The sequence below is a fragment of the Moraxella sp. CTOTU47618 genome, assembly GCF_032017425.1.
Classification (GTDB): domain Bacteria; phylum Pseudomonadota; class Gammaproteobacteria; order Pseudomonadales; family Moraxellaceae; genus Faucicola; species Faucicola tetraodonis.
In genome coordinates, this window is record NZ_DALZPW010000004.1 from 115,344 (window position 1) to 163,262 (window position 47,919).

General features: G+C 45.3%; 41 protein-coding genes and 1 other RNA gene (1 of these 42 cut by a window edge). 22 read left to right on the plus strand and 20 right to left on the minus strand.

Features of this window, described 5'->3' with window-relative positions:
- From dnaE to cysE, 5 genes are all read left to right on the plus strand, one after another.
- A protein-coding gene (dnaE, locus tag RTS09_RS05105; protein WP_312534932.1) for a DNA polymerase III subunit alpha crosses the window boundary here: on the plus strand, positions 1-997 show its 3' portion. 2,564 nt of this gene lie to the left of the window's left edge; only the last 997 of its 3,561 coding nucleotides appear in the window; its start codon lies beyond the left edge, outside the window; its stop codon occupies positions 995-997.
- 172 nt (positions 998-1,169) lie between these two features.
- Positions 1,170-1,514, plus strand: coding sequence for an Hpt domain-containing protein (locus tag RTS09_RS05110; RefSeq protein ID WP_312523423.1), 345 nt, complete (start codon positions 1,170-1,172; stop codon positions 1,512-1,514).
- Positions 1,515-1,538: 24 nt separating this feature from the next.
- Positions 1,539-2,375, plus strand: coding sequence for an RNA methyltransferase (locus RTS09_RS05115; protein ID WP_312534934.1), 837 nt, complete (start codon positions 1,539-1,541; stop codon positions 2,373-2,375).
- 29 nt (positions 2,376-2,404) lie between these two features.
- Positions 2,405-3,538 (plus strand): acyltransferase family protein, encoded by a 1,134-nt coding sequence (locus RTS09_RS05120; RefSeq protein ID WP_096489055.1) that lies wholly within the window; start codon positions 2,405-2,407, stop codon positions 3,536-3,538.
- Between the two features lie 157 nt (positions 3,539-3,695).
- Positions 3,696-4,622 (plus strand): serine O-acetyltransferase, encoded by a 927-nt coding sequence (cysE, locus tag RTS09_RS05125; RefSeq protein WP_409418374.1) that lies wholly within the window; start codon positions 3,696-3,698, stop codon positions 4,620-4,622.
- A gap of 72 nt (positions 4,623-4,694) precedes the next feature.
- Here cysE and RTS09_RS05130 read toward each other — a convergent pair whose 3' ends face one another.
- Together RTS09_RS05130 and gpmI are read right to left on the minus strand one after the other, a co-directional pair.
- Positions 4,695-6,194 (minus strand): S41 family peptidase, encoded by a 1,500-nt coding sequence (locus RTS09_RS05130; protein WP_312534939.1) that lies wholly within the window; start codon positions 6,192-6,194, stop codon positions 4,695-4,697.
- A gap of 23 nt (positions 6,195-6,217) precedes the next feature.
- Entirely contained in the window at positions 6,218-7,840 is a 1,623-nt protein-coding gene (gene gpmI, locus RTS09_RS05135; protein WP_312534941.1) for a 2,3-bisphosphoglycerate-independent phosphoglycerate mutase, read from the minus strand.
- A gap of 303 nt (positions 7,841-8,143) precedes the next feature.
- Between gpmI and ssrS the strand changes: the two genes are divergently transcribed.
- Positions 8,144-8,342, plus strand: a non-coding RNA gene (gene ssrS, locus RTS09_RS05140) — 6S RNA.
- Positions 8,343-8,402: 60 nt separating this feature from the next.
- Here ssrS and RTS09_RS05145 read toward each other — a convergent pair.
- From RTS09_RS05145 to hemW, 8 genes are all read right to left on the minus strand, one after another.
- Complete coding sequence (locus RTS09_RS05145) at positions 8,403-9,701, minus strand: NCS2 family permease (RefSeq protein WP_050325550.1); 1,299 nt, start codon at positions 9,699-9,701, stop codon at positions 8,403-8,405.
- Between the two features lie 229 nt (positions 9,702-9,930).
- On the minus strand, positions 9,931-11,181 hold the full coding sequence (gene gspK, locus RTS09_RS05150; RefSeq protein ID WP_312534945.1) for a type II secretion system minor pseudopilin GspK: 1,251 nt from the start codon (positions 11,179-11,181) through the stop codon (positions 9,931-9,933).
- Positions 11,181-11,993: a prepilin-type N-terminal cleavage/methylation domain-containing protein gene (locus tag RTS09_RS05155; protein ID WP_282841217.1), complete on the minus strand. Its 813-nt coding sequence runs from the start codon at positions 11,991-11,993 to the stop codon at positions 11,181-11,183. The genes gspK and RTS09_RS05155 overlap by 1 nt, the downstream gene beginning before the upstream one ends.
- Positions 11,990-12,430 (minus strand): type II secretion system minor pseudopilin GspI, encoded by a 441-nt coding sequence (gene gspI, locus RTS09_RS05160; RefSeq protein ID WP_060995439.1) that lies wholly within the window; start codon positions 12,428-12,430, stop codon positions 11,990-11,992. The genes RTS09_RS05155 and gspI overlap by 4 nt, the downstream gene beginning before the upstream one ends.
- Entirely contained in the window at positions 12,427-13,089 is a 663-nt protein-coding gene (locus tag RTS09_RS05165; protein ID WP_312534953.1) for a type II secretion system protein, read from the minus strand. Before RTS09_RS05165 ends, gspI begins: the two co-directional genes overlap by 4 nt.
- Before the next feature lie 83 nt (positions 13,090-13,172).
- Entirely contained in the window at positions 13,173-13,874 is a 702-nt protein-coding gene (locus RTS09_RS05170) for a TetR/AcrR family transcriptional regulator (RefSeq protein WP_312534955.1), read from the minus strand.
- A 246-nt stretch (positions 13,875-14,120) separates the two neighbouring features.
- On the minus strand, positions 14,121-14,906 hold the full coding sequence (locus RTS09_RS05175) for a TatD family hydrolase (RefSeq protein ID WP_312534957.1): 786 nt from the start codon (positions 14,904-14,906) through the stop codon (positions 14,121-14,123).
- A gap of 78 nt (positions 14,907-14,984) precedes the next feature.
- Positions 14,985-16,133, minus strand: a complete 1,149-nt coding sequence (gene hemW, locus RTS09_RS05180; protein ID WP_312534959.1) for a radical SAM family heme chaperone HemW — start codon at positions 16,131-16,133, stop codon at positions 14,985-14,987.
- A 198-nt stretch (positions 16,134-16,331) separates the two neighbouring features.
- Here hemW and RTS09_RS05185 point away from each other — a divergent pair, with 198 nt between their 5' ends.
- Together RTS09_RS05185 and RTS09_RS05190 are read left to right on the plus strand one after the other, a co-directional pair.
- Positions 16,332-17,402 (plus strand): hypothetical protein, encoded by a 1,071-nt coding sequence (locus RTS09_RS05185; RefSeq protein ID WP_312534961.1) that lies wholly within the window; start codon positions 16,332-16,334, stop codon positions 17,400-17,402.
- 209 nt (positions 17,403-17,611) lie between these two features.
- Positions 17,612-18,982 (plus strand): MATE family efflux transporter, encoded by a 1,371-nt coding sequence (locus tag RTS09_RS05190; protein ID WP_312534964.1) that lies wholly within the window; start codon positions 17,612-17,614, stop codon positions 18,980-18,982.
- Positions 18,983-19,192: 210 nt separating this feature from the next.
- Here the strand turns inward: RTS09_RS05190 and cysK are convergent, their stop codons facing one another.
- Positions 19,193-20,209, minus strand: coding sequence for a cysteine synthase A (gene cysK / locus RTS09_RS05195; RefSeq protein ID WP_282849702.1), 1,017 nt, complete (start codon positions 20,207-20,209; stop codon positions 19,193-19,195).
- A gap of 199 nt (positions 20,210-20,408) precedes the next feature.
- Positions 20,409-21,308 (minus strand): LysR family transcriptional regulator, encoded by a 900-nt coding sequence (locus RTS09_RS05200; protein ID WP_312534968.1) that lies wholly within the window; start codon positions 21,306-21,308, stop codon positions 20,409-20,411.
- A gap of 184 nt (positions 21,309-21,492) precedes the next feature.
- Here RTS09_RS05200 and RTS09_RS05205 point away from each other — a divergent pair, with 184 nt between their 5' ends.
- The 7 genes from RTS09_RS05205 to purB all read left to right on the plus strand — a co-directional run bounded on the left by RTS09_RS05205 (position 21,493) and on the right by purB (position 27,556).
- Positions 21,493-21,984 carry a CidA/LrgA family protein gene (locus RTS09_RS05205; protein ID WP_312534970.1) on the plus strand — a complete coding sequence of 164 codons (492 nt, stop codon included), beginning with the start codon at positions 21,493-21,495 and terminating at the stop codon, positions 21,982-21,984.
- A 37-nt stretch (positions 21,985-22,021) separates the two neighbouring features.
- On the plus strand, positions 22,022-22,711 hold the full coding sequence (locus RTS09_RS05210; RefSeq protein WP_312534972.1) for an LrgB family protein: 690 nt from the start codon (positions 22,022-22,024) through the stop codon (positions 22,709-22,711).
- A 170-nt stretch (positions 22,712-22,881) separates the two neighbouring features.
- Positions 22,882-23,703 carry a 2,3,4,5-tetrahydropyridine-2,6-dicarboxylate N-succinyltransferase gene (gene dapD, locus RTS09_RS05215; protein ID WP_312534975.1) on the plus strand — a complete coding sequence of 274 codons (822 nt, stop codon included), beginning with the start codon at positions 22,882-22,884 and terminating at the stop codon, positions 23,701-23,703.
- A gap of 73 nt (positions 23,704-23,776) precedes the next feature.
- Positions 23,777-24,181, plus strand: coding sequence for a carboxymuconolactone decarboxylase family protein (locus RTS09_RS05220; RefSeq protein WP_312534978.1), 405 nt, complete (start codon positions 23,777-23,779; stop codon positions 24,179-24,181).
- 72 nt (positions 24,182-24,253) lie between these two features.
- Positions 24,254-24,976 (plus strand): 7-carboxy-7-deazaguanine synthase QueE, encoded by a 723-nt coding sequence (gene queE, locus RTS09_RS05225; protein ID WP_312534980.1) that lies wholly within the window; start codon positions 24,254-24,256, stop codon positions 24,974-24,976.
- Between the two features lie 73 nt (positions 24,977-25,049).
- Positions 25,050-26,093 (plus strand): multidrug resistance efflux transporter family protein, encoded by a 1,044-nt coding sequence (locus RTS09_RS05230; RefSeq protein ID WP_312534983.1) that lies wholly within the window; start codon positions 25,050-25,052, stop codon positions 26,091-26,093.
- A gap of 80 nt (positions 26,094-26,173) precedes the next feature.
- Complete coding sequence (purB, locus tag RTS09_RS05235) at positions 26,174-27,556, plus strand: adenylosuccinate lyase (RefSeq protein WP_312534985.1); 1,383 nt, start codon at positions 26,174-26,176, stop codon at positions 27,554-27,556.
- A gap of 112 nt (positions 27,557-27,668) precedes the next feature.
- On the opposite strand, the gene nfsA is transcribed toward purB, so the two are convergent.
- The 6 genes from nfsA to pepN all read right to left on the minus strand — a co-directional run bounded on the left by nfsA (position 27,669) and on the right by pepN (position 35,632).
- Entirely contained in the window at positions 27,669-28,445 is a 777-nt protein-coding gene (gene nfsA / locus RTS09_RS05240; protein ID WP_312534987.1) for an oxygen-insensitive NADPH nitroreductase, read from the minus strand.
- A gap of 70 nt (positions 28,446-28,515) precedes the next feature.
- The gene (locus tag RTS09_RS05245; RefSeq protein ID WP_312534989.1) at positions 28,516-29,379 is read right to left on the minus strand and encodes an HpcH/HpaI aldolase/citrate lyase family protein; all 864 of its coding nucleotides are present in this window, start codon (positions 29,377-29,379) and stop codon (positions 28,516-28,518) included.
- A gap of 147 nt (positions 29,380-29,526) precedes the next feature.
- A complete protein-coding gene (locus RTS09_RS05250) occupies positions 29,527-30,882 on the minus strand; it encodes a solute carrier family 23 protein (RefSeq protein WP_312534991.1) in 1,356 nt (451 codons plus the stop codon).
- A gap of 39 nt (positions 30,883-30,921) precedes the next feature.
- Positions 30,922-31,677: a nitroreductase family protein gene (locus RTS09_RS05255; RefSeq protein ID WP_312534993.1), complete on the minus strand. Its 756-nt coding sequence runs from the start codon at positions 31,675-31,677 to the stop codon at positions 30,922-30,924.
- Positions 31,678-31,698: 21 nt separating this feature from the next.
- Positions 31,699-32,961 (minus strand): YbfB/YjiJ family MFS transporter, encoded by a 1,263-nt coding sequence (locus RTS09_RS05260; RefSeq protein WP_312534996.1) that lies wholly within the window; start codon positions 32,959-32,961, stop codon positions 31,699-31,701.
- 55 nt (positions 32,962-33,016) lie between these two features.
- Positions 33,017-35,632 (minus strand): aminopeptidase N, encoded by a 2,616-nt coding sequence (gene pepN / locus RTS09_RS05265; RefSeq protein ID WP_312535020.1) that lies wholly within the window; start codon positions 35,630-35,632, stop codon positions 33,017-33,019.
- Between the two features lie 297 nt (positions 35,633-35,929).
- Between pepN and RTS09_RS05270 the strand changes: the two genes are divergently transcribed.
- Positions 35,930-36,340 (plus strand): MgtC/SapB family protein, encoded by a 411-nt coding sequence (locus RTS09_RS05270; RefSeq protein ID WP_312534999.1) that lies wholly within the window; start codon positions 35,930-35,932, stop codon positions 36,338-36,340.
- 93 nt (positions 36,341-36,433) lie between these two features.
- Here the strand turns inward: RTS09_RS05270 and uvrB are convergent, their stop codons facing one another.
- Positions 36,434-38,551: an excinuclease ABC subunit UvrB gene (gene uvrB / locus RTS09_RS05275; protein WP_312535002.1), complete on the minus strand. Its 2,118-nt coding sequence runs from the start codon at positions 38,549-38,551 to the stop codon at positions 36,434-36,436.
- 440 nt (positions 38,552-38,991) lie between these two features.
- Between uvrB and metK the strand changes: the two genes are divergently transcribed.
- Together metK and RTS09_RS05285 are read left to right on the plus strand one after the other, a co-directional pair.
- Positions 38,992-40,158 (plus strand): methionine adenosyltransferase, encoded by a 1,167-nt coding sequence (gene metK / locus RTS09_RS05280; RefSeq protein WP_312535004.1) that lies wholly within the window; start codon positions 38,992-38,994, stop codon positions 40,156-40,158.
- 87 nt (positions 40,159-40,245) lie between these two features.
- On the plus strand, positions 40,246-40,557 hold the full coding sequence (locus RTS09_RS05285) for a DUF3144 domain-containing protein (protein ID WP_312535007.1): 312 nt from the start codon (positions 40,246-40,248) through the stop codon (positions 40,555-40,557).
- A gap of 108 nt (positions 40,558-40,665) precedes the next feature.
- Here RTS09_RS05285 and RTS09_RS05290 read toward each other — a convergent pair whose 3' ends face one another.
- Positions 40,666-41,025: a hypothetical protein gene (locus RTS09_RS05290; RefSeq protein WP_159676441.1), complete on the minus strand. Its 360-nt coding sequence runs from the start codon at positions 41,023-41,025 to the stop codon at positions 40,666-40,668.
- A gap of 373 nt (positions 41,026-41,398) precedes the next feature.
- On the opposite strand from RTS09_RS05290, the gene prpB reads away from it, so the two are divergent.
- The 4 genes from prpB to RTS09_RS05310 all read left to right on the plus strand — a co-directional run bounded on the left by prpB (position 41,399) and on the right by RTS09_RS05310 (position 47,868).
- Positions 41,399-42,292: a methylisocitrate lyase gene (prpB, locus tag RTS09_RS05295; protein ID WP_312535009.1), complete on the plus strand. Its 894-nt coding sequence runs from the start codon at positions 41,399-41,401 to the stop codon at positions 42,290-42,292.
- Positions 42,293-42,368: 76 nt separating this feature from the next.
- The gene (gene prpC / locus RTS09_RS05300; RefSeq protein ID WP_312535011.1) at positions 42,369-43,541 is read left to right on the plus strand and encodes a bifunctional 2-methylcitrate synthase/citrate synthase; all 1,173 of its coding nucleotides are present in this window, start codon (positions 42,369-42,371) and stop codon (positions 43,539-43,541) included.
- Positions 43,542-43,639: 98 nt separating this feature from the next.
- Entirely contained in the window at positions 43,640-46,246 is a 2,607-nt protein-coding gene (gene acnD, locus RTS09_RS05305; RefSeq protein WP_312535013.1) for a Fe/S-dependent 2-methylisocitrate dehydratase AcnD, read from the plus strand.
- A 116-nt stretch (positions 46,247-46,362) separates the two neighbouring features.
- Positions 46,363-47,868: an AAA family ATPase gene (locus RTS09_RS05310; RefSeq protein WP_312535016.1), complete on the plus strand. Its 1,506-nt coding sequence runs from the start codon at positions 46,363-46,365 to the stop codon at positions 47,866-47,868.
- Positions 47,869-47,919 lie beyond the last annotated feature (51 nt).

Here is a 47,919-nt window from a genome sequence, read left to right on the forward strand (position 1 = left end):
CGATTTGTATGATTTTTGCCGCCGTGTTGACACACGAAAAGTCAATAAGCGCACCCTTGAAGCATTGGTTAAAGCAGGCTGTTTTGATAGTTTTGCGCCAAAATTACGACCTGATTTGCCTGCGGATGAAGCTTATCACATCCGTGGCGCGTTACTTGCCGAATTGCCAAAAGCGGTACAGGCAGCCGAGCAACAGCGCAGCAATGATAGCCTAGGGATGATTGATTTATTTAGCGATATACAAGAGGTCACTGCGCCGCCCCCATTGCCCTGTGAGCCTGTTTGGACAGATGCTGAACGCTTAAAAGGTGAAAAAGACACGCTAGGACTTTATCTGACCGGTCATCCCATTGATAGTTATCGCGATGAGTTAAAACGCTATACGCCAAAGACATTGGGTGATTTGAGCGAAACCAGCTATGGCGAAACCGTATTTTTTGCAGGCTTGATACTTGATGTCGCAAACTTTGGTAATCGCTCAGTGATTACCTTAGATGACGGTACAGGTCGTATCGAAGTGAGTTGTTATGCCGAGCGCTTTGCACGCGTGAAAGATAAGCTTAAAGTGGAAACCGTGGTAATTATCGACGGCTCTATTCGTGAACGCGATGGCACGTTTTATGCCAGCCTACAAGAGGTAATGACCTTAACCGATGCGCGCAAACGCTGGCTCAAAAAAATCAGCATCAAAATTGCAGGTCATGATATGGCGTTGTTTGAACAGATACAGCAATTGTTAGCGACCGCCAATCACTCAACAATTCACTATTTATCGCATCAGTTTAATCACCCAGCCGACAATGCCCAATTTGCGGACAGTCAGCCCGCCAATGCATCGGGTCAATTAGGGGTACCGATTAACCTATGTGTGTATAACGACTATGCGATCGCCCATCTTAATATGCCAACGCATTGGCAAATTGTGCCGACAGAAGAGAATTTTGGCAAACTCAAAAGCTTGGTCAATGAAGAAGATTTGCATTTACATTTTAGTTAGCGTCTGATTTTGGTGAATTTAGCCGATAAACCCATCATGCGATAAACGTTTGTATCCCTTAAACTGACTTTCATCAAAGTTTTGATAAAATTCAATGAGATATGGGCTAAAATAAGCCAATCAAATTTAATCAATGATGTTTTATTCAATGCCCCATCAACAGGAAACTCTCATGACTCAGCCCTCCCATATCAACTTGCCCCAGTTTGAAGAATTAAGAGCGTTACTTGACGAAGATTTTGTCGATTTGATGCATACTTATATGCAAGATAGCTTACAACGTTTATCGGAAATGGAGACAGCTTATGCCACCTTAGACAACCGTTTGGGGTATAATGCAGCGCACGGCTTAAAAGGCGCTAGCTCTAACCTTGGCGCTACCGAGCTGACCGAACTTTGTTATAAACTGCAAGAAATCTGCCGCACGGGTCATATCCACCAACATGAACAATTGATTGAAGAAATCAAAGCGGAATGCCATGCAGTGAATGACCAAATACAATCGCTTATTGCGTAACGACTGACTAAAATTTGACAACCCATGGTAACGACTGACACTAACGCTTCTCCGCAACCCTTCTCAACCCTTGCGGCATTTTTAGCCGGTATTCGCATTGTGATGGTGAATACCACCTTGCCTGCCAATATTGGCTCTGCCGCCCGTGCCATGCACACCATGGGACTAACGCAGCTCACGGTAGTGGCGCCCAAACTACCGATTGACGAAGATGCCTATGCCCATGCCGCAGGTGCCAAAGCAATTTTAGACGCTGTGACCATTTGTGACACCCTTGAGCAAGCCCTGCAAGATTGCCACTGGGTAATTGCTACCAGTAGTCGCCAACGCCATATTCCAAGACCCGTGTTATCGCCCCGACAAGCGGCTGAATTGATGGTCACTAATTTTCAAAACCTTGACGATTTAATGACAGACTCTCCGCATCGCAATTGGCAACTTGCCATTGTGTTTGGCCGTGAAGATCGGGGTTTAACAAATGAAGAGCTGCAACTGGCCGACTACCATATTCAAATTCCTGCCAATGCTGAGTATGGGGTGTTAAATGTGGCGGCTGCGGTTCAAGTGATTGCCAGCGTTTTTTACGAAACTGCAGAGTTAGCATTGACGGCAAAAACAGCGGCTGAAAAATCCATTGATTTGACTTTTCGCCAACAATGGGATGAGCCGCCTATCTCAAATGAGCAGCGTTTACAGCTAGAAAATAGGCTGTTGGCATTGTTGGAGAATTTAGATATCTACAATCCCGCCCAATCTAAAGTGATGCCTCAGCGTATTAATCGACTTCTTAGTAGGATACAGCTTGATATCAAAGAATATCAGTTACTCCAAGCCGCCATCGCAAAATTACTCAAACGATAAATTATTAACCCGTTAAGCGCTCAAAGTTTATGTCTGCCACTGTTTTGCTTGCTGTTGTGTTTGTGCTGAGCTTAACGCTTGTCACTTGGCTACTCAATCAACTCCCCCAACGGATGATTGTCGGGTTTGATGCTACCCATCGCCATTCCCCATTAGATGGTATCCGTGGCATTTTAGCGCTATCAGTGTTTACTCATCACTTTTTTAAACATTATTTCTTTCAAACGACGGGGCGCTGGCAGTCACCCAATATTGATTTTTTTACCAACTTGGGTAGTGTGCCGGTATCGCTGTTTTTTTTAATCACCGGCTATTTATTTTTTGGTAAGCTCAGACAGCCGCGGATGGATTGGCAATATCTTTATCGCTCTCGGCTGCAGCGCATTGTTCCACTGTATTTGTTTTTGGGCATTTGTATCGTCGCTATCTATTTCACCCAGCAACACCCGCCGTTACCCCTGTCTGAATGGCAGCAATGGACGCTGCGCTGGTTAAGCTTTAACAATCAATCGCTTAAAGATTTTTACGCTTGGCCGCTGGTCGCAGGCGCGGCTTGGACGCTGCTTTATGAGTGGGGTTTTTATTTTAGCTTACCGTTACTGTTTGTGTTGGTGCATCCCAAACAAGTATGCCAGTGGCAAAATATCGCGATGCTGATGATAAGTTTGCCTGTGTTGTATTACGTTCTCACGCATACTATTATCAAGCTGTATTGGTTATTTTTGTTGGCTTTTTTTGCAGTTTGGCTGGAAGATTTTTTTAAAAATTTATTGGCAAAATTTCCTGTGGTTTTTGCAATCGCTTTATGCCTACTAACCCTGTTTATTTTATTTGAAACTTCGGCGTATTCTTATTGGCAAATGCTACTTTGTGGCTTACTGTTTTGTTTTATTGCCAACGGTTTTACGTATTTTGGCGTGTTATACCAACAAGGTCTAAAGGTCTTGGGTGAATTAAGTTATAGCTTATATCTGACCCATGGTTTGGTCATGTATATATGGTTTAACTTATTACACTTGCATGACTTTAGCCAATCGATGACAGCCTATGTGTGGACGTACCCGCTGGTGTTGGTATTCGTTGTTATGTTTGCTGTTATAGGCTACAACTATATTGAAAAACCTTTGATGCATCGACCTAACTCTCGCGTTCTATCGCCGTGATGCGACAACAGTATTGCAATCATAGCCAATCATAGCCAATCATAGCCAATCATAGCGTAGCTTAATGAGTTCGTGATATCATAATCACTTAAAATTTTTAAAATCGGTAGTCAGTATGTTGTCCGTCATCCAAAATTTATCCAAAAAAACCCAGACCATCAAAGCAGAATTACAAGAGGACATCCAAGCGGTGTTTGACCGTGACCCTGCGGCACGTAACACCCTTGAAGTGCTGTTGACTTATCCTGGCGTCCATGCGCTATTGATTCACCGCGTCGCTCACAGTATGTGGCAACACAATAACAAAGGCTTGGCACGGTTTGTATCCTTTGGCAATCGATTTTTGACCGGGATTGAGATTCATCCTGCAGCAAAAATTGGGCGTCGATTCTTTATTGACCATGGCATGGGCGTGGTCATTGGTGAAACCGCTGAAATCGGTGATGACGTTACCTTGTATCATGGCGTCACGCTTGGCGGGGTATCATTAAATGAAGGCAAACGCCATCCCACACTGGAAGATGGCGTGGTTGTCGGTGCAGGTGCCAAAGTATTAGGCGGATTTACCGTGGGTAAATATGCCAAAATCGGCTCCAATGCTGTCGTTGTCAAAGAAGTGCCTGCCGGTGCGACCATGGTAGGCAGTGCCGCGCGTTTGATTCATGATAAAGCCAAAGCAGAGCAAATGGGGCTTGATAGCTTGGCAAATAATGGGGTAACCCCAGCTGACGACTATATCGAAAAAACCGTCGTCGAAAAAACAACCGATGCTGAGCAGGTGAAAGCGGTTGAACAAACCTCTATCAATACCTCTGCTACCAATGAGGAAGATTGCAATAAAATTAAGCTAGAGCAAGCGGGTGTTTTTCATCAATATGGGATTGACCCAAACACCCCAGACCCCGTGGCAATGACTTTTATCAAAATGCTCGAGCACATTCGCCAGTCTGAAGCGCGCCTTGATGAATTGCAAAGTGCGATGTGCAAATTGGATCCAACTTTCTGCAAAAAACACTATACCAAACTTGATGTGCGTGATTTGGATGCCGTCGATCCGCAATTTTTTATGGAAGATGAACTATAAAATAAATTCCACCCGATGATAAATATGAGAGGTTATTGGGTGACTGCTTAGGTGATTAGTTAGGTGATTAGCTTAAAAAGACTGGGGCGTTGGTGTAGGTTTAAGTAAAAATTGGTTGCTTCGTTTGGTGGTTTGCAAATCCGCTAATACCTGATCTTGCCAACTCGTTTCTGCACCCGTCAAAGTCACATCGGGTTTGACGCCTACGCCATCAATTTTCTCACCTTTACTTGAGTAATAATGAGCGACCGTTAGCTTTACTGCTTCGTTATCATTGATGGGTACAATGCTTTGGATAGAGCCTTTACCATAGCTGGTTTCGCCATACACCTTGGCACGTTGGTTGTTTTGTAGCGCACTGGCTAATACTTCAGCCGCCGAAGCAGAATAACGATTTTGCAACACGACCAGCGGCAAGTCCGCAAATTGGGCTTTGCCGTGGGTGCGCATCACCTCTTGTATGCCTTGCCGATTTTTAATCTGCACCACTACTTTATCATTCATAAATAAGCTTGCGATATCATTGGCAGCTGACAACACGCCACCTGGGTTATTGCGCAAATCGAGTACCAGCACGTTAAACGGCTGATTTAATTTGGTGAGTGCCATTAAAAATTGCTGCTGGGTATTGTTTTGAAACACAGGGATATGCACCACCGCAACACCATTAATGATGTTGGTACTCATAGCTTGTTGTTGTACCAAGGTTCTTTGCACCACCACCAGATGTTTACGACGGCCTTTATCCGAGACTAACAAGCGAGCCGTTGTCCCTGCAATGCCTGTCAGCAGCTGATCGACGTCTTGCGAGGTTCGCGTGCTGTCCAGCTTATTATCATTGATTTGATGCAAATAATTGCCACGCTGAATACCCGCTTTTGCGGCAGGCGAGTTGGGCAGCACATCATCAAACACCCAGCTATCTACATCAGCATGAAAACTCACACTCACACCAATACTACCAATATCGCCTTCGGTAAATAACCTTAAGTTTTCAAACGCGTTCGCATCCAGATATTCAGAATAAGGATCGAGCGCCGCTAAAGTGCCTGCCATCGCATTGGCAAACAGGGATTCATCATCGACATTGGTCACGTAGTTTTGACGGATGATATCAATCATTTTGACAAATTTTTCGACTGTAACGGGTGATACTGCCCCCAACGCCACTTGCTGGATTTGCTCAGAGGCTGGCGCGATGGGCTGAGTGGCGGGATTAGTCACCATAGGCGTGGTTGACGTAATATCCACCTCTCCGCCATCGTCAGCGCCGTCATCCGTTAAATTGTCGTCATCAGCGCCATCAGGTATACCATCAGGTGCATTCACCACACTAACAGGTACGGCAGCAGGATTGGCACCTGCAATCGCCTGAGTGATTGCAGGTTTTAATGCCGTTTTATTGGTTTTTGCCGCAACTGAGGCAGCAGAATTAACAGGTGGTTTGACAGGCGCACTGACAGTCGGTCGGTTAGCAGCATAACCCAATGAACCTATCCCCCATAATGCCAGCGCTACAATATGTCTATTGAAAGTAGGGTTAGATAGTGGTTTGAGACGCTGCATTACCATAGGATAGTTGCACCCATTAACTGTTAGTTTGCTACGATTAAGCTTTCACCTGTCATTTCGGCAGGTTTAGCAAGGTGCATTAAGTCCAATAATGTTGGCGCGACATCCGATAGCTTACCACCCGTGCGAATATGCACGGTGTCAGGCGCTTGCTCATTGACATAAATAAATGGCACTAGCTCTGTGGTGTGCTGGGTGTGCACCTGTCCGCTATCATAATCCTGCATTTGCTCAACATTGCCATGGTCAGCAGTAATCAGTAAATGCCCATGATTGGCAATCACACAATCAGCAATGGTCTTCACACAGTTATCCAACGTTTCGACGGCTTTGACAGCGGCATCGAACACACCTGTGTGCCCTACCATATCGCCATTGGCATAATTCACAATCAGTACATCATACGCACCGGAATTAATAGCATGGGTCAATTTTTCAGTGACTTCTGGCGCACTCATTTCAGGTTGTAAATCATAAGTAGCAACCGAAGGCGAGTTGACCAAAATCCGCTGCTCCCCTTCAAATTCTGCTTCGCGCCCCCCACTAAAAAAGAAGGTCACGTGAGCGTATTTCTCGGTTTCCGCAATGCGCAATTGGGTTTTGCCTTGCGCTTGCAAATACTCGCCCAATGTATTGGTTAGCGATGTCGGTTCAAAGGCAATACTGGTCACGCCATTATTTTGTAATTCATCGGAATATTTGGTCAGCATCACAAATTTTGACAGCATTGGCAGTTTTTCACGCGTAAAGCCATCAAAATCAGCTGAAACCAGTGCTTGGCTAATTTCGCGGGCGCGGTCGGCACGAAAATTCATAAAAATCACACTGTCATTGTCTTGTATGGTACCAAAGTCAGCGTTTTGGTTAGCATAACGCACCCAAGTCGGCTTAACGAACTCGTCACTTTCACCTGCGCCATACGCTGCGCTAATCGCTTCAGCACCTGATTGTACTACCCGTTCTGCTTTGGCTTGGGTCAGCAAATCATACGCTTGCTGTACCCGATCCCAGCGTTTATCCCGATCCATCGCAAAGTAGCGACCAATAAGACTCACCAAATAAGCCGTGCCCTCATATCGCTGATTAAGCGTGGTAAGCGCTTGTTCTAATTGTGCCACATAATTGTCCGCACTTTTAGGTGGCGTATCACGACCGTCCAAAAATGTATGGATAAAGACCTGCTTTGCACCCTGCTGCAATGCCAGCTCCACCATTGCGACAATATGATCTTGATGCGAATGCACTCCCCCATCAGATAACAATCCCATGATATGCACATTGGCTTGTCGGTCATTGGCAAGCTTCACTGCTTCGGTTAATGCAGGGTTGCTAAAAAATTGCTGTTCGCGGATTTCTTTGTGAATACGGGTAGAGTCTTGGTACAAAATACGACCTGCACCCAAATTCATATGCCCGACTTCAGAGTTACCAAATTGCCCTGCGGGTAAACCCACGTCTTCACCTGATCCTGAAATCAACCCATGGGGATAATGCTGATACAAATAATCAAGGTTTGGGGTGTGCGCCGCGGCAATCGCATTATCACGCTGATCTTCGCGATGTCCAAAACCATCTAAAATCATCAACACATGGGGGATTTTTTTAACCGTCGATTGATGGGTAACCGAGTTAGACGCTTGATTCATTGTTGCCTCTAGAAAAGCTAAAATAAGGAAAATACAAAACTAGTATTAAAAAAATTTTGAAAATTATAGCATAGCTCGCTCCATCTCTTTAACCCTGATTTTGCGTGATTCTGTTAACTGCAAAGCCTGTTAACTGCTAAGCCTGTTAACTGTTAACTGCTAAGCAATATGATGAGAACAAAGAACCTTGTGATGTGTGTTGACGATTTGAATGGTATTTTGACTGTCAAGTTTGATTAATTTAATCAATCATTGAATTAACGAGCGAGCTTTTGCATCATCCTAGGTAATCTGCTACAATACATGCATCTGGGGTATTCGCCAGTTTATGGTTTTACCTGAGCTGATAATTTATATAAGGGTATGCGTTCTTTTCACTTGTTGTGCAAGCCTGCATCCAGCTACGCTGCGATGATTCAGGAAGCCTTAAGAGTGGTTGCCATACCCACCCTGAACGTTACAGTTCATGGGTTCACATAGACAGCGGTACTCTGGACCAAAATTTAATAAAAAAACCATCTAACCCAATTCGGCTAGATGGTTTTTTTTGCTCAGCCATTGATTAACTCAAAAAAATCAATTTTGCCAATAAAATCACCGTTAACACCCAAACCGCAGGGCTAACTTCTTTATAACGTCCACTCACCAATTTGGCAATGGTATAGGTAATAAAACCTAACGCAATCCCATCCGCAATTGAGAAGGTAAGCGGCGTCAATAGCAGCACTACCGCGACAGGTGATGCTTCGGTCAAGTCATCCCAATCAATCTCACGCAGCGTAAATAACATCAATACCGCGACATAAAAAATCGCCCCTGCCGTCGCATACGCAGGAATCATCCCAGCCAATGGCGCAAAAAATAACGCCAATAAAAATAACACACCCACCACAATCGCGGTCAAACCGGTGCGTCCACCCGCTGCCACCCCAGCTGTGCTTTCTACATAACTCGTTACCGATGAAGTACCTAGCACTGACCCTGCCACAGCCGCCGTTGAGTCAGCAAACAAGGCTTTACCTAGATTCGGGATTTGACCGTCGGTAGACATTAACCCAGCTTTTTTGGTCACGCCAATTAATGTGCCTGATGTATCAAATAACACCACAAATAAAAAGGCAAAAATCACGCTAACCATACTCACATCAAGCGCGCCTGCAATATCTAACTGCATAAAGGTCGGTGCAATCGAGGGCGGCATTGATACAATCCCTGAGTAATGGGTTTCCCCTGCCAACAAGCTAATCACCGTCACAATTAAAATTGACAACATCACTGCCGCAGGGACTTTACGCTGCACAAATACGACAATCAGAAAAAAACTTAAAATCGCCATCGCAGGCCCAAAATCGGTGAGTTTGCCCATCGTCACAAACGTGGCGGGACTCGCCACAATGATGCCCGAGCTTTTAAGCGCAATAAACGCTAAAAACGCCCCAATACCTGCCACGATACCTTGTTTAAGGGTATAGGGAATAGCGTTGATAATCCATTCACGCAGTTTAAAGGCACTAATTAGCACAAAGAGCAAGCCTGAAATAAATACTGCCCCCAACGCCACTTGCCAACTTTTACCCATTCCCAAGACGACGGTAAAGGTAAAAAACGCATTCAAACCCATGCCAGGTGCCAATGCCACGGGCAAACGCGCAATCAATCCCATCAAAAAACAGCCCAGCGCTGAGGCTAGACACGTCGCCACAAATACCGCCCCTTTATCCATCCCAGCTTTTGCCAACATGTCGGGATTGACAAAGATAATATAAGCCATGGTCAAAAAGGTTGTCAGACCTGCCAGAATTTCAGTTTTTATCGTTGTATTGCGGCCATCTATGCCAAAATAGCGCTCGATTACATTCATCTATATTCACCCAATTTATTCATCCAATTTATGCGTCTAGGTTACATCTAGGTTGCATCTGTATCCGTTGTGTTGACAACGCTTTTGTGCCCGTTTTCTGCCCCATCGTCATTCAACAGCGCCCAAGCAAACCCCCTATTTTACCCTAGAATACGTCAGCAACAAATAACTGATTAAAATAAAGACAAAATAACTGAGAGTTTTAAAGCCAATTTATTGCGCTGCTGCGTTATTGGGCAAAGGGTAAAAATTGGCGGTTGTAAGTGATGAGTTGCGGCGGCGTATTATTTTGCGTGCCATTTTGCGTATTGACTGGTGCTGGCATGGGCGTCGCTGACACACTAGAAGCAGCTGCTGGGTCATTGTGAGTTTCAGGTAAAATCTTAGCGATTTGGCTATGCAAAAAAAGCTGCTTGTCGTCACTTTTGACGCTGACAACGACGCGAAAACTTTGACTTTGGGTGGATAACAGCTTGGCGATGCGTGCTTTGTTACGCTCGTCAATCTGGGCAAAACTTGGCACTGCCCACAGTTGACTCAAGTTTTGCACCGGTAGATTATTTTCTCGGGCATTCGCCCAATTGATGATTGCCATATCGTCGATTTGGTGGGTAGCCGCCACATTTGAAGCTGCGCTAGTGTCTTGCCCAGATTGTGGGGAGCCATCGCTGTCCGAATGGTTTGAGCCTTGCGGCTGGTTGCCATTGGCTTCGGTAGGTGAATTCACCAGTATGCTTAATAGTTCGGGCTTCACTGTGTTGATATTCATGGGCAGATAATATGGCACTGCGGTCAGATACGGGGCTAATTTTTGCAATCCTTCGCTATCCATACCGCGCACCTGTTGCAATTCATTGATTGAGATAAACGGCTGGTTGGCAATACCCATCGCCATTTTTTTGCCCGTACTTTGATAATAGGCTGCTTCTGCACCGCCCTCAGCACGGGTGTCACTGTCTGGGTCTTGCCAATCGAGCACCGCCATCGCAATATTGGGCGATAAGCCATTGGCTTGTAACAGCGCTTGAAAAAAAGCCAGTGCCGTATCATCCACTTTGCCATCATGATACAGGTTGTTAATATTAAAACGGCTGGCGTCATCGTCGATTTTAATACTGACTTTGGCTTGATTCATGGTTTGCTCTGCCAGCGGTTTTGCCCAAGCCTCTGTTAAACTATCGACTTGGTTGACTTGGCTGTCTTGCGCAATCAAATTGGTCGCCATAGCTTCCCCTGCCAAAGCATATTCTTTAAGCTGCCCTTGACCTTTGGTCAGCTCAAATTCTCGAATCATTACTTTTTGATTGGCAAGCATACTGCCTGCCACGATGGTAATCGCCACCACCAACAACAAAATAGTCAGTAGCGCCATCCCTTGTTGCCCATGTCGATATGGCGGGTTTGCTATGGCAACATTTGCAAAAATTTTAGACGGAGTGCGGTTTATTGGCATGGTGTATTTGGTAGAATTTGATTGCATTATGGGTTCGGTGCGTTTGGCGGTGTGTTGGGTAATGCAAATCGCCAAGTAATCGGCTCGCCTTGGTAACTAAAATTAAGCTCGATGCCGCGTGGTAACTGCTGATAAGGCATTAAATCTATACTGTTTTGCAAATTGCCATTTTGATCTGTTGCGTTATCAGTGGGGTTGGGAGTTGGGTTAGTTGTAGCATTGGCCGTTTGATTGGTGTTTTTTTGCGCTTGTATTTGCTGAACTTTTTGCAGCGTGGCTTCATCTGGAAACACACTCACCGCATCAGGCGTCAATGCTCGCCAACTGGCATCCTTGATACCTGTCAATAATACACTGGTTGCAGGGGTTTCGTTGTTGTTGTCTAACTGGTAAAAACGCTGTTTAGTCAGTGTTTCCCCTGCGACTGAATATTGTATTTTTGCTAGCATAGGTGACGACTGATAACGCGGATCGGGCGCGGCAAAACGGATAAAACTTATTTGTGACGCATTTAATACAAAGGTTGGCGTCATAGCGGCACTATTGACCGATGCCGTATTATTGGCAGTCGCGGATAGGATTGGCACTGCCACATAATTGCTGGTTTGCGCCAAATCTTGCGACAGCTGTAAATAAGCATAATCAAGCTGTGATAATGATTTTTGATGTTGGTAGCCACGCTCGCGACTTTTGGTCAGACTATCCATAATCTGCCATCCCGCCAATGCCAGCATCGCAAAAATCACCAACGCAATCATCAGTTCGATTAAGGTAAAGCCTTGCTGGGATGTTTTATGCTTTGCGGTTGTATCCGAGGAATGAAGAGAAAAAGGTCTCACGGCGTTGTCCCCATATCCTTTACTAGCACCGCATCGATATCCACCACGTCTTTTTTTGGTGTGCCATCAACAATAGGCGCGACGCGAATATGAATGGGTTGGACAAAGCCTTGGCTGGTTTGTATGGTTTGCGGTGAGATGACCACTTGCCATTGACGACCTTGCGAGGTGATTTGCCGAGTATCAGACGCCGCAAGCCAAGTTTTTTGTACTCGTAATTCTGCCAGCGTGTTTTGCGCCACATAATAGCCAAAGGTTCGTGTTTTCATGTTATCCACGGATTGTACATAGCTGCGACTGGCTTGGCTTGCCGATATCGCAACCACCGCCAAAATCGCTAACGCCACCATGACTTCAAGCAGCGTAAATCCTTGCTGATACTGTCTGATAGCCAATCTATTTAAGGTAGCCAGTCTATTTGAGGTGGCAATAGTCATTTTGCCACCTCGATTGCCCCAGCTTGGTTGACGATAATGGGATTGCCAACCGCAAAGGTTTGTTTGTCGGCATTAGTTTTTTGGATGCTGATTTGCACCGGTGTGGCCTCGCCTGTCCCAAACCACACCACAGGCGGTGCTTCGCTGCCGCTTAACCAGCTGGCGGTGGGTTGGGTACTTTGGGCGGTGGTGGTGTTAAATGGGTTATCGAGTGGGCGGATTTTGACGTCAAGATTGTCTGGCACATCCAGCGGTGCGATTTGTTTTTCTATCACCCATTGTGGTGGCGCAGGTTGCGAGGTTATGGGGGCATTGGCATTGCGAACAGCACTTTGAGAATGGGTAAAGGCGTTTTCTAATTTAACCACCACCAGCTGATTGGGCGCGTCATTTTGCGGCAGTTTGATTGCCAGCCCATAGGGCTGCATGCGTTCTGTTGATAACAAGCGTACATAATCAAGATTACTGGTCAGACGCTCATAAAATGCCGTGTTTCTACGATTTTCACTACCCCCTACCGATAAACTCATCATCCCAGCAAAAATAGACAAAATGACGATAACCACCATGATTTCGATTAAGGTAAAACCCTGTTGCCCACCCATCGCACTGGGTGCGGGAGTGAAAGTTTTACAAGACCGACCAAACAGCAATCGCATCGTTATGCACTCAGACAAAACAGGGATAATTTATAAAGCTTAACCGGGGTTGATGATAGTTAACTAGTATTCTTTGACATCCACTATTTGACATTGCGCGGCGTCAGGCTTGATTCAGTCTGTGAATTTGCCGTATTAGTAGCAGCGTTTGATTGACTCGCCCCAGTAGGCGCATCGACTGATTGTACCGCAGCAGGGTATTGCTTGGGAATGTCTAAAATATGCTGAACCAAGGCAAAACGTAAAGTATCGCGGCGACCGAGATAGCGTTGATAAAAACTAGAATTTAGCAGTCCTGCACCGCCTTGCCCCATCGCCCAAATGGTTGACAGATAGTCTCGGGTACTCATGGTACTGTGTAGCGATTGCAGGTATTCAGCCGTGGTATTGATTAATCGCTTCATGCGTTCACGGCGAATTTCATACAACTGCGAAAAAAGCTTATTAAGCCCTACGGCAGAGTTGGCTAAGCGTTCTTCGATTTGGTTGAGTAATATGGCTTTTTGCGGATTGATCAGTTGAAACAGTGTAAGACGTGCCACGCCTGCGGCAGGACAATCGCCGACTTCGCTCAGCGCAAGTAGTTGTTGCTCATGACGGATAATGATGCGTAAAAACAATTCATCTTTGCTGGTAAAATGCTTGTAGAGCGTACCTTTGGCTAAGTCTAGCTGCTCGGCTAGACTATCTAGGGTGATATCGCCTTCCCCAGACTCTAATAGCAACTGCTCGGCAACTGCCAATATAACTTCTTCACGATTTTTGAATTGTTGTTGACGACTCATTGATTACTCCATCAGTCTGTTCTAGTAGCCCCTATTGTTGACGAGACCCGTTACATCAACCCATCTACGCACAACTGTTAAATGATAAAAAAATGCTTGCATAGTAATCTAGCTTACTAACCTCGCTTAGTAACATAAGAGCAAGGTTGCTACGTATGATACATGACTGATGAGTCATTGCCAAATGTTTTATCACATAAATTTTATTACCTACTTAACAAAGTATAAAGATTTCGTTAACTATTTTTAAGCGTATTGATGTAATAATGCGTCAAAATTTTGATGGGTTAAGTGGGCGAACTCATCCACTGGCATGTCATAATGCTTGGCGAGAAAATCCGCCACATAGGGCACAAAAGCAGGCTCGTTAGATTTACCGCGTTTGGGCACCGGCGCTAGATATGGGCTGTCGGTTTCAATCAAAATGCGATCTTTAGGCAGTTTTTTCGCCACTGCTTGTAATTCAGTGGCATTTTTAAAGGTCACAATCCCTGATAAAGAAATATAAAAACCCAAATCCAAGGCTTTTTTGGCGGTCTCATAATCTTCCGTAAAGCAATGAATAATGCCATGCTCGGCTTTTTCTGCTTTTAATAAATCCAACGTATCGTGTTTCGCCTCACGAGTATGGACAATAATGGGTTTTTTTAGGTGCTGACTGGCATGGATATGGCGGGCAAAGCTCGCTTTTTGTTCTATGCTGTTTTCTGTTGACCAATAATAATCTAGCCCTGTCTCGCCAATCGCCCAAACATGCGGCTGATTTGCCATTTCAACGAGTGTCTCAACCGTTGCACTTTGTAGCATAGCAATGTCTTCGCAGGGATGCACGCCCACACTCATCCCCAACGTTAGCCCGTGAATTTTTGTATTGATAATCTCATAAATAGCATCGTATTCATCCAGCTCACACATAATCGCCATAATCCGCTGTACATTGGCATCCTTGGCGGCTTGTAAGGCTTGACAGATATCACCTTGATATTTTTCTAAATCCAAACGGTTTAGATGGGCATGGGTATCGGTAAACATATCACTCTCTTTTTTTAATTGATTGACGCTTAAATAAGGCTGCCGTGCATAAATTCAATTAAATGCACCGTCAAAGCGTTAATCATCGGGTAAAAATTCTTGCAACACTTGGTTTAAAAATAAAAACCCTTGCGCTGTGCAGTGGATATGGTCACCGCTTAACTCAACCAAACCACGATTGTGTAGTTTTATCAATTGCGGCTCAATGGCTGACCATGCCAAGCCTGTTCTCTGTGTCCAAAACTGTTTGGGCACGCCATTTTTTAGCCTCAGCCCATTCATCATAAATTCAAACGGTAAATCAGACGGCTCGATGGCTTGCCAACCTATCGCCGACTGATTAACCCTATAATCTTTTGGCGAGCGAGATTTGCTAAACCGGTAAATGCCATCAGGCCGCGTGACTTTACCATGCGCGCCTGCCCCAATCGCCAGATAATCGCCAAACTGCCAATAATTGAGATTATGCTGACTGGGCTGAAAATCTGCCTGCCTTGACCATGCCGACACTTCGTATTGCACAAATCCATTGGCCTTCAAAAGCTGAGCGCCTTGCTCAAAAATATCCACCAATATCTCGTCATCGGGCAAAATCGGCGTATTGCGATAAAACACGGTATTGGGCTCAATGGTGAGCTGATACCACGAAATATGCGAAACGCCCAAATCAATCGCTTGCTGCAAATCGCTCAGCGCGTCTGCCAATGTTTGGTTAGGCAAGCCATGCATTAAGTCGACATTTAACTTTTTAAACCCTGCTTGCTGGGCATTGGCAATAGCTAAAAGCGCTTGCTGCGGGTTATGAATCCGCCCCAAGGCAGCAAGTTTTTGGGTTTGAAAACTTTGCACACCTAGCGACAACCGATTGATACCCACCGCTAAATACTCATGAAATGGCGCATGCTCCACGGTGGCAGGATTGGCTTCCATGGTGATTTCACAATCGTCAGTCAGTGTTAACTGAGCATTGATACCCGCAAAAAGCTGCTGATATTGCGCAATGGGCAGTAGCGATGGCGTGCCGCCCCCAATAAAAATGGTGGCTATCTTGCGCCCTTGTACAAAGCTTAGCTGAGTTTTTAAATCGTCTAATAAGGCATCGACATAGCCTACAAAATCAATCGGTGTACGGCTTTCATGTGAGTTAAAATCACAATACGGACATTTTTTAACACACCAAGGAATATGGATATAAAGCGATAAAGGGATAAGGTTTGGATTTGGCATTAATCAGTAACTAATTCATTTGATTGATAATTTAACACGCTATAGCCAATAATTTTTTGATGATAATCGTTACTATTTGGCTATACTTTAAAAAATAACAATGGTAGCATAGCCCCAAACTTTTATTTTGATTTTATTTAATAATTTATCGCTATTTATTACTGCTATTTCATCTATTATCAAGGAAGGATTGTCATCATGTCATATAACCAAGCGCCTGATAAAAAAGCGCCATGTAAAAAGGTGCCTTACAAAAAAGCGTCTTATAAAATAGGCATGCTAACTGCGCTCACCATCGCCCTATCTGCGTGTGGCGGCTCAGGTAGTGAGACTGTCGACAATGCCCTAAATGACGCCAACGATAGTTATAAAAACATTGCAAGGGATGTGCGCGCTGCCTACAAAAAAGTCGAGGATAAATTAACCAATAAAGAAAAAAGCATGGCAGAGATTTTACAAAGTATCTTTTTGCCCGAAGACAGCTTAGATAATTTTTTGGACAAAATCACCCCAGAAGGCGGTAAAGGAGGGTTGTATGTTGGCTATTTTGTAGAAGACAACGACAACGAGCCCAATGATAGCGACCTGGGCGTGGTGTATTTTGATATTGGCAATGATTATGCCGCCTCGGTGTATGGTCAAATGAGCTATCAACAAAAAACTTGCCAAGACCCAAACACCTTAACCACAGAAAAAATCTCTATTAAAACTGACGAAGCGATGGGTGGTGTGTTGTCTGGCACACTCGACCCAGCAGCAAAATTTGATAATACGGTGCTTAAATTTTTACAGTTTGACGAATTAAAAACCTCTGTGGCAGGCATACCATTTAATGGCGATTATAATAGCAATCGCGATTATTGGGATGGTCAATATAGTTATCAGCTGGGTGTCGATTTTGGCAGAGCATTATCTGACAATAAAGACGGCTGTGATGTCAACTATACCTTAGGCGGCGATGGCGATTTTAAAGTATTGCCACTCACTGCTACTGTCGGCAATTTAGGCGTTAATCTCACGGGAACAGGTAGTACCCTAAACCTCAATTGGACTGCGCCTGCCAGCACCGCTCGCACGCTTGTCACCCAAATCAACTTGGATAAAGCCACTGACCGCGGTATGGGTTTTGTACGCACTAACCAATTAACCTATGGCACTACTTTTACACCCTTTGTGGATGCCACCAAAGCCAATTACGCGTTTGTGGTACAAACCTTTGATGCGACCAATAAACTGACAGGCTATCAAGCCATGATTAAAGCGCTTTAAAAGCTATTGTTGTAAAAAAGCCTTTATCAAATTGTAGCGACATTTGATAAAGGCTTTTTTATGTTGATGCTATTACAATCAAACGCTAACTTTTTTGACCTGTTAATTTGCTGACCTGTTAAACAATAAATTAAACAATAAAAAATCATGCCGTAAAATCTGTTAAACTGCCGCCTTTATTGAATTTTCAACGAATATTTGGTCATTACATGCTGTCAGCTATTGCTCGTCAAGACTTAAAACAATTATTTGTCTTGACCTTACCTATTTTAATCACCCAGATTTGCCAGTCAGGGCTCGCCTTGGTCGACACCTTACTCGCTGGGCAAGTCTCCGCGCTAGATTTATCGGGCGTGGCAATCGGCGCGGGTATTTGGATGCCCACTTTTTTGCTAGCAGTTGGTATTTTGCTTGCCACCACGCCATTGATTGGGGAAGCGATTGGTCAGCAGCAACTACAAAAAGTGCCGTTTATTACCCAACAATCGCTGTGGCTGGCACTTATCATCGGTATTATAGGTTTTGTGGCGGTCAATCAGCTGCATTATTTGTTTGATTGGATGAAGGTACCGAAGGATATTCAGCATATCGCGCAAAAATTCTTGTTTGGTATCTCTTTTGGGTTTCCTGCAGTCTGTCTATATACCTCGCTGCGCTGCTACACCGAAAGCTTAAAACATCCCACCGTGGTCATGGTGATTAGCCTCATTGGTTTGATTTTAAATGTGCCGCTTAGCTATGCGTTTATTCATGGCGTCACCCTCGGTGAAACTGTGCTGATTCCTGCTATGGGCGGCGCAGGCTGTGGTTTTGCCTCTGGGATTGCGTTATGGATAAATTTATTGATGTTGGTAAGCTATTTGACTTTAAGCCCCCAGTCAGATTTTGCCAACCAGCGCTTTTTTGCCAATTTTGCTGGCATGGATTTTGCGCAGTTGCGTCAGCAATTATCGATTGGTATTCCCATTGGCATGTCGATTTTTTTTGAAGTGAGCGCGTTTAGTCTAGCCTCCATTATCATCAGTCCACTGGGTGAAATCGCGGTGGCAAGCCATCAGGTAGCGTTGACGATTTCATCGCAGTTATTTATGTTCCCGTTTTCAGTGGCGATGGCGCTCACCATCATGGTGTCAAATCGCTATGGCGCCAAAGATTACCGAGAGCTTAAGCGCATCAAGCTCATTGGCATTGCCGTAGCCACGTCATTTGCGGTAATTAGCATGCTGTCAACTGCCATTTTTCGGCAAACGCTGCCAACTTTCTTTAGTGAAAATCCCCAAGTGATTCAGCAAGCCGCGCTATTGTTATGGTTTGCTACCGTGTATCAGTTGTTTGATGCCTGGCAGGTCAATTTTGCGGGGATTTTGCGCGGTATGCAAGATACCACAGTGCCGATGTTTATCACCTTGTTTTGCTATTGGGTGGTGGCGATTCCGCTGGGTACCTATTTGGTGCGCCATACCGATATGGGGGCTAAAGGGTTTTGGATCGCGCTGGTTGCAGCGCTGGGATTGGCGTCACTGCTGTTAGGAACGCGTTTATTACGTCAGCAAAAACGCTTAAAAATGGCTTGGCAATAAAAATAAGTCGGTAATAAAAATGACTTGAAAAAAATGAGTGGCAATGATTAGTAAATTTGCTTAGGCTATTTATTGTGAGTTATTCGTTATGGGTCATGGATTGATGACTATGTGTAAGGTATTAAACCGATGATTTTATAGATATTTTAAATTAAAAATAAAGTAAAAAAGGGCTAACTAACGCCCTTTTTTATCATTCATGAAAGTTTGTTAATTAAAGTTTTCGCCAGTGAAGATACCATCAAATAGCACACTGGTTAAATAACGCTCACCACTGTCTGGCAGAATAACCACAATGGTTTTGCCTTGCATCTCAGGGCGGCTTGCTAGTTGATACGTCGCCTGCAGCGCTGCACCGCAAGAGATACCACATAAAATACCTTCTTGGGTCATCGCCCGTCTTGCCCATGCAATCGCATCATCGCCAGTTACCGTGATGACTTCATCAAGCAAATCAAGCGCAAGATTTTTTGGGATAAAGTTGGCGCCAATCCCTTGGATTTTATGCGGACCTGGGGTGATGGGTTTACCTTCACGCGTCTGGGTAATAATCGGTGATTCCGCAGGCTCAACCGCGACGGTATAAAGCGGCTGATGTTTGATTTGTTTAAAATACCGGGCGATACCCGAAATCGTCCCGCCTGTACCCACGCCTGCCACTAGCGCATCGACCTTACCCGCTGTGGCATTAAAAATCTCAGGTGCGGTGGTTTTGACATGGGTGTCTGGGTTGGCAGGGTTATCAAACTGTTGCGGCAAAAAGTATTCGCCAGGATGGTTGTCATGAATTTCTTGCGCAGCTTCCACCGCGCCTTTCATACCTAGCGAAGGCTCAGTGAGCACCAAGTGTGCGCCCAACGCAGCCAGCACTTTACGGCGCTCCATACTCATCGAAGCTGGCATGGTTAGCGTGATTTTATACCCTTTGGCTGCGGCCACAAACGCCAGCGCAATCCCCGTGTTGCCACTGGTCGGCTCGATGATTTGCATACCTGGCTTTAATAACCCTGCTTGCTCGGCGGCTTGCACCATGCCCGCACCGATTCGGCATTTGACTGAAAACGCGGGGTTACGGCTTTCGATTTTGGCAAGCACCGTCACACCCTGTGGCATGATATGGTTAAGACGCACCAGCGGCGTGTTACCAATCGCATCGGCATTGTTGGCATATACCGCTGTGCCAAGGTTGGCGGGTGCGGTGTAGTGATCATCAGGTTGTTGTAGCATAAGTATTCCCTTTTTTTTGAGGTATTATTGAATGATTTTACGGCAGTGATTTTGCGGTGTCTAACGCCATTTGGTAAATTCCATATATCAAAAAGCATTAATATACGGGTCTGTAATACAAAGCCGTAATACGGTGCTATAAGAAAGTTTATCAAATATTTATAGCCTGTTGATTAAACTTTCCTAATAAACTTACCCATTAAATTTTATTATTAGCTTGGCGCTGTATTACGTTTAACCAAGCTTGCATCGCTGGGGTCAGCGGTCGGTGTTTTCGCCATGCCATCACCATTTGCCAAGTCAAATTGGGCTGGATAAGCGGCAGGCAAACCAGCTGTTTGTCATCGAGCTTATCGGTGTAATATTTGGGCAGTAGCGTCACCCCCATGTTTTTTTTCAACAAGGTTGTCAATAGTTGCCATTGGTTGGTGTGGCAAACGATATCGGGTTCAAAGCCGAGTTTTTGGCACTCTTCGACAATCATTGAGGTAAATGACGAATGGGACGCAAACAACATCAACGACGCATTTTTTAAGGATTTTAAAGTCACTTGTTTGATGGTATAGCCCATATGCTGCCGGTGTGCCACCATCATAATGGGATAATCGCATACCGGGATATAATCAAAGTCCTCTTCAATCGGTTGCATCAAGGTACACACATCAAGCGTATCATCGAGCAAGGCTTGTTTTAACGACTCTGCGCCATCTTCTAGCAACGACAGCTCAATATGGCGATGGATTTGATAAAACTCAAAAATCGCATCGCTCAACAACTCACCCCCGAGTGGTGACAACCCTAGCCGCAGCTGCCCGCGATCCATGTGCTGATATTGTGTCACCGTCTGCTCAAGGTAGCCGACTTGTTGCAGCACCGTCTGCGCCTGCTCATATACCAATGCACCAATTTCGGTCAGCGCAATATCCCGCTTGCGGCTCATCAGTTGCTTATCAAACAGCGCCACCCCCAGCGTATCTTCCAAATTAGAAATGGCTTTGGTGACGGTTGGCTGCGTCAAATTCAAGGTATCGGCGGCATGAGAAAATCCGCCGGTCTTCACCACAGTGATAAAGCATTGAAGTTGTTTTAAGGTCATCATATTTCTGAACTGCCCAAAATAGCTTTATAGTGTTATAGCTTTGTTTTTTAGCTTTATAATTTTATAGTTTTGTAGCTTTATAGATTTTACGCATAATTTTAAAAATATTATTCATATTTTTTGTTAATGGGTTTTTTATACTAGATATCTCAATTGTTGATGACTTGTTTACATGAAACGCGCTATGAATCTTTCAACTTTTCAGCAGATTTTCCCTCATAAACTGGTGCCCCGTAAACTGCTACGCCATAAACTGTTACCCCATAAAATAGACCCTATGTTACAACAGCCACTGGTCAAAATTTTACTGCAAATCACCCTCATTGGTGTGGTATGGGGCTTAGCTGACATCCTCAAAAAATTATTCAACCTCCCTATGTCATCTGGCATTGTGGGACTGTTTTTGATGCTGGGATTACTATTGACTGGGGTTATTAAACTCGACTGGGTCAATGTCGGCGCGAAGTTTATCTTGGGCGAGTTGGTGCTGTTATTTATTCCGCTGATGATGTCGATTACCCAATATCAGCAGTTATTTTTTGCTAAAGGTTGGCAGCTGATGATTACCATTGTCGTGAGTACGGCACTGGTGATGCTCAGCTCTGCCATCACTTTTATGCTAGGCAATCGTGTCAAACGCGTGTTGTATCGCCGCAAGCACCATACACATCAATAATCAAACATATCACGAATCATACACATCGTAATTTACTATGAATATTATCTCTATCGGCTGTTTACTTTGGACTATCTTGGCGTATGTTTTAGCAAAGCGGGTATATGCCCGTTTCCCAAAATTTTGGCTCAATCCTGCCATCACGGTGGCGACGGTAACGATTGTATTGATGATTGTGCTTGGGATTTCTTACCAAACCTATTTTGCCGATACCGCTTGGATTGTTGAGTTGTTGGGCCCTGCCACCGTGGCATTTGCCATACCGATTTATCAGTATCGTCAATTGATTTACCGCTATGCTGCCGTGCTTGCGGTGTCGATTGTGGTGGGCATGTTGGTGGGTATTGCTAGCATTATGTTGTTTGCTAGCGTGTTTAAATTTGATGCCACACTCACCTACAGTTTGATGGCACGGTCAATTTCTACCCCATTTGCCATTGATTTGGCGCAGCAGATTCATGGTTCAGCGGCGCTCGTCTCGCTCTTTACCTTAATTACTGGGGTGGTCGGCATGGTGATTGGCGATATGGTACTGGCCTGGTCAAAAATCCGTTTCCATCTTGCCCACGGCGTGGCATTTGGTAATGCATCACATGGTTTTGGTACTGCAAGAGCCAGTCAGCGCCATGAAAGCGAAGGCGTGATTGCCAGTCTGACGATGGTATTGGCAGGGTTATTTATGGTATTTTTTGGTCCTGCGCTGATTCATTTAATGACGGCTATTTAACCCATGCTTTTTAAGCTATTTAACACATGCCTTTTAATACCTGCTGTGATTTTACAATACCTCAAAGCTGTCTAGTCATGAAAACTTGCCAAAATGACGTATTAATATTTGCCAAACAAAATAAAATTAGCGACAATGACCTACCTTTTTTTGGATTGTAGGAAAAAATTATGTCATTACAACAGATTATTGAAGATGCGTTTGAAAACCGTGCCAACCTCAACCCCAATGACGCCACCGACGATGTGCGTGCTGCCGTCAATGATGTGCTCGCCCAGCTCGATGCAGGTACCCTGCGCGTGGCAGAAAAAAAAGACGGTGAATGGATCGTCAATCAATGGGTTAAAAAAGCGGTATTATTATCCTTTCGTCTGAATGACAATCGCATCATGAATGGTGGTCGTGACCTGCAATTTTTTGATAAAGTCGAAACCAAATTTTCAGATTGGGGCGATGAACAATTTGCCAGAGCGGGCGTGCGCGTGGTGCCACCTGCCATCGCGCGTAAAGGCTCATACATTGCCAAAGGCGCTATCTTGATGCCATCTTACGTCAATATCGGTGCCTATGTCGATGAAGGCACAATGGTCGATACGTGGGCGACGGTAGGTTCATGCGCCCAAATCGGTAAAAACGTGCATCTATCAGGTGGTGTCGGCATTGGCGGCGTCCTTGAACCGCTACAAGCCAATCCAACTATTATTGAAGACAACTGCTTTATCGGTGCGCGCTCAGAAATCGTTGAAGGTGTGATTGTTGAGGAAGGCTCGGTGATTTCGATGGGGGTATATATCGGTCAATCAACCAAAATCCTAGACCGCGAAACAGGCGAAATCAGTTACGGTCGTATTCCTGCAGGGTCAGTGGTCGTGTCAGGCAGTTTGCCAAGCAAAGACGGCTCGCATAGCTTGTACTGTGCGGTCATCGTGAAAAAAGTAGACGCGCAAACCCGCTCAAAAACCTCGATCAATGACTTGTTAAGAATGGACTAAAATAAACGTTAATAAAACAAAAGCAAATCAACCATGGTTTGCTTTTTTTATCGGTTTGATAACAGGAAAAGTTATGTCATCACAAAAAAATGAAAATTATGAAAACGGTATTAACGTCCGCAAACAAGTCATGGGCGAAGCGCATGTGGAGCGTGCCATGTCACAAGTCACCGAATTTACTGCCCCACTACAAGACTGGATTAATGAACATGCCTGGGGCTCGACGTGGCAACGCGACGACACTGATGGAAAAGGCATTGACCGCAAAACCCGCTCGCTAATCACCCTTGCCTTTTTAATCGCGCAAAAATCCCCAACAGAACTAAAAGGGCATATTCGCGGGGCGATTAATAACGGCGCAAGCGTAGCAGAAATTCAAGAAGTGCTACTACATAGCCTACCTTACTGCGGGGCGCCAGCGGCGCAAGAAGCCTATCGTGCTGCAGTGGACGTGTTAACCGAAATGAAATTGCTTTAACCGCTGAACACAAAGATTTATTGGCATAAATTTGATAAAATAAACGCTAATTTTTATTAGTTAATCACATTTATGCCAAATTCAACGCTACCCATCCGCAATACCGCCATTCCCACCACTGACCCCGAAGCAGGACTTAAAGTCACTGAGATTTTTTATTCGCTGCAAGGTGAAGCCTTGACCGCAGGATTACCGACGATTTTTATTCGCTTGACGGGCTGCCCGCTGCGCTGCGTGTATTGTGATACCGAATATGCCTTTGTCGGCGGCGAGCGCATGAGTTTGGAAGGGATTTTGGCAGTGTGTCAGAGTTTTCCGTGCCAGCGTATTTGTTTGACAGGTGGCGAGCCTTTAGCCCAGCCCAATGCAATCGCTTTGATGAATTTGCTACTGGCGCATGGCTACGAGATTTCGCTTGAAACTTCGGGCGCGCTGTCCGTGGCAGAGGTGCCAACGGCAGTCTCTAAGGTCATGGATATCAAAACCCCAAGCTCTCAAGAAGCCGATAAAAATCTGTGGCAAAACCTCCCCTACTTAACTACCCATGACCAAATCAAATTTGTCATTATGAATCGCGACGACTATGACTGGTCAAAACAAATCCTAGCAGACTACCAACTGGATAAAAAAGTCGCGACGGTATGGTTTTCTCCGATGTTTAATGTGGAAGAACGTCAAACCAATATACCTACCCTTGCCACTGACTTGGCAGAATGGATACTTGCCGATGCGCTGCCAGTGCGTTTTCAACTGCAACTGCATAAAATCATTTGGGCAGATGCCAAAGGCAAATAGCCGCTGCCAAATAGCCACTGCCAAATAGCCGCTGTCAAATCGTTAGAATACAACTTAGGGAAATATCAAGCCAATGGGAAAAATGATTGTTTGGGGGCTGATTGCGTCGGCTTTTTTTAGCACGTCGTTTGTACTGTATCAATTGATGAGTGTACAAGGCGGACATTGGTTTTGGTCAGCAAGTTTTCGCTGTTTTTTTATGTGGCTGTTGTTATCGGTTTTTATTTTGCTGCAAAACAAACTCAATCCGTCCAAGCTGATAGCGCTATGTAAACTATTTGCCAGTCATTGGCAGTTTTGGTGTGTGACGGGCGGTATTGGGCTTGGCACATATGGACTGCTGGCGTTTGCGGCAGATTATGCCGAAGGATGGGTGATTGCCGCAACCTATTTATTCACTGTGGTGGCAAGCTTGGTGGTGCTGAGTTTTTTTGGGCAATCATTTCAAAAAAAAGTCATTGTGTATTCGGTGATTGTATTTATCGGTGTGGTACTTGCCAATGTGGGTGAAGGGTTAAGGCATAGCACGAGCCAAGGCACTGATTGGCATGCTTTGTTGCTATTTGGTGCGCTGCCTGCCTTTATTGCCAGTTTTTGTTTTCCCTTAGGTAATCAATTGATTTGGCAAGCAGGACAACCCAAAGGGGACTCTACCCATCCTACCGATGCAATAAGCAAGGCAGCGAACAATGAAACGAGCAAGCTAACAAGCGAATTGGCAACGAGCAAATTGCTACAAAAAGTACCGCAAGTGACTTCCCCGCTGCTATCAAATCCCTTGCATAAAGTCTGGCTGATGTCGCTAGGGTCATTGCCAATATGGTTGGTATTAGGCATCATGGTACAACCGCCCGCGCCCAGTGTCTCACAAATGACCATTAGTTTTTTGGTTGCCTTGATGGCAGGTGTGCTAGGTACGACCACTTTTTTACATGCCCGTAGTCTTGCCAAACAGCCACAACAACTGGCCGCCGTCGATGCCACACAAGGCAGTGAAATTATTTTTGCGTTGTTAGGCGGTATGTTGCTGCTGCACACGCCCATGCCATCAGGCTTAAGTTTTGTGGGGATTGCGCTGGTGATTATTGGGCTTGTGCTGTTTGCCAAGCAACGCTAACGGTAGTCCACATTGTCATAGTTTGCTATAATGCAGGCACTTTTACGTTAACCCTTTATTTAACCGATTAGGATTATTTGATGAATACTTTGACCGCTCTTTCACCTATTGATGGTCGCTATGCCAGTAAAGTGGATAGTTTACGTCCTTACCTGTCAGAATTTGGCTTGATTCATGCCCGTGTGACGGTGGAAGTGCGCTGGTTGCAGACCCTTGCCAATCATGCAGATATTCATGAAATTCAGCCTTTTTCGGCAGCGACCAATGAGCGCTTAGACGCGATTGTAGCCAATTTTAGCGAAGCAGACGCGATGCGTATCAAAGACATCGAACGCACCACCAACCATGATGTCAAAGCCGTTGAATACTTTTTAAAAGAAAAAATTGCCGACATCGATGCGCTAAAAGACGCGGGTGAATTTATCCATTTTGCCTGTACCTCTGAAGATATCAATAACTTATCACACGCATTGATGTTAAAATCTGGTCGTGACGTACTGGCGCAATCGATGCAAAAAATCATTGATGAGATTGCCGCACTCGCCGAAACCCATGCCGACCAACCCATGCTGTCACGCACGCATGGGCAAACCGCGAGCCCAACGACTTTGGGTAAAGAAATGGCAAACGTGGCATACCGTCTGCATCGCCAGCTCAAGCAATTTAATAACGTAGAATTGCTAGGTAAAATCAATGGTGCGGTGGGTAACTATAACGCGCACCTGTCAGCCTACCCACAAATCGACTGGGCAAAGAATGCCGAAGACTTTGTCACTAGTCTTGGGTTGACTTTTAATCCGTATACCACCCAAATTGAGCCACACGACTATATCGCCGAATTGTTTGACGCGCTGCGCCGTTACAATACCATTTTGATTGATTTTAACCGTGATGTATGGACGTATATCTCCTTGGGTTATTTCAAACAAAAACTTAAAGATGGCGAAGTGGGCTCATCCACCATGCCACATAAAGTCAACCCAATCGACTTTGAAAACTCAGAAGGTAATCTGGGTATTGCCAATGCCATGCTCGCGCATTTGGGTGAAAAATTGCCGATTTCGCGTATGCAGCGCGACTTGACTGACTCGACAGTCCTTCGCAATATGGGGGTGGGTTTTGCCCAAAGTCTGATTGCCTTTGACGCCTGCTTAAAAGGTATTGGCAAATTAGAGCTTAACGCCAATCGTCTCAATGAAGACCTAGCGCTTGCCCAAGAAGTATTGGCAGAGCCAATCCAAACCGTGATGCGTCGCTACAATGTTGAAAAACCCTATGAGAAACTAAAAGCCTTGACCCGCGGTCAAGCCATGACCCGTGAGATGATGGTCAACTTTGTCAATGGCGATGAACTGGCAGCCGTACCAGAAACTGAGCGTCAACGTTTGGCTGATTTGACCCCTGCCACTTATACAGGTAATGCAGCACAGCAAGCCAAAAACTTGAAAAATTTATTAAAATAATATCTTCCCACTGATAAAAAAGGACGTCTAAGCGTCCTTTTTTATCAGAATTTTTTTACAGAATTTTTTTTACATAAATTTTTTTAGATAAATTTGTTGATTGAGCTTTGGGTTATTTTTTGGCATAGCCTTGTTGATTCAGATAAGGCAGCACCTCGGGACGGACGGGTTTATCCAAATAACTTTCAATGGTGTGCACCCAATCTGACCCTGCTTGACCACGCGTCGTATAATAATCGGCAACGGTTTGGTTATACTGGTCTAATGCGGATTTGTCAGCGGGTTGATATTGGTTGGTGGAAACCACCAATGCCTTTGGCAAACGTGGACGCATGGCAGGATTTTGGTCAGGATAACCCAATGCCATGCCAAATAGCGGCACCACGCCTTGTGGCAGTTTGAGTATGTCGCCCATCCGTCTGATATCATTGCGGATACTGCCCAAATACACACCACCCAATCCCATGCTCTCAGCCGCTAGCAGCAGATTTTGCGCCATAATGGCTGCATCAACCGCCCCAACAATGGTGACTTCAGTCCAATCAATTTGCGCATTGGGTACAAGGGTTTGGTGGCGGTGGTTGTCCATACAAAAAATTAGTAGCTCGGCACAGTGCTCCACATAGGGATGACCGTATTTTTCCCCGTCTTTGGCTTGCTGGGCATCGGCGCAAATACGGCGGATGTCATAACGCTGCTTTGCATCTGTGACTCGAATGATGCTTGCCGACTGCAAAAACCCCGATGATGAGCCTGCCATCCCCGCTTCGATGAGCTGCTCAAACGTTGCTGCATCTATTGGCTGGTTGGTGAATTTGCGAATCGAGCGATGATTGAGTATCGTCTCTAGGGTGGGTTTACTGTCACTATGCTCACTATGTGTTGTCATAATTTACCTTGTTATGATTTGCCTTGTTATGGTTTGTGTTGTTATAAGTTGGGTTATGGTTTGATTAGGCTTAGGGTTGGTATTTTTCAATCAGCTTTTGCGCTTGCACAATCACCGGGGTATCGACCATCTGTCCATCCATGGCAAATGCCGCAAGCCCTGTCTGTGCATAATGGTCAACCACTTTTTTGGCAAAGGCAAGCTGTGCTTGGCTGGGTCTAGCCAGTGCATTGACAATAGCGACTTGGTTGGGATGAATACATAGCATCCCTGAAAAACCCAAATCGCGCCACCCATTGACACGCTGGGTCAAACCGTCATCATCATTGAAAGGCGGGTATACGCATTCAATCGGTGGGGTGAGCGCATTGATAGCACTATGCAAGCTTAGCTGATAACGGATTTGGTTGGCAACCATCTGCCCTGCCTCGCTGTCTGCGCGCACGCCCAATTTTTCACAGATATCCAAAAAGCCAAAACTGAGCGCAGTCAAGCCTGCCGCAGCGGCGATGTCGGGTATATTTGCCATGCCTTTGGGTGTCTCAATCAAGGCAATCATGGGTTTGGCGAGCACATGACGGACACGGTCAATCTCTATGGCGTGCTCGACTTTGGGTAGCACTACCCCAATCACGTTGTTGATTGCGGACGCTGGCAAAGATTTGAGCAAATCAATATCGCCTGCTTGGTGGTTGCTACTCGCGGCATTGATACGCACCCAAACAGGCTGGGCATCAGCGCCGCTTAGATAATTGACCACATTGTCGCGCGATTGCATTTTGACACTATCACTGACTGCATCTTCTAAGTCAATTATCACCGTATCTGCGCCACGGGCAAAGGCTTTTTCCACCCGCTCAATATTGATGGCGGGTACAAACAAATAACTGGTTGCGCTCAATCCCTTGGGTTTTGCTACATTGTTTTCGCTCATGCGACATCCTTTTTCGTCCATTTTTGGTGACATATTTTTCTTTTTGGCAAACAACTTATCAAACAGTTTATCAAACAGCTTATCAAACAGCTTATCAAACAGCTTATCAAGCAACAACGCCCTACCCAAAGTAACGCGTTTTTTAAGTTATTTTAAAACCGTCAATTTGGCTTTTTCACTGCGGCTAAACAGTAAATTTAACACGATGGCGACCACTGTCGCAGTACCGATGCCGCCCAAATTAAATTGTCCAATATGCAAGCTAAAATCCCCAGCGCCCATAATGACGGTCACCGCAGCAATGATTAAATTAGCATTTTTACTAAAATCAATGTGATTATCCAGCCAAATTTTGACCCCTGCTACTGTAATAAGCCCAAACACCACGATGGAGGCACCGCCCAATAATGGCGCTGGGATAGTATGGATAATCGCGCCAAATTTTGGTGACAGACCCAGTAGCACAGCAATCAAGCCTGCCACCACAAAAACCGTGGTCGAGTATACTTTGGTCACTGCCATCACGCCAATATTTTCCGCATAGGTTGTCACGCCCGTACCGCCCATGCTCGATGACATCGCTGTACATAGACCATCGGCGAAAAACGCCCGTCCCATATAAGGCGATACCGCTTGTCCTGTCATGGCTTCTACCGCTTTGATATGTCCTAAATTTTCGGCGATTAAAATAAAGGCAACCGGGGCAATCAAAATTATTGCGTTGATATCAAACGTCGGATGATAAAAATTCGGTAATCCGACCCAAGCTGCTTGGGCAACTGGGGTAAAATCAATCGGCTTGCCATACCCCAGCACATTGGTGAGCACAAAATATGCTATATAAGCCAATACCAATCCAATCAGTAGCAACAAACGACGTAGCATACCGCGGCTAAACACAGCGACCGCACTGATACACAGCACCGTCATCAACGCAACCCAACTATCAAACTGGTTCCCCGACACGCCTTTGATAGTCACTGGCGCCAAATTTAGCCCGATAATCATCACAATCGCACCGGTTACCACAGGCGGCATGAGTTTCTCAATCCAGCCAACCCCTGTTTTCATCACGAGTAATCCGACCATGGCATAAAAAATACCACAGACAAAAATACCACCGAGCGCCACAGATAAATTACCGTTAAAGCCTGAGCCTGTATAAGCCGTTGCGGTAATCACGGGCGCGATAAATGCAAAACTTGACCCTAAATAACTGGGTACTCGCCCACCCGTTAAAAAGAAAAACAGCACCGTACTGAGCCCCGCCATCAAAATCGCAAGGTTGGCATCAAATCCCATCAATAACGGCGCAAGCACCGTTGCCCCAAACATCGCAAACGCATGTTGCAGCCCAAGTAGCACACTTTTATCAGCAGGTAAATACTCATGAATACGCACAGGATGATGATCTAAATGCCCATCGTAAGGCTGCCATTTTGGGAACCAGCCGCTATCATTGCCGGTATTTTGATGGGTTGGTTGTCTTTGCGAATTTGCCATAACTTTGCTCTCATCTGTCAACTGCGCGAATTTTACACGTTATTTTTGTTTTGTCAAAAAACCCTGCGCTTTGAGCCAATCTTCTGCAGTAGCGACATACGGTTGACTGTAGTAATCGGCAAATTTTTGACGGTATGGCTTACGCTCACGCGCTTCATTAAACGCCAAAATGGTTTGTTCATAATCGGCGAGCATTTGTGGTAACGCGTCAACTTGATACTGATTGTCAAAATACACCGCAGATTTTGGTAAACGCGGTTTTAGGCGCATTTCCACGCTAGGTTTACCGATACATAAGCCAAAAATTGGATAGGTATATTTTGGTAGCTGAAGTAGTTCGATTAAGTCTTTGGCAATCATACGCAAACCGCCAATCGGACAGGTGGCATAACCCAAACTCTCTGCCGCCACTGTGGCATTTTGCGCCGCCAATGCTGTATCGGTAGCGAGGGTAATCAATGTATCACTATCCTTAAACCCCTCAAAGCTGCCGTCATACGCTTGACTGCTCAAATACGAGCGATAGCCATCCATCACAAATACCAAAAACACACTACATTGGGCTATTTGTGGGTTACGCGGTTGCAAATCGACGATTTTTTGACGTAACGCTTTATCACTGATGTTGATAATGCTGTAGTGCTGTCCGTTTTGCCAACTTGGCGCTTGCTGGGCGCATTTGATGATGTCATTTAATTGCGAATCTGGCACGGTGGCGCTACTGTCAAACTCTCGATACACCCGATGATTTTGTAAAAGTTCAATGGTTTGATTACTTACAGTTTGATTATTCATGGTTGCCCCGTTAGAAGTGATTTAAACATGATTTGATGATTGTTGATGTTGATACGGTCGCCAAAGTAGCGCCACCCCAATAAGCAAAACGATGGCAGAGATGGGTAACAACGCAAGCCAAATATTTTTGCCTGTTGCAACTAGCGCAGTTAAGGGTCCGATAAGCTGCCCAAATGCAAAACTTGCGGTCATCAGCGCACTTAAGTTGTATTTAGGGTAGTGCGTGACTTGGCTTGCTGCCACTTGTAGCCCTGCCATCGTCACCACCATAAAAGTGCCGCCCACCATCAGCGCTGACAACATCAAACCCGCCAACGACTGCCAAAGCGCAGGCAATAACGTACCAACCGCCATGATGATTTGCGATACTCGCCAAACGCCGAGCAAAGAAAAATTGTTATAACGGCGTTGTAACCCCTGCGACAACACCACCGACAAAGCCGCCGCCAACCCAAAAAATGGCCAAATCAGCAAATAACTTTGCCCTGATAACCATTGCTTGGCGATTTGTGGCAAAAAAGTCGCAGGTAAAATATAGCCAAACCCGAATAAACCGTAGGCGGTTAATACATTCGCTAATTTTAGCTTGGCAGGTGTTATGCTAGCGGTAGGATTGGTATGGCTGGCTGTGGTATGGGCAGCTTTACTAGGGTTGGTTTTGGCAGCGGCTGTTGAGGCAAACTGTAAGTTGATTTTCGCCAGCAGAAAGGTGACAAGCAGGGTGGCGAGCAGTGCAATCACGCCTAAATACTGCCATAATCGACTCGATAATGGACTGAATGATGACTGAGCCGCGATAGTCGCCGTCGCTGATTGAAAAATAAAATAGCTACAAATCAATCCTGTAAGAGTGATACCGATACCGACGCCCGTATAAATCAAACCGCTAGTGACTACACGTCTTGATTTCAACCAATTGATTGCAAACGCACTGATAGATACCAGCACCCAAGCGCTTGCCACGCCCGCCAAAAAGCGTAACACCAGTAACCAGTCAAAGCTGCTTAGCGAAGCCAGCCAAGTGGTGAGCGTCACCAAGCTGAGACCTAATATGACAAAAAGCGGATGTCGCTTACTTTTAAGCAGTAACAGTGCACCGACCAAATAGCCAACATAGTTGCTGCTTGATAACCACGCCGTTTGCGCAAGATGCACCGTGCCTTCTTGTATCATTAAAGGCAAAATCGGTGTAAAAGCAAATCGCCCGATTCCCATTGCCACCGCAAGCGCGGTACTCGCTAAGATAAAGCAAAATATAATCTGTTGTCGGTCAGATTGTGACATTTTGCGTTACCCCTTGATTTTATTGACACGGCTTGTCAGCGTTTAAGCTTGCATTTTAAAGATTATTGAGCATACTTTGCAAGGTTTCCTTCACATTTTTGGACGACATATTAGCTTGGCTTAATATCAAAGCGTCGTTAACCATTGACTTTTTGTCTGCTACCAAGGCATTCCAATTTGATAAACCCTGTATCAAACGTGACGCCAACAGTGGGTTACGTTTATCCAAATCTTGCATCATGCTCAAATACTGCTCAACGCCCTGCTGTGTCCAAATTTTGGTAGGCTGCGCAAGCAATCCGCCGAGCACCGCCCGCACACGGTTTGGGGTATTGATATCAAAGTCTTGATGTGAGGTTAATGCAAAAATATCGGCAACGCTCGCCTGACTGTCATTGGCTTGGACACCAAACCATAAATCCATCACCAATGCATCATGATGAAAGCGTTGGTAAAAATCGGCAAGCCATTCAGCTTTTTGGGGCAAGCCATGCTCCACCGCCGCATTTAACGCGCCTAAACGCTCAGTCATACAAGACGCTTGTTGGTACTGGGTAATCGCCCAGTGTTTGGCATCACTCACGCCTGCCAATAACGCCATATCCAGCACTACATTTCGCCATGCCCGCACGCCCATGGCTTCGGCTGTATCTTCATACGCGCTAATCGGCAGTTTGGCATACGCACTTTGCCAAATGTCTTTAAGCTCTCCCGCCACGGCTTTTTTGATCGCTTGATGTCGGGCACGAACTTGGCTAGGGTCATAGTCGGTCTGAATCGCACTACCCAGCTCTCGCTCGCTTGGCATATCTAGTAACCGCGCCGCTAGCATAGGATCGGTTTCTGATAGCGCTGGCAGACTGGCTTTTAATGCCGTGATATAGGCATCGGTATCGGCATTTTGCAATAAAATACGATTGACCAACAACTGTGCCGCTTGCCAACGGTTAAAGCCATTGGTCTCATACTGCATCAAAAACGCCAAATCATCATTGCTATACTCAAAATTGAGTTGAACAGGCGCGGAAAAATCACGAAGCAATGACACCACAGGGTCAAAATCCGCCTTAGCAAATAACCCATCAAATTCAAAGTTCTGGCTATCATCTTTTAACAATACCAAGTCTTCTTTCGCCAACTCACCCGTGGCACGGTTAAAAATCGCCATCTTAACAGGAATCGGCAAGGCTTTTGGCGCCGGATAGCCTGCTACTTGGCGCGTGTGTTGACTTAGCGCCAAGATAAGCTTGTCAGCTGTTTTTTCAAAATGCCCTGATAACGTCGGTGTACCTGGCTGGGTATACCAATCAATAAATGTTTCAATACTTGGATCTGCAACGCTCAGTGCAGATAACAAGTCTTCAACCGTCACCGCTTGCCCATCGTAACGGCGGAAATATTCATCCGTGCCTTGACGGAATTTTTCTTTGCCAAGCGTATTGGCAATCATGCGCACGATTTCTGCGCCTTTCTCGTACACTGTGGCGGTGTAGAAATTATTAATCTCGACAAAATGGTCAGGGCGTGGTGGATGCGCCAATGGGCTGGCATCTTCAGGAAACTGTGCCGCTCGCAATGTTGCCACATCATCAATCCGCTGTACCGCAGGGGAATGCAGACTTTCGGAAAAAGACTGGTCACGAAATACGGTAAAGCCTTCTTTTAGGCACAGCTGAAACCAGTCACGGCAGGTGATACGGTTGCCCGTCCAGTTATGGAAGTATTCATGGGCAATCACCGCTTTGACATTAAAGTTACGGCGATCGGTGGTGGTCTCTGGGCTAGATAGGACGCAAGCGGTGTTAAAAATATTTAATCCTTTGTTTTCCATCGCGCCCATATTAAACTGGCTAACCGCCACAATCATATAGCGGTCAAGATCATACGCCCGTCCGTAGTTGTCTTCATCCCATTTCATTGAGTCTTTTAACGCTTGCATGCCGACATGGCACTGCTCGATATTTTCACGCTTGGCGTATAACTCAAGCAGCACCTCACGCCCTTCGCTAGTGGTGTAATGGTCGGTCAATACGTCCAAATCTGCCATCACGCAAGCGAATAGATAACTTGGTTTTTTGGTGGGGTCTTGCCACACCGCAAAATGACGATCGCCTGCAAGCTCCCCTTGGTCGATTAAATTACCATTTGCCAATAGCGTTGGGTAAGTTTTATCGGCTTCAATGCGTGTGGTAAAGGTGGCAAGCACATCGGGACGGTCTGGATAAAAGGTAATTTTACGAAACCCTTCTGGCTCACACTGGGTACAGAACATTTTGTCCGCCCCTTCCCCTGCTTGGTATAAGCCTTCAAGACTGGTATTGGTTTGCGGCACGATGGTGACAACGGTGGTAATCTGACAAGTGTCTGGCGCGTTAACAATCGTTAGGCTTTCTTGGTCTAGTTGGTAGTCGCTTTCGCTTAAGGTTTTACCGTTTAAGGTAATTGACTCAAGTTGCAATTCTCGTCCAAAGAGTACCAAATCGCCTGCCGTGTTTCTTGTCATGTCAAGATTGGCGGTGACGGTTGCATGCTTTTTATCAGCGCCATCAAATAACTCGATGTTAAGGTCAATGTGATTGACGCTAAAGACCGGCGGCGTGTAGTCTTTTAGGTAGATTTTTTGCGGTTGGCTTGGGTCGGGTGTTGGTGTATTAGCAGGCACATCGGGCATTTGGGTGTTTAATAATTGTGGGTGTTCGGTTTGGTTGGTTTCGGTGACGTTGGTCATATATTTCTTTAGCTCGCAATGTGTTGTTAAAAATTATTCTCATTCAATGTGGCTATTATGCCATAATTAATGACGTTTTTTGGTCATAAACCATAATGACTTTGTTATTACATTTGCATGCTATTTTTTTTATTTTTATCGGATAAAATTTCAACTCTTTTTGACTCGCTTGTTGGTGACATGATGGATAATTTTGTAGGTAATTTATTTGATTTAGATTGGAAATTGATGGTAGTTCACATGTTTCAAATGGTGATAGCGTTTGTGTTGGTATTACCTGTAGGCTACAATCGTGAGAACAGTCGACAAAGCATTGGGCTGCGCACTTTTCCGCTTGTAAGCCTAGCAAGCTGTAGTTTTGCGCTGCTTGGGTTTGAAGTGCAAGGCGAAGACCCGAGTGCGATGGGGCGCATCGTAAGCGGCGTGGTAACGGGGATTGGCTTTATCGGCGGTGGGGCAATTCTCAAAAAAGATGGCATGATTGAAGGGACGTCGACAGCGGCGGCGATTTGGTCGGCAGGCTGTGTGGGCGTGGCAGTGGCGATGGGACGACTAGAGATTGCGGTATTGATTAGTGTGTTTATGGTAGGGATTTTTTATTTTGTTAGTCCGTTAAAACAAAAACTTAGTAAGGATAATGAGGATGTTTAATGTATAAGGTTGGATAACAGCTTAAACTTGCCCCAAGAAAAGCTGTTACTTTTCTTAGGGTAAAACCGCTCATTTAACACCCATCGTCCACCATCATTGCAACACAAACTCTCTTAGGCTTACCACTTTATCGCGCACTTTTGCCGCTTCCTCAAACTTCAAATCACGCGACAAGGCTTTCATCTCTTTTTCTAGCCGTGCAATCTCTTTGGCCAGCAAATCAGGCGAACGCAAAATCGAAATATCCACATCGGGGAACGCATGGGTGACCGCAATCGCTTGGTTATCATTCGGGGTTTCTGCCTCGCCGGTGTCGATTTTGTCGGTAATCTGGCGACGAGCGGATGTCGGCGTGATGCCATGTTCTTCGTTATACGCCATCTGTTTGGCACGGCGACGCTCGGTTTCTTCCATCGCCTTTTGCATACTTGGGGTAATGCTGTCAGCGTATAAAATCGCCTTACCATTGACATGGCGCGCGGCACGACCGATGGTCTGAATGAGCGAACGCTCCGAGCGTAAAAAGCCTTCTTTATCCGCATCAAAAATCGCCACCAAGCTCACCTCAGGCATATCCAACCCCTCACGCAACAGGTTGATACCAACCAGCACATCATGCACGCCTGTCCGCAGTTCATGGATGATTTTCATCCGCTCCACCGTGTCAATATCCGAGTGCAAATAAGCGACTTTGATGTTGTACTCTTTTAGATAACCGGTCAAATCTTCTGCCATGCGTTTGGTGAGCGTGGTAATCAGCACTCGCTCATCTTTGGCTTTACGAATGTTGATTTCTGATAGCACATCATCAACTTGGGTCAAGACAGGGCGAATCTCTAGTATCGGATCGACCAGACCTGTCGGACGCACCACTTGCTCTACGATTTGCTCGCTGTGCTCAAGCTCGTACTGCGCCGGGGTCGCCGACACATACACTGTACTTGGGGTAATACGCTCCCATTCTTCAAACATCAGCGGGCGGTTATCCATCGCAGACGGTAGGCGAAAGCCGTAATTGACCAAGGTTTCTTTACGACTTCTATCGCCTTTGTACATCGCGCCGACTTGTGGCACGGTTACATGGCTTTCATCAATAAACAGCAAGGCGTCGGGGGGAATATAGTCAAACAAGGTCGGCGGTGCTTCACCCGCAGGACGTCCCGATAAATGGCGCGAATAGTTCTCAATGCCGTTACAGTAGCCAAGCTGTTGAATCATTTCCAAATCATAAGTGGTGCGTTCTTTGATACGCTGTGCTTCAATCAGTTTGTCATGCGCTCGAAAATAGTCAAGGCGTTGTTCAAGCTCGGCTTTGATAGTGCCACTGGCTCTTTCTAGCTTGTCTCGTGGGGTGACGTAGTGAGATTTTGGATAGATGGTAATGCGTGGCACACTGCGCACGTTCTTACCTGTCAACGGGTCAAACCAAGTGATTTTCTCCACTTCATCATCAAACATACTGATACGCACCGCAAGCTGTTCAGACTCAGCGGGGTAAATATCAAGCACTTCGCCACGCAAGCGGTAAGTACCTCGCCCAAAGTCAAGCTCGTTACGCGTATATTGCAGCTCCACCAAGCGTTTGAGCATGGCAGTGCGATCGATTTTGTCACCCACTACGATGTGAAGGAGCATTTTTAGGTAGCTTTCTGGGTCACCAAGACCATAGATACAAGATACCGATGCAATGATAATGGCGTCACGACGTTCGAGTAGCGCACGCGTGGCGGACAGTCGCATTTGGTCGATATGGTCGTTAATGGCGCTGTCTTTTTCGATAAAAGTATCGCTGGCAGGCACATAGGCTTCAGGCTGATAATAGTCGTAATAACTGACAAAATACTCCACAGCATTGTGGGGAAAGAACGCCTTAAACTCGCCATATAGCTGGGCGGCAAGGGTTTTGTTGTGTGCCATGATGATGGTGGGACGCTGGCATTGGGCAATCACTTTTGCCATGGTGTAGGTTTTACCTGAGCCTGTCACCCCTAAGAGCAGCTGACCGTGCATGCCTTTGTCGACACCGTCAACCAATTTGGCAATCGCTTGCGGTTGGTCGCCTGAGGGTTCAAATTCGGTCACCATCTCAAAGGGTTTGCTTGAGATTTGGGTGCCACTGGCATTAACACCTGTGATTTGGGCATCATCTTGGATTTGGCGGGCAAGTTGGCTAAGTTCACGTTCGGAGCGGGAAGATTGAGGTGGTCGCATTTTATTGTCTTTATCGTAGTCACAGATGGGTAAATAATGGGGTTGATGGATGAGAAGTTAAAGCAAAATAACGCGAAATATTGTATCAGTGACTGGTTATATCGAAAAAGACCACCCATGAACACCCCCCTCATCAAATTTGTTCAAATTACCCTACTTAGCCTATTCCAGTTAGGCATTTAAAAGCATTAGGTTAATTTGGCAAAATCCCTTATAATATCCCCTGACTTTTTCCACTGTAGCGGCAGTGACTTGTATGAGTCATTTTGCTATTAGTCATATTAATCATTTTTTCGTTAATCATTTTGCAAACTTGCTCGTGCTGTATTGCAGTCCGTGACTTTCTATTTTTGCTTTGTTCTCGTTTTAAAAATGTAAAATAGAGATAGGTTTGCAAAGCGATTAATTTTCTATCACCCTTGATGTAATGAGAAAATTAAATGCGTGAATATCAACTATTTACCTCTGAATCTGTGAGTGAAGGTCACCCAGACAAACTCGCTGACCAAATCTCTGATGCTATCCTTGACGCCATCCTTGAACAAGACATCCATGCGCGTGTGGCATGCGAAACTTTGACCAAAACAGGCGGCGTGGTGCTGGCGGGTGAAATCTCTACCACCGCCAATGTTGATTTTGAAAAAATCGTGCGTGATACCGTCCTGCGCGTCGGCTATAACAGCTCAGAGTTGGGCTTTGATGGCGCCACCTGTGCGGTTATCAATATGCTTGGCAAACAATCTCCCGAAATCGCCCAAGGCGTTGACCGCTCGCGCCCTGAGGAGCAAGGTGCAGGTGACCAAGGTTTGATGTTTGGTTATGCCACTCATGAGACGGATGTGTTGATGCCTGCCCCCATTCAGTTTTCCCATCGTTTGATGGAAAAGCAAGCTCAATTGCGTAAAGACGGCACATTAGCGTGGCTGCGTCCCGATGCCAAAGCGCAAGTCACCGTACGCTATGATGGCGACAAACCTGCGTTTATTGATGCGCTGGTACTATCAACCCAACACGATCCCAGTATCTCGCAAAAAGACTTGCATGAAGCGGTCATGGAAGAAATCATCAAGCCTGTCATCCCAGCTGCGATGCTGCACAAGGATACGAAGTATCATATCAACCCAACCGGGTTATTCGTGATTGGGGGTCCTGTGGGGGATGCGGGTTTGACGGGTCGTAAAATCATCGTAGACACGTATGGCGGTATGGCGCGTCACGGCGGCGGTGCGTTCTCAGGTAAAGATCCATCAAAAGTGGACCGCAGTGCAGCCTATGCAGGGCGTTATGTTGCCAAAAATATCGTAGCGGCAGGACTGGCGGAGCGCTGTGAAATTCAAGTAAGTTATGCCATTGGTGTAGCAGAGCCAACCTCTATTTCTGTCAATACTTTTGGCACGGGCAAAATCAGTGATGACAAGATTGTCGATTTTATTCGCCAGCATTTTGATTTACGTCCGTATGGCATCACGCGTATGCTTAACCTACTCCAGCCCATGTATGAGCAAACGGCGAGCTATGGTCACTTTGGTCGCCAAGGCACTGAAACCTCTTTTACTTGGGAGCGTACTGACCGCGCAGCACTACTTAGAGCAGACGCAGGTTTATAATTTTATTGACCAAGTACAAGATTTGTAGGGTGCGTTTTACGCACCTTTTTAACGTTTAATTGATGTAGAAAATTGTAGAGAAAAATTATGAGCGAAAACACTAACCAAATCACCGAAGAAATGAACGCGTTTTATGAGCGCGCTGATGAGTTTATCCAGCTTGCCAATACTCTTCGCACCGATGATATACACGCAGGTAAAATCAATGCCTCAATGCTGTATGCGGTCGCGCGTTTTAGCGCGTGGACAGCGGCAACTGGCTTTGTCAAAGGCAGTGACTACGCCAAAGAAAAGCAAGATATTATCGAACATTTCACCAAGAATTTTGAGCATATGCTGTCGGATAATATCGATGACTATGCCGAAAACTTCCAAAAATATATGCAAATTGGTAATTGATTGTAGTCCAACAACACGAGCATTTCATTAAAAAAGCGTATTGAATCGTCATACGCTTTTTTTATTGCAGTGCTTATCATCTAAACCCACAATTATTTGAGCAATTAATTATTTAAACAATCGATAAAACAACCAACCTATTATCAAGATGACCAAGATAATCACACTCACCCGTTTCACCCATCTTGGCAATAACGGTAGGGTGATATTTTCTTGTTTAAGATGATTATCAAGCCCTTGTGTCAATGTGCTAAAGCCTTGTTCTTTAGTCTCTACTGATGGCGCAGGATGGGCAGTAGGCGGCGTTTGACTGTTTGCCGCTAATGCTTGGTTTTCATATGCATCAATTTGTTGTTTTGCCTCATCTAAGCTAATCCCCTGCTCTTGTGCGTGGGTTTTGATGGCGATGACGTAGTTTTTTTTATCGACCAGTTGTTTGATATGACTCGGTAACGTTGATTGTGCCATAAGTAATTCCTCAAGTTTTAATCCGTATATCATGCCTAGTTTGTTAAACTTATTTTAGAAGAATGTAGCAACGAGCGCCTGTTTATTGTAAATAAATGTAAATAAACGCTTCACACTTTGCGCAAAATATTCACCTTTTAAAAGTTATAGCGACTAATTATGTAAAAATAGGAGTTTACTATTCATTTTTCACATACTTGTATTTTTACTTAACTTATTTTTTAAAAATCGCGTACTGACAGGTGATTTTTTTGTGCGTATACTTATGGATATACTAAGGCAAAGCAGCAAATAACCTGCCCTAAACCTAAAGCAGGGCTGATTAACCCTAACTTTGCTATTTCCCCCTTCAATCATGTAAAAAGGAAGCAACATGGCACCTATCTCTGCAGGTCGCAAATTCCGTGACGCCATTGAGTCTGAAAAAGCCGAAGGTCGTCCCCTTCAAATCGTTGGCACTATCAATGCCTATACTGCCATGATGGCAAGCCAAGTCGGTCATAAAGCAATTTATCTCTCAGGTGGCGGTGTTGCCAACGCCTCATTTGGTTTGCCCGACCTCGGTATGACGAGCCTTAACGATGTATTGACCGATGCCACCCGTATCACCAATGCGGTTGACACACCATTATTGGTTGACATCGACACGGGTTGGGGCGGTGCATTTAACATCGCCCAAACCATCAAACAAATGGAAAAAGCAGGCGTTGCCGCGGTTCATATCGAAGACCAAGTAGCGCAAAAACGCTGTGGTCATCGCCCCAACAAAGAAATCGTCTCAACCAGCGAGATGGTTGACCGCCTAAAAGCTGCGCTGGATGCCAAAGTTGACCCAGATTTTGTGGTGATGGCACGAACCGATGCGCTGTCAGTGGAAGGTTTGGATGCCGCGGTTGAACGTGGGGTGGCGTTTCAAGAAGCAGGCGCGGACATGATTTTTGCTGAAGCATTGACCGATATCGCCATGTACCGCAAATTTACCGACGTGTTAGACATTCCCGTGCTTGCCAATATGACTGAGTTTGGGCGAACCGACCTTTACAGCACCAAAGAGCTGTTTGACGTGGGCGTTGACATGGTACTTTATCCATTATCTGCGTTTCGTGCGATGAATAAAGCCGCCCTCAATGTCTACCAAGCATTAAAAGATGAAGGCGTACAAACCTCCGTGGTCGACACCATGCAAACCCGCATGGAGCTGTATGATTTCTTAAACTACCACTCATACGAGCAAAAATTGGACGCATTATTTAAATCAAAAAAATAATTGGCGAACTATGCTCAACACTTAAGGCTAAACACTTAATGCCAACCATTTAATAAAGCTAAAAAGGAGTTTTACCATGTCAAAAGACACCCCAGTGACAGATGCGACTGACAACAAGCCAAAACCCAAAAAAAGCGTTGCCCTATCAGGGGTACCCGCCGGTAACACCGCCCTATGTACCGTAGGGCGTACAGGCAATGACTTAAGCTATCGTGGCTATGATATTTTGGATTTGGCAAAAGACAGCGAATTTGAAGAAGTGGCGCACTTACTGATTCATGGTCATTTGCCAAACCGTCATGAGCTAGCGGCGTACAAGAAAAAACTCAAAACCCTGCGTAACTTACCGGTCAATGTACTGGCAGTGTTAGAAGCTTTGCCTGCCCACGCCCACCCGATGGATGTGATGCGTACTGGCGTATCGGCACTGGGCTGCACCTTGCCTGAGCGTGAAAGCCAGCCTACCTCAGAAGCCCGTGATATCGCCGACAAGCTTATTGCCTCGTTAGGCTCAATGCTACTGTACTGGTACCACTATAGCCACAATGGCAAAGTCATCAGCCTTGAGAGCGACCAAGACAGCATTGGCGGTCACTTCCTTGAGCTACTACAAGGTGAAGCACCCAGTGAATCGCATATCAAAGCCATGCACGTCTCGCTTATCTTATACGCTGAGCATGAGTTCAATGCATCAACCTTTACCAGCCGCGTGATCACGGGGACTGGCTCGGATATGTACTCAGCCATTAGCGGCGCGATTGGTGCATTAAAAGGTCCAAAACATGGCGGCGCCAATGAAGTGGCGTATGATATCCAAAAACGCTACCGCAATGCCGACGACGCAGAAAAAGACATCCTTGAACGTCTTGAGAAAAAAGAGGTTATCATTGGCTTTGGTCACCCTGTGTATACCGTGAGCGACCCACGCAACGTGGTCATCAAAGAAGTGGCTCGCAACTTGTCCAAAGAAACGGGTGACATGACCTTATTTGATGTGGCAGAACGCCTAGAAACCGTGATGTGGGACAACAAAAAAATGTTCCCAAATCTCGACTGGTTCTCAGCGGTCAGCTACCACAAAATGGGCGTGCCGACAGCGATGTTTACCCCATTATTTGTGATTGCGCGTACCGCAGGTTGGTCAGCGCACGTGCTTGAGCAACGTGCCGATGGCAAAATCATCCGTCCTTCTGCCAATTACACAGGACCTGATGACCAAAAATTTATACCACTGGATGAGCGTCAATAATTAGCGTTTTAATCGTATAAAAAGCCTTTCAGGTCAGCCTACCCATTGATTTGAAGGGCTTTTTTTCTAATGGATTATTAATTTTAAGGTTAAGCCAAATGACAAGCCAATACCGCAAACCCTTACCCAATTCTGATTTAGAATACTTCGATACCCGCCAAGCGGTGAACGACATCACCCCAGACGCGTATGATAAACTTCCCTACACCTCGCGTATTTTAGCTGAGCAATTGGTGCGTAAAGTCACTGATTCAAATGAATTGACCGCTGCGCTTAAACAGCTCATCAACCGCGAGCGTACGTTAGACTTTCCTTGGTATCCTGCGCGTGTGGTGTGTCACGACATCTTAGGTCAAACTGCCCTTGTGGACTTGGCAGGCTTGCGTGATGCTATCGCTGAGCAAGGTGGCGACCCAAGCAAGGTCAACCCTGTGGTACAAACTCAGCTGATTGTTGACCACTCGCTTGCTGTGGAATGTGGTGGTTATGACCCAGATGCGTTTGAAAAAAACCGCGCCATCGAAGACCGCCGCAACGAAGACCGTTTTCACTTTATCAACTGGACAAAGACTGCCTTTGAAAACGTCGATGTGATTCCCGCAGGCAACGGCATCATGCACCAAATCAACCTGGAAAAAATGTCACCTGTTATCCAAGTACAAAATGGGGTCGCCTACCCAGATACTTGCGTGGGCACAGACAGCCACACCCCGCACGTGGATGCGCTAGGGGTGATTTCGGTGGGTGTCGGTGGACTGGAAGCAGAAACCGTGATGCTCGGTCACCCATCAATGATGCGCCTGCCTGATATCGTGGGCGTACACCTCAAAGGCAAACGCCAAGCAGGCATCACCGCCACCGATATTGTGTTGGCGTTGACTGAGTTTTTGCGTAAAGAGCGCGTGGTCGGTGCCTATGTGGAATTCTTCGGTGAAGGCGCAGACAGCCTATCCATCGGTGACCGTGCCACCATCGCCAACATGACCCCAGAATATGGCGCAACCGCAGGGCTATTTTATATTGATGGGCAAACCATCGACTATCTACGCCTCACAGGGCGTGAAGACAAACAAGTCGAACTGGTAGAAAACTATGCCAAAACCGCCGGGCTTTGGTCATCTGACCTCATCAATGCCGACTATGAGCGTGTGCTTGAGTTTGATTTGTCACTCGTGACCCGTAATATGGCAGGTCCTTCAAATCCCCATGCGCGTGTATCGACTTCTGAGCTCTCTGCCAAAGGCATTGCTCATGCCGAAGGTGAAGCGGTGCCTGAGTCAGAGAATGGCTTAATGCCTGATGGTGCGGTGATTATCGCAGCTATTACCTCGTGTACCAACACCTCAAACCCTCGTAACGTGGTGGCAGCGGCATTATTGGCCAAAAAAGCCAACGAACTTGGCTTAACCCGTAAACCTTGGGTGAAATCATCATTCGCGCCTGGCTCAAAAGTGGCTGAACTGTACTTGCAAGATGCTAATCTATTGCCAGAACTGGAAAAACTGGGCTTTGGTATCGTGGCATTTGCCTGTACCACTTGTAACGGTATGTCGGGTGCGTTAGATCCAGCGATTCAGCAAGAAATCATCGACCGTGACCTGTATGCCACTGCGGTGTTGTCAGGCAACCGCAACTTTGATGGACGTATCCACCCGTATGCCAAACAAGCCTTCTTGGCAAGCCCGCCGTTAGTCGTCGCGTATGCGATTGCAGGGACGATTCGTTTTGACATCGAAAAGGACGTGCTTGGCGTGGTCAATGGGAAAGAGATTCGCCTTATCGACATTTGGCCATCGGATGAAGAGATTGACGCGATTGTGGCCAAACACGTCAAACCTGAGCAATTCCGTCAAATCTATATCCCGATGTTCAACCTTGACCGCAGCGAAAAAGCCGACAGCCCACTGTATAACTGGCAACCCATGTCAACCTATATCCGCCGTCCACCCTACTGGGAAGGCGCGCTAGCGGGTGAACGCACGCTAAAAGGTATGCGTCCCCTCGCCATCTTGCCTGACAATATCACCACCGACCACTTGTCCCCATCCAATGCGATTTTGGCAAGCTCGGCGGCAGGCGAATACTTGGCAAAAATGGGCTTACCCGAAGAAGACTTCAACAGCTACGCCACCCACCGCGGCGACCACTTAACCGCGCAACGTGCGACTTTTGCCAATCCAAAACTGTTCAATGAAATGGTGAAAAATGACGATGGCAGTACCAAACAAGGCTCACTGGCTCGTGTTGAGCCTGAAGGTCAAGTGATGCGGATGTGGGAAGCGATTGAGACCTACATGAACCGTAAGCAACCGCTGATTATCATCGCAGGGGCGGATTATGGTCAAGGCTCTAGCCGTGACTGGGCTGCCAAAGGTGTGCGTCTGGCTGGGGTGGAAGCGATTGTGGCGGAAGGCTTTGAGCGGATTCACCGTACCAACCTTATCGGTATGGGCGTGCTGCCGCTTGAATTTAAAGCTGGGACGACGCGTATCACGCTAGGGCTAGATGGGACTGAGACCTATGATGTGATTGGTGACATCTCGCCACGTTGTGATTTGACGCTGGTGATTAATAAAGAAGGCTCGCAGCCGCTTGAAGTGCCTGTGACCTGCCGTCTTGATACCCAAGCGGAAGTGGATACTTATAATGCTGGGGGCGTACTACAAAAATTCGCGCAAGATTTCTTAAAAGGTGAAGTGGCGTAATATTTAGTTGATATATCTAAAACTTTATATAAAAAGGTATGCTTTAATAAGCTTACCTTTTTACATTATCTGTTAAAATTTTGAATCGACTAAATATATTTAAGTGAGCATATTTTATGGCAAGTATAGAAATTGAAAATTTAAAAAATATTAAAAAGTTAGTTTTTGACGTGCCTACTAGTGGTGTACATTTATTAACAGGTATAAATGGCTGCGGAAAAACTACACTTTTAGCCTGCTTAGAAAGACTTTCAAATTCTACTGCTTTTCCCAGAAATTTTAAAACTAGTCGTGCAAATCAATTTGATAGTTATCAATCTTCGCTAATCAAATATTCCCATGACGGACAGTCAGTTACATATCAATATCGTAACACGAGATGGGCACCTCGCCCTAAGAAAAATGCTGAAGTTCTAAAAACTTTTGGTTTTGATGAAGTTATTTTTATAGGTTCTACTGGTGAACGATTTTATGTACAAGATGAGGAATTAAATACACGTAACATTTCAGGTGCATCTTCGTTTTTTAAAAGTAACATGAACTTAATTTTTGAAACTACGAGATTCAATGATTTAAGACGTGTTAAGTTAATAGGAAAAGGACGTGGTGATGGTAGATGGAATTATGGTTTTATTATACCTAAAGGTACAGTTAATGGACAAAATAATTACTATACAGAAAAGAATTTTAGCCTTGGAGAAATTTTGATTCTTAATGCATTATATGCTATTCACAAAGTTAGAAATAACTCACTTATACTTATTGATGAAATTGAACTCGCATTGCATCCAAAAGTTCAAGTTAAATTTCTTGAATTTCTGAAATTAATATCCCAACAAAAGAATTTGACAGTAATTATTTCGACACATTCTAGTAGTTTAATAAAATCTGCTCCAAAACTTATTCATCTTGAAAGGCAAAGCAATGGGGAAATATATGTTAGTTATGATTGTTTTCCAGCACTAGTTTTACAAAATATAGCTATTGAAGAAGAAATACAGCCTGATTTTGTATTCTTTGTTGAGGATGTAAAAGCAAAATACTTGTTAGATTCAATGTTGGATTACTATTTTAAACATATTTTCCAGGAGCGTAGACCAATAATAAAAGTTTTAGCAGTTGCTAGTTGGTCTGAAACCATGAAGTTTACGGTTAATTCTTCTGGATATCTTACATCAAGAAATACAGCATCTTTCGCCTTTTTGGACTTAGATGCACAAACATCTATTCAAGCACATCAGAATAATCCTAATAGAAGCAGAGCCGATTCTGAGTTATTAAATATTTACAACAATAACACTAATAAGATTAATTTTCTACCTATAACACCAGAAGTCGGGATTGTCGAGTTCTTAGAACAAAATTGCTTGAGTCTTGCCTCAAAGATGCAAATTTTCTTCAGCAATGCTACATTTGACATTTCCCAAATAGTTACTGATGAGCAAAATCTTAATTTAACATATTCACAAAACGATAGAAAAAAAGCTAAAGCTAAATTTGACTATTATGTTGAAAGAATCAAAACATCTATCAATAAAGATATTTCGCAAGTAACACTAATGATAATTGAATTCTATATAAGTGAGCTTTATCATAATAACGATGGAGAACTTAAAAGGTAAGCATCCGACCATCCCATCTTTTCCACACATAAGAAATTAGAGATAGTGTCC

Bases quoted from the DNA above. Each gene is read 5' to 3' on its own strand.
- RTS09_RS05110 (WP_312523423.1), top strand. From the start codon at position 1,170: ATGACTCAGCCCTCCCATATCAACTTGCCCCAGTTTGAAGAATTAAGA.
- RTS09_RS05115 (WP_312534934.1), top strand. From the start codon at position 1,539: ATGGTAACGACTGACACTAACGCTTCTCCGCAACCCTTCTCAACCCTT.
- RTS09_RS05120 (WP_096489055.1), top strand. From the start codon at position 2,405: ATGTCTGCCACTGTTTTGCTTGCTGTTGTGTTTGTGCTGAGCTTAACG.
- RTS09_RS05130 (WP_312534939.1), bottom strand. From the start codon at position 6,194: ATGGTAATGCAGCGTCTCAAACCACTATCTAACCCTACTTTCAATAGA.
- gpmI (WP_312534941.1), bottom strand. From the start codon at position 7,840: ATGAATCAAGCGTCTAACTCGGTTACCCATCAATCGACGGTTAAAAAA.
- RTS09_RS05145 (WP_050325550.1), bottom strand. From the start codon at position 9,701: ATGAATGTAATCGAGCGCTATTTTGGCATAGATGGCCGCAATACAACG.
- gspK (WP_312534945.1), bottom strand. From the start codon at position 11,181: ATGCAATCAAATTCTACCAAATACACCATGCCAATAAACCGCACTCCG.
- gspI (WP_060995439.1), bottom strand. From the start codon at position 12,430: ATGACTATTGCCACCTCAAATAGACTGGCTACCTTAAATAGATTGGCT.
- RTS09_RS05165 (WP_312534953.1), bottom strand. From the start codon at position 13,089: ATGCGATTGCTGTTTGGTCGGTCTTGTAAAACTTTCACTCCCGCACCC.
- RTS09_RS05170 (WP_312534955.1), bottom strand. From the start codon at position 13,874: ATGAGTCGTCAACAACAATTCAAAAATCGTGAAGAAGTTATATTGGCA.
- RTS09_RS05175 (WP_312534957.1), bottom strand. From the start codon at position 14,906: ATGTTTACCGATACCCATGCCCATCTAAACCGTTTGGATTTAGAAAAA.
- hemW (WP_312534959.1), bottom strand. From the start codon at position 16,133: ATGCCAAATCCAAACCTTATCCCTTTATCGCTTTATATCCATATTCCT.
- RTS09_RS05185 (WP_312534961.1), top strand. From the start codon at position 16,332: ATGTCATATAACCAAGCGCCTGATAAAAAAGCGCCATGTAAAAAGGTG.
- RTS09_RS05190 (WP_312534964.1), top strand. From the start codon at position 17,612: ATGCTGTCAGCTATTGCTCGTCAAGACTTAAAACAATTATTTGTCTTG.
- cysK (WP_282849702.1), bottom strand. From the start codon at position 20,209: ATGCTACAACAACCTGATGATCACTACACCGCACCCGCCAACCTTGGC.
- RTS09_RS05200 (WP_312534968.1), bottom strand. From the start codon at position 21,308: ATGATGACCTTAAAACAACTTCAATGCTTTATCACTGTGGTGAAGACC.
- RTS09_RS05205 (WP_312534970.1), top strand. From the start codon at position 21,493: ATGAATCTTTCAACTTTTCAGCAGATTTTCCCTCATAAACTGGTGCCC.
- RTS09_RS05210 (WP_312534972.1), top strand. From the start codon at position 22,022: ATGAATATTATCTCTATCGGCTGTTTACTTTGGACTATCTTGGCGTAT.
- dapD (WP_312534975.1), top strand. From the start codon at position 22,882: ATGTCATTACAACAGATTATTGAAGATGCGTTTGAAAACCGTGCCAAC.
- RTS09_RS05220 (WP_312534978.1), top strand. From the start codon at position 23,777: ATGTCATCACAAAAAAATGAAAATTATGAAAACGGTATTAACGTCCGC.
- queE (WP_312534980.1), top strand. From the start codon at position 24,254: ATGCCAAATTCAACGCTACCCATCCGCAATACCGCCATTCCCACCACT.
- RTS09_RS05230 (WP_312534983.1), top strand. From the start codon at position 25,050: ATGGGAAAAATGATTGTTTGGGGGCTGATTGCGTCGGCTTTTTTTAGC.
- purB (WP_312534985.1), top strand. From the start codon at position 26,174: ATGAATACTTTGACCGCTCTTTCACCTATTGATGGTCGCTATGCCAGT.
- nfsA (WP_312534987.1), bottom strand. From the start codon at position 28,445: ATGACAACACATAGTGAGCATAGTGACAGTAAACCCACCCTAGAGACG.
- RTS09_RS05245 (WP_312534989.1), bottom strand. From the start codon at position 29,379: ATGAGCGAAAACAATGTAGCAAAACCCAAGGGATTGAGCGCAACCAGT.
- RTS09_RS05250 (WP_312534991.1), bottom strand. From the start codon at position 30,882: ATGGCAAATTCGCAAAGACAACCAACCCATCAAAATACCGGCAATGAT.
- RTS09_RS05255 (WP_312534993.1), bottom strand. From the start codon at position 31,677: ATGAATAATCAAACTGTAAGTAATCAAACCATTGAACTTTTACAAAAT.
- RTS09_RS05260 (WP_312534996.1), bottom strand. From the start codon at position 32,961: ATGTCACAATCTGACCGACAACAGATTATATTTTGCTTTATCTTAGCG.
- pepN (WP_312535020.1), bottom strand. From the start codon at position 35,632: ATGCCCGATGTGCCTGCTAATACACCAACACCCGACCCAAGCCAACCG.
- RTS09_RS05270 (WP_312534999.1), top strand. From the start codon at position 35,930: ATGTTTCAAATGGTGATAGCGTTTGTGTTGGTATTACCTGTAGGCTAC.
- uvrB (WP_312535002.1), bottom strand. From the start codon at position 38,551: ATGCGACCACCTCAATCTTCCCGCTCCGAACGTGAACTTAGCCAACTT.
- metK (WP_312535004.1), top strand. From the start codon at position 38,992: ATGCGTGAATATCAACTATTTACCTCTGAATCTGTGAGTGAAGGTCAC.
- RTS09_RS05285 (WP_312535007.1), top strand. From the start codon at position 40,246: ATGAGCGAAAACACTAACCAAATCACCGAAGAAATGAACGCGTTTTAT.
- RTS09_RS05290 (WP_159676441.1), bottom strand. From the start codon at position 41,025: ATGGCACAATCAACGTTACCGAGTCATATCAAACAACTGGTCGATAAA.
- prpB (WP_312535009.1), top strand. From the start codon at position 41,399: ATGGCACCTATCTCTGCAGGTCGCAAATTCCGTGACGCCATTGAGTCT.
- prpC (WP_312535011.1), top strand. From the start codon at position 42,369: ATGTCAAAAGACACCCCAGTGACAGATGCGACTGACAACAAGCCAAAA.
- acnD (WP_312535013.1), top strand. From the start codon at position 43,640: ATGACAAGCCAATACCGCAAACCCTTACCCAATTCTGATTTAGAATAC.
- RTS09_RS05310 (WP_312535016.1), top strand. From the start codon at position 46,363: ATGGCAAGTATAGAAATTGAAAATTTAAAAAATATTAAAAAGTTAGTT.